Raw genomic sequence first — 50,326 nt, forward strand, 5'->3', positions numbered from 1 at the left:
GGCGTCGGCGTAGAACGTGCCGTGCTCGGCCATGGTGACCAGATTGAAGTGGTCGATGGTGCCGTCGACATCAGCGCCGGTCAGGTTGACCGCGATCGCAGTGTCTTCGTCGCCCTGGCCCAGAGCCGCGTTCACGGTCGGAGCGTCGTTGACGGCAATCACGTTGATCTGGCCGTCGTGCACGGCGGTCAGGTTGGTGGTGCCGTTGGCGTCGAGGTCGGTAACCGAGATGCTCACGCCACGCGGTACGGTGCTCGGGTTTTCGCTGTTGTCAGCGTACGTGAGCGACTTGATCAGGGTTTCATAGTTGGCGACCGAGGCGTTGCCCGTCAGGTCGATCACGATGTTGCCGCTGGCGTCGTTGCTCAGGGTGTAGGTGATGCCCAGGTCGGTAAGGCCGGTGGTGCCGCCTTTGTAGTACTGAGACACCACCAGGTCTTCAGCCTGAACACCGGTCAGCGTGATTTTCGCGCTGCTCAGTTGCGTGCTGTCGATGTCGGTGATGCTGAAGTTATTGACCAGCACGACCGGTGCACCGTTTTCGGTGTAAGTCGTGCTGTCGAAGTTGACCGCCGGGCCGTCGTTCACAGGCGTCACATTGACGATCAGCGCCTGTGTCGTGGTGGCCGAATCCTGGTTGGCGCCTTCGGTCGACGTCGAGCTCACTTGCAGGGTGATCGGGCCGTTGAAGTCTTTCGGCGGGGTGATCGTCAGGTTGTTCAGGTCCCAACCGTCGATATAAACAGCACCGTCGCCTGTCGGAATCGAGGTGTAGCTGTGGGTGCCATCCGTCAGCACGGCGCCCACGGGAATGCCGGACACAACCAGCGGGCCCAGGGATTCGGAGCCGTCGGTGTCGACCAGCGCGGTGCTCAGGGTCAGCTTGATCGCCGAGTCTTCATTACCTTGGGCGTCAGCAACGGTGACGATCGGCGCATCGGCCACTGGCGTGACGTTAATGACGCCGTTGGCTGGCGCGCCAGTTTGCAGGCCCTGGTTGTCGACTGCGGTGTAGGTGAAGCTGGTGTCGCCCGCCCAGTTGGCGTTCGGCTTGAAGTAGATCGTTGCGCCGTTGGCGGTGGCGGCGATGTTGCTGAGGCTGGTCAGCGCCTGGGTACCGGCAGCATCGGCGTAGAACGTGCCGTTGGCCGCCAGGCTGACTAGGTTGAAGTGGTCGATGGTGCCGTCGACGTCAGTGCCGGTCAGCCTGACCGCAATGGCGGTGTCTTCGTCGCCTTGGCCCGATGCGTCGATGACGGTCGGTGCGTCGTTGACCGGCGTGATGGCGACTTCGCCGGTGGCGCTGCCCGTCAGGTTGTTGGTGCCGTGGGTGTCCACGTCAGTCACTTCGATGGTCACGCCCCGTGGGGTGGTGATCGGCGCGTCACTGCTGTTGGCGTAGGTGATCGAGTTGATCAGCGTGGTGTAGTCAGCGATCGAGGCGTTGCCGTTCAACTGAATGACGACGTTACCGTTGGCGTCGTTGCCCAGCGTGTAGCTGATGCCCGAAGCCGTCGTGCCACTGTTGCCACCCTGGAAGGACGGCGATGCGATCAGGTCTTCGGCCTGAACGCCGGTCACGGTGATCTTCGCGCCGCTCAACTGACCGCCGTCGACGTCGCCGATCTGCAGGTTGTTGACCAGTGCCTGAGGCGCGCCGTTTTCGACGTAATCGGTGCTGGTGAAGGACACGGTCGGGGCGTCGTTGACGGCGACGACGTGCACGATGCTGGTGGCCGGTGCGGAGTCGTTCTGGCCGTCATTGACGGTCACAGTGATGGTGCGATCGGCAACGCTCGGGTCTTCGCTGCTGTTCTGGAAGGTGATCGACTTGATCACGGCTTCGTATTCGGCTGCGGTGGCGGCGCCGGTCAGGGTCAATACGATCTGGCCGTTGACGGTGGCGGTGCTGACCGCGATGTTCGCGTTCGGGCTGCCCACCACCAGGCTGTCGGCGTCCTGAGGGTTGGTCAGGGTGACTTTCGCGCCTTGCAGCGTCGGGCTGTCGGCGTCCGTGACGGTCAACTGGTCGGCGATCGAAACGCCAGCCTGGCCTTCGGTGAAGGTGGTTTCGCTGTTGGTGCCGTTGGCGCCGCCATTGGGATCGACAACCGGCAGAGCGTCGTTGTCGATGATGGTGGTGGTGACGCTGCCATTGGTCGGGCTGACAGCGACGTTCTCGAAGTTGCCGCCGCTGATGGCGCCGATCGCCACGGTGACGTTTTCAACGCCTTCCGGGATCGTGTCATTCAGGGTGTTCAGGTCGAAGGTGACGCTGCTGCTGTTGGCGGGGATCTTCACGCTGACCACTTGCGTGTAGTCGCTGCCGTCGGTAGCGGTGCCGCTGTAGGTCAGGTTGATCGTGACTTCGGTCTGCGCCGGGTTGCTCAGCGTAATGGTGTACGTGGCGGCCTGGCCTTCAATCACCGACTGAGTGCCGGTGATGCTGGCAAAGGTGGTGTCGATGGTGTCGGTGATGGTGGTCACCGCCGGCGTTGGGTCGGTCGTTACGATCAGGCCGCCACCGCCTGTTGTGCCAGTGATGGTCGTGCTGATAACTGAAGGGTCGATGTACGGCGTATTGATGTCAGCCACTTGAACAGTGGTCGAGCCCGACGTGTCGCCGCCACGAATGACAATGGTCGACCCGTTGGACAGGGTGACTGTCAGGTCCGAAGTCGGCGCCTGAGTGACATTTGCCGTGTACACCAGCGCGCCGCCGGCTTCGGTCAGCGTCTGGGTAGCGGTCAGTGTCAGGGTGCCGGCAGGCTGCGGCGCGGCGGGGGTGCCGTTGCCATTGCCGTTGTCGATCGCCAGACCGTTGCTCAGGGTAGGAGGGGGCACAGCCGTTGCCGCCAGGCCGTTGGTCGGGAAGCCGATGGTCGGATTCACTTCGCCCGCGGTCTCGGTGAGCATCACCACGCTGTGGCCGCCGCCTGCGTTGCCGCCATCACCTGGCGCCGCTTGCGGACCTGCCGCAGTGGCTTCGAGGTCTTTGGTCGGGTCCGCGCCGGCCGCGATCGCCTGCTGCAATTCAGCAACGGACGGTGCGGCTTGCGCGGTGGCTTCGGCAAGGTTGGTCGTAGAAGCCGGTGCGTCTGCGCTCCACTGGCTGTCACGGCCGATGTCCAGCTGACGGCCATCGGCAAGCTGCAGCGTGACTGCGCCTCCCGGGCCTGTCAGAACCTGCTCGCCGGTGAACAACCGGTCACCCTCAATGAGCACACGACGAATCCCTTCCGGGGAAACTGCGACGACTTGGCCAACAATGCTTTTGACGATGGCAACAACACTGCTCATGGGGGTGACTCTCCGAAATTACCGTTCAGTTGGTATCCATCATGCCGACCGGCCTTAACTAACGCCGCTTCATTACTGGAATACGTAAAGATTCGCATTTGTTCCGGCGCCAGATAACAACTTAGGGAACTAATTAAGTTGCACGTAATCTGGCGCCAATTTATTAACAGCAGGTCGGCACAGGAATTAACTTTCTGCCAAAGTATTGACCTATTCGGCGACATCCTAAACAATCGCTTCCGTAATGTCACATTGATATTTGATGAGATCGCGTATTTCTGCAGTGTGATCGCAAGCGCCCTTCAGAACACTCTCGAAACGATCACTTCAATGGCCATTTTTACGATGCGGCAGTGTGTATTGCTGCATTTTGAACAAGTACGTTCTCGGGAAACCACCAAAATGCGTAAGCACCTCTTCACTGCTGTACCCCTTATCCTTTGTGCCGGTTTCGTTCAGGCCCAGACGCTACAGTCCGCCATGCAGAAAGCCATGGACGAGCATCCCGAGGTGCAGGCCGGCATTAATGCCCGTATCGCCCAGGACTATGCGCTGCGCGCTGCACGAGGCGGCTACCTGCCGCGTGTCGATGTCACGGCGGGCTACGGCCGGGCCGGTTCCGATACGCCAAGCACCCGTGCCTCGACCGGTCGTCACGACTACCAGACGCTGGACCGCGGCGAAGCGCAAATCCGTCTTCAGCAAATGCTGTTTGACGGCTACGCAACAAGTAACGAAGTTGCGCGTCAACAAGCCACCGCCAATTCCCGGGCATACTCGCTGTTAAATACAACCGAACGTACGGCGTTGACAGTTGCGCAGGTCTATCTGGATGTTTTGACTCAACGTGAAATGGTTCGGCTGGCCGAAGAGAACCTGAAGAGTCACGAACGTATTTACGACCAAATCAAACTGCGCACTTCCCGCGGCGTGGGTCGTATGGCCGATATGGACCAGGCCGATGCCCGTCTGGCACAAGCCCGCAACAACCTGATCACCGAACAAACCAATCTGGCCGACGCCCAAACCAATTACTTGAGTGCCGTTGGTCTGGAAGCTGACCAACTTGAAGCGCCGTCGCCGTTCGCGATGATGCCTGCCGATCTGAACGAAGCCCGTCGCCAGATGCTGGAGAACAGCCCGGTGCTGCGCTCGGCCGAATCCGACATCGTGGCCGCTGAAAAGCAGTACACCTCGGCGCAGTCCAATTACTACCCGCGTTTCGATGCAGAACTGGGCCGCAATGCCGATAACAACATTGGCGGCGACGAAGGCCACAACAATGGCTGGGAAGCCATGGTGCGCATGCGCTTCAACCTGTACGCCGGTGGCAGCAACAAGGCTGACCTGCAGTCGAAGTCGTACCTGTCGAGCCAGGCTCTGGATATCCGCAACAACGCGCTGCGTCAGTTGAACGAAGAACTGGGCCTGGCCTGGAACGCCTACAACAACGCCAACGCCCAGCTGCCGATCGCTCAGCAGTACGTCGAGCGTGCCAACAGCGTGCGTACCTCGTACCAGCAGCAATTCAGTTTGGGAGAGCGTACCCTGCTCGACCTTCTCGACAGCGAGAACGAGTTGTTCACCGCGCAACAGCGTCTGATGCAGCTGAAAAACCTGCAGATGTACACCCAATACCGCATCAAGGCGGACATGGGCACGCTGCTGAAAAGCCAGGGCGTCGTCGCGCCGATGGCATCGGTTGTGCAGAACGATGTCAAACCGACCGTTCAGCTGCCGGGCATGAACTGATTCTTGACGGGGTCAGCTTCTTTTAACTGTTAAGAAAGAGAGTGTCAGCGTGGACTTGGAATTACCTTCGGCTCAATTAGGTCATGATCCACGCAGCCAGCACGACGATCCGTTACTCGACGGGCTGCTGACACTCTGTGCCCTGCATCACAAACCGGCGAGCCGGGCCATGCTGACCACCGGTCTGCCATTGCCCGACCAACGCTTGAGCCCGGATTTGCTGCCTCGCGCCGCAGCCCGGGCAGGTTTGCAGGGGCGTTTGCTGCAACGCAAACTCACCCAGATTCCCGAGATCGCATTGCCCGCCTTGCTGCTGCTGAAGGAAGGGCGCTCTGCCGTTCTGCTCGGTTGGGAGGGCGAGTCTGCCCGCCTGCTGATCAGTGAAAGCAACGGCGGCGAAGTGCTGATCCAAACCGAAGCGCTGGCGCAGGATTACAGCGGTCGGGTGTTTTTCGCACAGCCGCAACATAAATTTGACGTCACCCAGGGCTCGCTCATCCCGCGCGCTCGTTCCTGGTTCAAGGACACCCTCAAGCTGTCTCGCTGGCTTTACGTCGACGCGATCGCTGCCAGCTTCGTGATCAACCTGATCGCGCTGGCTACCCCTCTTTTTGTCATGAACGTCTACGACCGTGTCGTGCCCAACCAGGCCACCGCAACATTGTGGGTGCTGGCGACCGGCATCTGTGGCGCGTTCCTGTTTGATCTTTTGCTCAAGGGCCTGCGCAGTCTGTGCCTGGACCTGGCCGGCAAGAAAACCGACCTGATCATTTCCGCCACGCTGTTCGAACGTATCGTCGGCATGGCGATGAAGTTTCGCCCGGCGCGGGTCGGCAGCTACGCCCAGAACATCCATGAGTTTCAGGGCATGCGTGACTTCCTCACGTCGCTGACCCTGACCAGCCTCATTGACCTGCCGTTCACGCTGATCATCCTGTTGGTGATCGCGCTGCTGGGCGGGCATCTGGTGTGGATTCCGATCATTGCCTTCCCGCTGGCGCTGGGCATCGGCCACTTCCTGCAAAAGCCGCTGACCTCCACCCTTGAACGCACCATGGCGCTGGGGGCCGAGCGTCAGTCGAGCCTGATCGAAACCCTTGCCGGCCTCGATGCGGTGAAGGTCAACAACGCCGAAAGCGAGCGTCAATACCAGTGGGAACACACCATCGGTACGCTCAGCCGTCTGGAACTGCGCGTCAAAGTGCTTTCCGGTCTCGCCATGAACATCACCCTGCTGATCCAGCAACTGGCGGGCGTGGCGATGATCTGTTTCGGCGTTTACATGATCATGGACGGCGTTCTCAGCATGGGCGGCCTGGTGGCGTGCTACATGCTCAGCGGTCGTGCTTTAGGCCCCTTGGCGCAACTGTCCGGCCTGCTGACCCGTTATCAGCAAGCGAAAGTCACCATGGTCTCGGTCGATCAGATGATGGAGCTGCCCCAGGAACGCAACTTCGACGAGCGTCCGCTCAGCCGTCAGGTCCTGCAGGGCGCCATGGAATTCCGCAATCTGGAGTTCACGTACCCGAATCAACAGAACCTGGCCCTGCGCAACATCAATCTGGTGATCCGCCCGGGCGAGAAGGTCGGCATCATCGGCCGCAGCGGTTCGGGGAAAAGCTCCCTGGCCAAACTGCTGGTGGGTCTGTATCAGCCAGACGAAGGCTCGCTGCTGGTGGATGGCGTCGACATTCGTCAGATCGACGTCAGCGAAGTGCGCCACAACATCGGCTACGTGGCCCAGGACATTCAACTGTTATCAGGCACGCTGCGGGACAATCTGATTTCCGGCGCGCGTTACGTGGACGACGAGATGGTGCTGCAGGCCGCTGAGCTGGCCGGCGTGCATGAATTCGCCAGCCTGCATCCCCAGGGCTATGAGTTGCAGGTGGGCGAGCGCGGGCAGAACCTGTCCGGTGGTCAACGGCAGAACGTTGCGTTGGCGCGGGCCTTGTTGCTCGATCCGCCAATCCTGTTGCTCGACGAACCCACCAGCGCCATGGACAACACCGGCGAAGAACGTTTGAAGCAGCGCCTGCATGGCGTTATCGAGAAAAAGACCGTGATTCTTGTGACACACCGAGCTTCGTTGCTCAGCCTGGTTGATCGCCTGGTGGTCATCGACCGCGGCCAGATCGTGGCCGACGGCCCGAAAGCCGCCGTTATGGAAGCGTTGAAGAAGGGGCAGATCAGTGTTGCTTAAGTCAGGTCAAAACTCCGGTGGCGGCATCTTCGGCTATTTCAAAGGCTCGCCTTCGCTCGAAGGCCAGGCGCTGCCGGAAGTCAAAAAGGCACTGGTCGACGACGCCCCGCGCATCGTGCGGCTGACCATCTGGGCCGTGATCCTGTTCTTCGTTTTCTTGCTGGTGTGGGCTAACTACGCCGTGATCGATGAAGTGACGAAGGGCGAGGGCAAGGCCATTCCGTCGACCAAGATCCAGAAAATCCAGAACCTGGAAGGCGGCATCGTCGCGCAGATCTATGCCCACGACGGCCAGATTGTCGACGCCGGCGCCCCGCTGATTCGTCTCGACGACACGCGCTTTGCGTCCAACGTGGGTGAGACTGAAGCTGATCGTCTGGCGATGCAGTTGCGCGTCGAGCGCCTGAGCGCCGAGGTTGACGATCGGCCACTGAACATCAGCGCCGAAGCGCGCAAGTTGGTGCCGAATCAGGCGTCCAATGAAGAATCGCTGTACAAGAGCCGCCGTCAGCAGTTGGTCGATGAGGTCGGTGGTTTGCAGCAGCAACTGATTCAACGCCAGCAGGAATTGCGCGAATTTGCTTCCAAGCAGGAGCAGTACCGCAGCAGCCTGGCCCTGTTGCGCCAGGAGATCGGCATGTCCGAGCCGTTGGTGTCTCAGGGCGCGGTGTCGCCGGTGGACATCCTCCGGCTGAAACGCTCCGAGGTGGAAACCCGTGGTCAGCTGGACGGCACCACGCTGGCGATCCCTCGCGCACAGGCGGCGATTGCCGAAGTGCAGCGCAAGATCGATGAAACCCGTGGCAAATTCCGCAGCGACGCGCTGACGCAACTGAATGAAGCGCGCACCAACCTTTCCAAAGCGCAGTCGACGGCCAAGGGCCTTGAAGACCGCGTGAACCGCACAATGGTGACATCGCCGGTGCGCGGCGTGGTCAAGCAGATGCTGGTCAACACTGTTGGCGGTGTTATTCAGCCGGGCAGCGACATCGCCGAAGTTGTGCCGCTGGATGACACGCTGTTGGTAGAAGCGCGCATTCGTCCGCAAGACATTGCCTTCCTGCACCCGGGGCAGGAGGCGATGATCAAGTTCACCGCGTATGACTACACGATTTATGGCGGGCTGAAAGGCAAGCTGGAACAGATCGGTGCTGACACCATTCAGGACGAAGAGAAGAAGAACACCTTCTACGTGATCAAACTGCGCACCGACCGCAGCCACCTCGGCACCGATGAGCACCCGCTGCTGATCATCCCCGGCATGGTCGCCTCGGTGGACATCATCACCGGCAAGAAAACCATCCTGAGCTACATGCTCAAACCCGTCCTCAAAGCCCGCGCCGAGGCATTGCACGAGCGTTGATGGTAGATCGTTGACGGCTGTGGGACTGGCCCCGCTCGTTGTAGGACCGGCTTCAGCCGGGAATGCGTCAAGCGTGACACCGCAGATGTAGGGTGTTCACGCGGGCCTCTTCCCGGCTAAAACCGGTCCTACAATAAATCTTCCGCAACCATCACCTTCCGCGTTTGCTATCGATCCTCACCAATCGCCCGCCTTCGAACCGCAAATACTGGTACATCCCGTTGCTTGGGCCGTAGATCCATTCCTGGACTTGCACCTGATCCACCTGGCGGTAGTGATTGACGGTTTCCTTATAGCCGATGATGTCCTGGCTGACCGGCTGACCGCATTTCTGCTGCACTTCAAACATCCGGTCGCCGACGCTGATCAGTTGGCTGCCACAGCGCAATGTGTCTGCCTGGGCAATGCCAAGCAGCGCCGTCATACCGAGAATCACCGCCATCCTCGTTATCGCATTCTTCAAAATCATTACTCGCTGTCGAGGTGCAGGGGGCTGATGACGCGGCCGTCTTTTTCTGGCTTGCCAAGGGTGGTGTCGATGAAATACACACGCTCGTCTGCCAGTTGGCCCTTGTCGACCAGGTAGTCCTTGATGCTTCCGGCCCGCGCCTGGCCGAGCTGACGCAACAGCAGCGCGCTCGAACTCCAGGATTTGAGCACCGCCTCGCGCAGCTTGTTCTGACGCTCTTCCTTGCCCAGATTCACCCACTCGGCCGGCGGCTGCTGTTTCAGGCGCGTGCGATAAATACCGTCAAGCATCGGCGCCTTCTCATCCGCAGGTACCGTCAGATCACTCGGCTGCGCAGGCACCTTGTCGCCTCGGCGCTGGAGAATCTTGTAGTACGTGCTCTGGTATTCACGCTCCAGTCGTTGCTGGGCAATCAACGGGCCGTCGCTGGCTTCAGCGCTGGTGCCTTCAATCTCAAGACGCAACGCTGGCCGGGCTTTCAAGGCTGCCGCCAGCTTGTCCAGCGAAGCCATCGCCTCAGGGCTCAGCTCCTCAGCCCCCGGCGCGAAGGACACCGTGCCCAGGTCCTCCGATCCGCCACCGCCGCTGATCAATCCACCGATGAATTTGAACGGCGCCGCCGCTGCCTTCACCACCAGATTGCGCAGGGTCTGCCAGACGATCGGCATCACGCTGAACTGCGGATTGTTGAGATCGCCCGTTACCGGCAACTCGATGGAAATCTTGCCATCGGTATCCTTGAGCAGGGCAATCGCCAGTTTCAGCGGCAGATTCACCGCGTCCGGGCTGTCCACCTTCTCACCCAATTGCAACTGCTCGACCACCACCTTGTTCTCAGCCTTGAGCTGGCCCTTGGTAATCAGGTAGTGGAGATCCAGATTCAGACGCCCCTTGCGAATGCGATAACCGGCGAATTTGCCGGAGTAGGGCGTCAACGTAGTCAGCTCCACGCGTTTGAAGCTGGTCGCGATGTCCAGACTCGCCATCGGGTTGAACGGGTTCAGCGCACCCTTGATGGTTACCGGTGCATAGCGATCAACCTTACCGTTGATGTTCACCGTCGCGGGTTTGTCCTGGCGGTTATCCAGCGTGCCGATCTTGCCGTTGAGTTGCTGAACGGCCGTGGCGAAGTTCGGTGTCAGGCTGAAGTCGGCGAAGTTGGCCGAGCCGTTGGTGATGTTGACCTCGCCAATGCGAATGCCCATCGGCTTTTCGCTGCTGGCGGCTTTGGCTTTCGGCGCGGCAGGCGCCTTGTCTGCAGGCTGCGGAATCAGCAGGTCGTCAATGTTGGTCGAGCGATCGTCAGCGATCACGAAGCGCGCATACGGCTGGTCGACATTAATCGAAGCGATGGTCAGGCTATCGCCCAGCTGGAAATTCAGCCCGTCTACATTCAGCCGCTGCCACTTCACGAAGTCCCGCGACTTGAGCGTGTCGAGGGTGTGCAACTGGTCGACCTGCGCCTTGCCGGTGATGCCAAGCGCCAACGGCTCGGTGCTTTTCAGGTCCACGGCCAGATCGCTGTTGAGCATGCCGCTGCGCACTTCCAGGCGAATGAACGGCGTGACGTAGGACTGCGCCACTCGCAGGTCGATGTCGCGCGTAGTGACATTCAGATTGGCGCGAACCGGCGCAAGATTCACCTCGCCCTCGGCGGTCAGCTTGCCTTGCTTGCCCACACCGGTGTCGAGCTTGAGCTTGAAGGGTGACTTGTTGAGGCTGTCGAAGCCGGTCAGGTCCAGGTTCAGCGGGCCGACATCAATCGCCACAGGCTCTTTCGGGACCTTGTCGGCGAGATGAATCCGGTAGTCGCGCAGCTGCGTATCCCGCAGCAACACCTGCCAGGGTTTGCTTGGCGCCGCCGTTTTTGCGCTGGCCGTGGTTTCTGCGCCGGTCGCGGTCGCGGGCTGCTGTTTTTCAGCCTCGACTTTCTTGGCTTGTGCTTTGGACGGCTGGCTGGCGAACAGCTTCTGCCAGTCCAGCTCGCCGTCCGACTCCCGTGTCGCCCAGGTTTCCAGGCCTTCGCTGCGAATCTTGCCGACGGACACCAACTGCTTGGCCAGATCGATTGACGTGTCGCTGATGCTCAGTTTTTTCAGACGCGCCAGCGGTCTGCCGTCCGGGGCATCGATGGCGAAGGGCGCAACACTCAGGGATGTCTTGTCCAGCAGCAGCTCGGTTTCCTTCGCCAGACTGAGTGTGTAATGGGTGTTGAAATTGAGGACGCCGTCTTTGAGGACCAGCGGCAGCGCGTCGCGCACGTAGGGCCACCAGACTTCCATCTTGCCGTCGGTGACTTTTAGCGTGCCTTCGGACGAGAGGGGCACAAGGCTGATACGCCCGACCCAATCGATTTGACCGCCGTTAGGCCCCGCGGCGACCAGGGTCATGTCGGCGTTGTCTTCCGGCAGGGTGCTGAGGTTTTTCAGCTCGAAATTCAGCGCGTCGTAGAGAAACTCGATGGGCTCGCTGGGGCGCATGTCCTGGAAATGCACATAACCGTCGGCCAGCTTGATCTCGCCGATGCGCAGCGGAAACGGTTTGCTCGGGGGTTCGTCAGGTTTAGCAGGTTCGCTGGCCGGCAGCTTGAACAGCCCGGCCAGATTGAGCGTGCCGTCTTTGGCGAACAGCAACTCGGTCTTGGGTTTATCGAGCTCGACGGCCTTGAGGTGCAGGGCCTTTGTCCACAGGCTGTCGATTTGCAGGTTGGCGTAAAGCCGCGCGAAACCGATTTGCTCCTTGCCCGGCGCCCCGATGTTCAGGCCCCAGAGAGTGACTTCCAGGCTGTAGGGATTGAGTTCGAGACGGTCCAGCCTGGCCGGCACCGTGGCGTAATTCGCCAGCTGTTGATTGATGATTCGCAATGCCACGCCGGGCAGGATCAGAAACCCCAGCACGCTGTAAATGGCGAAGACGGCCAGCAGGGCGCCGATGGCGCGTTTCAATCCTTTGGGCATGTAGGTCGCCGACTCTCTCGATGGGAGGTCCTTGGAGTATGGCACGCCAATCTGGTTCCGAATCCGGTCGCTTCAATCCTTGTGGGAAATTTCCTTAGACCCGATCACGCATCACAGCTGCAAGATCAATGTCTTGAGCGGGGGCTGTTGGTCCTGTGACGGAAAGTCGGCGCCCGGGGTCAGCACCTGGCAGTCGCGCACGGGCCGGCCGATTTTGCTGGCGCAACGCAGCACCTGCTCGCGCCAATCGTCCAGGCTGACCTTCGCCAGGTTGTTGCAGCAGATCAGCACGCCATCTTCGGCGGTGGTCAGCAGCGCGGGTTTGAGCAGGCTCTGGTAATCACGCAGCAGATCGACGGTGCCGAACGCGCTCTTGGCCCAGGCCGGCGGATCCAGCAAGACCAGATCATATTGGCGTTGCTCAAGGCGCACGTAACTCGGCAGCTTGTGGCCACGACGGGAAGCGATGGGCAGTCCGGCCAGTTGGCGAATGGCCGGGAAGTAATCGGACTGGACGAACTGCATGGCCGGCAGCTGCGGATTGAGCAGGCCGTTCTCGCGCCCGACGGCCAGATTGCCCTCGGCGAAATCCAGGTTGCACACCTCGCGCGCGCCACCCGCCGCTGCGCTCAGGCCGACGCCACAGGTGTAGGCGAACAGATTGAGCACGCTCTTGCCGGCGGCATGTTGCTTGACCCAGCCGCGGGCGTTGCGCAGGTCGAGAAACAGCAGTGGATCCTGCCCGGCATGACGACCGCGCACCCGGTAATTCAGGCCCCATTCATGGCCGACCAGATCGGCCAGCGCCGCGTCGTCGGCTTTATAGATCGGGTCTGTCCGGTCGACCCGCGAGTTGCCCTGGGAGCGGTCGTTATAAACCAGCATCAGTTCCAGGCCCAGCCGCCCATTGACGGCGGCCTGCAGCGCCAGCAGCGAGTCGAGATCCAGGCTGTTGTGGAAACTCTGCACCAGCAGTTGCGGGCCGTAGCGGTCGACGGTCAGCCCGCTCGCGCCTTCCTGACTGCCGTGGAACAGGCGATAACAATCGGTGCCTTGGGCGTGCAGTTCCGCCAGCAGGGATTGACGATTATCGAGGGCGACGCTGAGCGCCTGATTCAACGAGGACATGCTCGGCCTTGGGGCAGGAATGAGGCGCGGCAGTTTAGCAGTTCGATTTCATACGGTCTGCTGTGGCCGAACATCACAGCACTGCAGACACTCATTGTGGCAGCGAGCTTGCTCGCGAAAAGGCCGGGACATCCGCCACATCTTTAGCGCCTGAAATGCCGTCTTCGTGAGCAAGCTCACTCCCACAAATGCCGCCACATACCGCACCGTTGCCGCCTTTCCTGAACCTTCCCTGAAGACATCCGTATTAACCCCCACACCCTCCATGCTGGCGATTTACTCCCATACAACCCGGGCGTATGCTTCGCCCGTTTTCAACCAATGCGGAGACCCACAGTGGGTACTTGTTCGAGTGACAGACGTCAGCCGGTGATAACGACCGGCCAATCCTCGGCACGATAACGCGCAGTCTTTTCACTGCCGCTATCTCGCCGATAACGTGAGAAGCGGCAGTGGCCCGCGGACTCTGCTCAGAGCCCGCTTCCCTGTCCTTTCCCTGACGCCCAATCCTGCGTGATGACCGACGCGTCTGTCGTTCGTCTGCGCATCGGACGCGTGTGGCTTTTGCTGCGCGGGCCAGCCTGCGGTGCCTGCTCATGAACGAGCGCGGCGCCTGAGGCGTGCCGTACCCGCTCAAGGTTCCTGTGCTTTCAGCTCCAGCAGCCTTCAGTCCAGGGGACACAACCATGAAGTACACCCTCCTGAAAGAATTCCTCGTAGACTTCGTCCGCACCCGCAAACTCGGCCGGCACTTCCGTCGGCTGGCGACGCTCGACAGCGTGACCGACGCCACCGTCAGCCGCGAAGTGCCGCCCACCCTCGCGCAAACCCTGACCCGCGGCGCCAGCAGCGATGTGCCTGAATTGCTCGCACGCCTGAGCAGCCACGCCGACGGTCTCACCGAAACCGAAGCGCACGAACTGCGCGAGCAACACGGCCTCAACGAAGTCGAGCACGAACAGCCGCTGCCATGGTGGGTGCATTTGTGGCACTGCTATCGAAATCCGTTCAACCTGCTGCTGACCCTGCTGGCGTTCATCTCGTGGCTGACCGAAGACATGAAAGCCGCCACGGTGATTTTCTCCATGGTCGTGCTCTCCACGCTGCTGCGTTTCTGGCAGGAGGCGCGTTCCAATCAGGCCGCCGACGCGCTCAAGGCAATGGTCAGCAACACCGCGACCGTCATGCGCCGCGCCGACAGCTCGTTCGACGCTGCCGATAACGCAAAGCAAAAACGCATTGAGTTGCCGATCAAGCAACTGGTACCGGGCGACCTCATCGTGCTGTCTGCCGGCGACATGATCCCTGCGGACTGCCGCGTGCTCAGCGCCAAGGACCTGTTCGTCAGCCAGGCCGCGATGACTGGCGAATCCATGCCGGTGGAGAAATTCGCGCGGCGTCAGGGCGTCGATACGGGCAACCCGCTGGACCTGGAAAACATTCTGTTCATGGGCACCAACGTGGTGTCCGGCGCGGCGACGGGTGTCATCCTGGCCACCGGCAACCACACCTATTTCGGCGCGCTGGCGCAACGGGTCAGCGCCACCGATCGTGCGCCGACCTCGTTTCAGGCCGGGGTCAATAAAGTCAGCTGGCTGCTGATCCGCTTCATGTTCGTGATGGCGCCGCTGGTGTTGTTCATCAATGGCTTCACCAAGGGCGACTGGATGGAAGCGTTGCTTTTCGCGCTGTCCATCGCGGTCGGCCTGACCCCGGAAATGCTGCCGATGATCGTCACTTCGACGCTGGCCAAGGGCGCGGTGTTTCTGTCGCGCAAAAAAGTCATCGTCAAACGTCTCGACGCCATCCAGAACTTCGGCGCCATGGACGTGCTGTGCACCGACAAGACCGGCACGCTGACCCAGGACAAGATTTTTCTCGCACGCCATGTCGACGTATGGGGCGATGAGTCCGACGACGTTCTGGAAATGGCCTACCTCAACAGTTACTACCAGACCGGCCTAAAAAACCTGCTGGACGTCGCGGTGCTGGAGCACGTCGAGATTCACCGCGAGCTGCAAGTCGGCACCGCGTTCAGCAAGGTCGATGAGGTCCCGTTCGACTTCAATCGCCGGCGCATGTCGGTGGTGGTGCAACAGCAGCACGAGCCGCATCTGCTGATCTGCAAAGGCGCGCTGGAAGAAGTGCTCAGCGTGTGCAACCGCGTGCGTCATGGCGATGCCGAAGAAGCGCTGACGCCTGAGCTGCTCGAGCGCATTCTAAGCGTCACCGCCGCGTTCAACGAAGAAGGTCTGCGTGTGGTGGCGGTGGCGGCGCGTCCTATGGAGGCAGGCCGCGACACCTACGGCCTGGCTGACGAGAGCGACCTGACCCTGATCGGTTATGTGGCGTTTCTCGATCCGCCGAAGGAAAGCACGGCGCCGGCGCTTAAAGCGTTGGCCGAGCATGGCGTGGCGGTGAAAGTGCTGACCGGCGACAACGAACGCGTCACCGCGAAGATCTGCCGCGAAGTCGGGCTGGAGCGTCAGGGCCTGCTGATGGGGGGTGATATCGAGCGGATGAGCGATGCCGAACTGGCGGTCGCGGTCGAGACCACCAACGTGTTCGCCAAGCTGACGCCTTCCCACAAGGAGCGCATCGTGCGGCTGCTCAAGGCCAACGGGCACGTGGTGGGTTTCATGGGTGACGGCATCAACGACGCGCCGGCGCTGCGCACGGCCGACATCGGTATTTCCGTGGACACCGCGGTGGACATCGCCAAGGAAGCGGCCGACATCATTCTGCTGGAGAAGAGCCTGATGGTGCTGGAGGAGGGCGTGCTGGAAGGGCGCCGGACCTTCGCCAACATGCTCAAGTACATCAAAATGACGGCCAGTTCCAACTTCGGCAACGTGTTCTCGGTGCTGGTTGCCAGTGCGTTCATCCCGTTTCTACCGATGCTGCCGATGCACCTGCTGGTGCAGAACCTGCTGTACGACATTTCCCAGATCGCCATCCCGTTCGATAACGTCGATGAGGAACTGCTGAAAAAACCCCAGCGCTGGCAGCCTGCGGATGTAGGACGCTTCATGCTGTTTTTCGGGCCGATCAGCTCGATCTTCGACATCACCACGTTCGCGGTCATGTGGTACGTGTTCGGCGCCAACACGCCTGAGCATCAGACCCTGTTTCAGTCGGGCTGGTTTGTCGTGGGCCTGCTGACGCAAACGTTGATCGTGCACATGATCCGCACACCGAAAATCCCGTTCCTGCAAAGCCGTGCGGCGATGCCGTTGATGGTGATGACCGGTGTCATCATGGCCGTGGGCATCTTCCTGCCGATGGGCCCGCTGGCGCACTACTTCAAACTGCAAGCGCTGCCACCGCTGTACTTCGCCATCCTGCCGCTGATCCTGATCGCCTACGTGGCGCTGACCCAGGCGGTGAAGGGGTTCTACGTACGCAAGTTTGGCTGGCAGTGATCTGCGTGTGATGCCGGTCCCACTGACTGACCGCGTGTAAGCAGTGGGAGACCGGCGTCGACACCTACTGTAGGACCGGCTTTAGCCGGGAATGCGTCAGGCGTTACACCGCAAAACTCAGGGCGTTCACACCGGCCTCTTCCCGGCTGAAGCCGGTCCTACGGCTACGTACTGCCCAGATTGTTAAGACCGCGCCAACGCCAGCGCCACGCCTTGTCCGCCGCCAATGCACAGCGTCGCCAGGCCTTTCTTCGCGTCGCGCTTGATCATTTCGTGCAGCAGCGTCACCAGCACGCGGCAGCCCGACGCGCCGATCGGGTGGCCGATGGCGATGGCGCCGCCGTTGACGTTGACCTTGTTCATGTCCCAGCCCAATTCCTTGCCAACCGACAAAGACTGCGCCGCGAAGGCTTCGTTGGCTTCGATCAGATCGAGCTCCTCCAGCGACCAACCCGCCTTGTCCAGGCAGCGGCGGGTTGCGCTCACCGGGCCGATGCCCATGATCGCCGGATCGACGCCGGCGTTCGCGTAAGCGGCAATCCGCGCCAGCACCGGCAAGCCCAGTTCTTCTGCTTTTCGGGCACTCATCAGAATGACCGCTGCCGCGCCGTCATTCAGCGACGAGGCATTGCCTGCCGTGACCGAGCCGTCCTTTTTGAACGCGGGCTTGAGCTTCCCCAGTAACTCGACAGTGGTCGCCGCACGAGGCTGCTCGTCGGTGCTGAAAGACAGCGGATCGCCCTTGCGCTGAGGAATCAGGATCGGGGTGATCTCATCCACGAAGCGCCCGGCTTCAATGGCGGCAGTTGCTTTCTGTTGGGACGCCGCAGCAAACGCATCCTGCGCCTCACGGCTGATGTCGTATTGATCGGCCAGGTTCTCGGCCGTGATGCCCATGTGGTAATCGTTGAACGCATCCCACAGGCCATCGCTGATCATCGTGTCGACCATCGTCGCGTGGCCCATGCGCAGACCGGTTCGCGCGCCCGGCATCACATAGTTGGACAGGCTCATGTTTTCCTGGCCGCCGGCGATGATCACTTCCGCGTCGCCGCAGCGAATCGCCTGCGTCCCCAGATGCAGCGCCTTGAGCCCCGAGCCACAGACCTTGTTCAGCGTCATGGCCGGCACCGTGAACGGCAAGCCCGCCTTGATCGCGGCCTGACGTGCAGGATTCTGTCCGGCGCCCGCCGTCAGCACCTGACCCATGATCACCTCATCGACCTGCGCGCCGTCCAGACCGGTCTGCTCCAGCAGTTGGCGGATGACGGCAGCGCCGAGATCCACCGCAGGAACATTCGCCAGCGAACCTTGGAAACTGCCCACAGCCGTGCGGGTAGCGGCAACGATTACGACGTCTTGCATGGTGCGAATCCTCAGTGGTGTGCGACGCGGCGCGAGCCCGGGCTTGAAAAGGTGAAGAAAACAGCGGGGCAGCCGGATCAAGGGAGAGCATGGTTGCATGAATGACGATGATAATTTAAGCCCTTTGTCGCCCGGATTTTGCAGTCACGGCCTTCCAAAGCTTCCGGTCGATCCTGTGGCCGGCCTGCGGACTTTTCTTACGGAAACATACGACAAGAAGTGTCGCAGGTTCTGACGCAAACCCGGGAAGCGGCTGATTTTTGTTGAAAGTGAATGCATGGACAATCGCCGGCCATTCCAGCGGTCATGCTTCAGGAGCCTCCTTTTGTCCAACGATAACCATGGCAGTCAAAGCGGCGACAACAGCCTGAACGTCGGCGTCGGCGATTTTCGTGGCGCCGATGTGAATATCAACAACGGTGAGCGCACGACCTTCACTCCCGAACAACTGCACATCGAGCGTCACCCGACGTTCGGCGGGCGCAGCCTCGACAGCCGGAATGTGTCGGTGTTCGGTTACATCGCCGGTCTGGCCAGCCTGATCGGTCTGTACTTCACCCTATTCCAGCCGGGGCTGGGCTGGCATAGCACATGGTCCACATTGTTCATGTTTTCATTCATCGTTGCGGTCATGGCCGTGGTGATGTCGGCGGTATTGCGGCGGCGAAAATTCGATCACTGCTTCGGCTCGCGGCACTTCCTTGAAATGAGCCAGAGCGGTCGCCTGCGGGTCAATCGGCTGACCGCGCAATGTCCCTGGTGTGGTTCGTTGATGCACCTGCGTCACGTCGGTCCCAAGGACGGTCCCCGAGACGACTTGTTTCTCTGTGAGCGCAATCCACGGCAGCACACCATCCAGCTCGACCCGACAGCGCTACCGGAACTGCAAGACTGAAACCCGGACGCACAAAACCCGCTGCCTCTTGCGAAGGAGCGGGTTTCGAGGGTGTAACAGGACGGCAGATCAGCCGCGGTGACGACCGCGGAAGTAGTTGATCAGGCCCTGGGTCGACGCGTCTTCAGCGACCGTTTCGTCGGTGCCGACAAGGCGGCTGTAAACGCCTTTGCCCAGCTCCTTGCCCAGTTCGACACCCCATTGGTCGAAGGCATTCGTGCCCCAGACCACGCTTTGCACGAACACCTTGTGCTCGTACATCGCGACCAGTGCGCCCAGGCGGCGAGGGCTGATGCGCTCGACGACGATGGTATTGCTCGGACGGTTGCCCGGAATGACCTTGTGCGGCGCCACACGCTGCACTTCTTCTTCCGGTACGCCCTTGGCGCGCAGTTCGGCTTCCGCTTCGGGGCGGGTTTTACCCTGCATCAAGGCTTGGCTTTGGGACAGGCAGTTGGCGTACAGCCACTGATGGTGGTCAGACACCGGGTTGAAACTGACGATCGGCACGATGAAGTCGGCAGGAATCATCTGGGTGCCTTGGTGCAGCAACTGGTGATATGCGTGCTGACCGTTCGCGCCCACGCCACCCCAGATGACCGGGCCCGTGTCGGTTTTGACGGGGACGCCGTCCTGGCGGACGCTCTTGCCGTTGGATTCCATGTCCAGCTGTTGCAGGTGCTTGGTGATGTTGCGCAGGTAATGGTCGTACGGCAGGATCGCGTGACTTTGCGCGTCCCAGAAATTGCCATACCAGATACCCAGCAAGCCCAGCAGCACCGGCATGTTCTCTTCGAACTCGGCGTTCTGGAAGTGCTGATCCATGGTGTAGGCGCCGGACAACAGCTCCTTGAAGTTGGACATGCCGATCGCCAGCGCGATAGGCAGGCCGATGGCCGACCACAGCGAGTAACGGCCGCCAACCCAGTCCCACATCGGGAAGATGTTCTCTTCACGAATCCCGAAAGCAACCGCCGCGGCGTTGTTGCTCGACACCGCGATGAAGTGGCGATACAGCTCGGCTTCGGACCCGCCCTGAGCGAGGTACCATGCGCGGGCAGCGGTGGCGTTCTTCAGGGTTTCGAGGGTGGTGAAGGTCTTGGACGAAACGATGAACAGCGTGGTTTCGGCGCGCAGCTTCTGGGTCAGCTCGTGCAGCTCGGTGCCGTCGATGTTCGCCAGGTAATGGCAGCGAACGCCTTTCTGCGCGTAGGACAACAGCGCTTCCGACACCAGCTCAGGACCCAGGAACGAGCCGCCGATGCCGATATTGACCACGTCGGTGATTGGCTTTTCGGTGTAGCCGCGCCACAGGCCGTCGTGGATGCGCCCCACCAGATCAGTGATCTGGTTCAGCACCTTGTGCACTTCGGGCATCACGTTGACGCCGTTGACCAGCAGCTTGTCGCCCACCGGACGACGCAGCGCGGTGTGCAGCGCAGGGCGACCTTCAGAAGCGTTGACCAGCTCGCCGTCGTACTGCGCCTTGATGGCTTCTTTCAGGCCGACTTCGTTGGCCAGATTAACCAGCAACTGACGGGTCTCGGCGGTGATCAGGTTCTTGGAGTAGTCGAGAAACAGACCGGCACTGCTGAGCGTGAATTCGTCGAAACGCTTCGGGTCGGCATTGAACGCTTCGCGCATGCTGAAATTCTGCATCGCTTCGCGGTGATCTTTGAGCGCCTGCCAGGCGGGCAGGGTAGTGACGTCATGAGGAGTGCGGTAGTACGCCATCGCTGCGGGTTTCCTTGTACTTGAACTGCCTTTTGGACGCTGAAAAGCAGGATTGGACATGAATTCGTGGGTGCATCAGAGACTAGTCCCAGGCAACGCCGATGTCTGCGCCTTGCTTTACCTTTGCTCGGTACTTTTTCTCACAGAGTAGAGTTGCTTGTCTGACACGAACTGTATCGGTATGGCATTGCGGGTCTGGCTAAGTTCATCACCAGCGCCCTGCGAAGGCCAGGGCCTGCGCTCCACAACGGGTTTGCGCAGTGAGCATAGGCGCAGATGGTCATCCGATCACGTGACTTTTGCTTTACACATGACCGGGCGCGTCCTTCAGCCGGGTGTGCAGGTTATTCCTTGACCAGATGCAGGTTGTCGATCAGGCGCGTCTTGCCCATGAACGCCGCGCCCAGCACAACCAGATCATGATCATCCGGGGTCGCAGGGCGCAGAATGACCGCGTTGCGAATCTCCAGGTAATCAGTACGAAAGCCCGCTGCTTCGAGCGCTTTCACACCCTCGCCTATCAACTGCTGGTGATCCTGCTCGCCATTCTGCAACGCCGTGCCGATCTGTTTGATGACGCGGTACAACGCAGGCGCTGCAGCGCGCTGGGCTTCAGTCAGGTAGCCATTGCGCGACGACAGGGCCAGGCCGTCGGCGGCACGCACGGTGGGTTCGCCGATGATTTGAATGGGCATGTTCAGGTCACGCACCAGTGCGTTGACGACGGCCAGCTGCTGGAAATCCTTCTGACCGAAAATCGCGATGTCCGGCTGCACCATGTTGAACAGCTTGCTGACCACCGTCGAAACGCCGTCGAAGTGACCAGGACGGCTGCCGCCACACAGACCTTCTGACACCACCGGCACGCGCACGATGGTCTGATCGGCCATGCCATGGGGGTACATTTCATCGACCGTCGGTGTGAACAACAGGTGGCACCCGGCCTGAAGCAACTGCTCCTGATCGGCGGCCAGGGTCCGCGGGTACGACGCCAGGTCTTCGTTGGGGCCAAACTGAAGCGGGTTGACGAAGATGCTGGCGATCACGAAATCAGCGCGTTGAACGGCTTTGGTGACCAACGCGATATGGCCGCTGTGCAGGTTGCCCATGGTGGGCACCAGGGCGATGCGTTTGCCTTCGCTGCGTGCGCGTGCGACAACCGCGCGCAACTCACGAACGGTTTTAACTGTGTTCATGCCGAGAATCCGTGTTCTGGAGCGGGGAAGCTGACGTCTTTGACCGCGCTGACATACGCGGCGATCGCCGACTGGATGTCCGGCTGACCGGCCATGAAATTCTTCACGAACTTGGGCACACGTCCGGTGATCGACAGGCCGAGCATGTCGTGAAGCACCAGCACCTGACCGTCTGTGGCGCTGCCGGCGCCAATCCCGATCACCGGAATCTTCACGGCGTGGGTGATTTCCTGGGCCAGCTCGCTCGGCACGCATTCCAGCAGAATCATCGCGGCGCCGGCCTGCTCAAGGGTAATTGCGTCGGCCCGCATCTGCCGCGCCTGCGACTCCAGCCGACCCTGCACTTTATAGCCGCCCAGCACGTTGACTGCCTGAGGCGTCAGGCCCATGTGTGCACAGACGGGAACGCCGCGCTCGGCCAGCAGCCGGATCGAGTCGGCAAGCCACGCCGCGCCTTCGATCTTGACCATGTGCGCACCCGCTTGCATCAGCGTGGCGCTGTTGGCGAAGGTCTGCTCAGGAGTGGCGTAGGACATGAACGGCAGATCCACCAGAATCAGCGCGCCCTGGTTGCCGCGTTTGACGCCGGCCACGTGGTACGCCATCTCGGCGGTGGTGACAGGCAGTGTGCTGTCGTGGCCCTGAAGGACCATGCCCAGCGAGTCGCCGACCAGCAGCACTTCCACACCGGCCTGGCTGGCGGTGTGGGCAAAAGTCGCGTCGTAGCAGGTCAGCATGGTGATTTTTTCACCTTTCTGCTTCAAAGCCAGCAGGGACGTAACGGTGATATCGGGCATGGAAAGTCCTCATTCAGGCGCTGTGAATACTGCGGCGAGCAACGCGTGATTCATCTTGGGAGGCAGGCACATCGTCGTTTTGCGATGTTTGCAACGGCCTGATCCGCGCCTTTTGGCCGGTCGTCCGGCTTTGGGACGCTTATCTTCGTGAGGAGGGGGCGGGAAGTCAATTCCGGGTGTTACCGGTTTGAACCTGCCCGCAGAACAGCTTCAGCTCGGCGATCGTTCCAGGCCTTCGAACGGGCACTGGGCAAGCAAATCATTCAGCGCGCGGCCATCAGCGAGGGTGATGCCCGGTGCCAGCTCGGCCAGTGGGTACAGCACAAACGCGCGCGCCTGCATCTGGTAATGCGGCACCTTCAGTCGCGGCTCATCGATGAGGCGATCGCCGAACAACAGGATGTCGAGGTCCAGCGTGCGCGGCCCCCAGCGTTCGAGGCGCTCGCGGCCCTGATCGTTTTCGATGCCTTGCAAGGCGTCGAGCAGCGCCAGTGGGGGGAGCGAGGTGTCGAGCGCAGCCACCGCATTGGTGTAGCGCGGCTGACCCGGCAACAGCGAGTCGCTGACATAGAAAGAGGAAACGCCAGACAGACCGCTTTGCGGTAACAGGCCCATGGCCTTGATCGCTTCGCGCAACTGTTCGGCAGGGTCGGCCAGGTTGCTCCCCAGGCCGACGTAAACGCGCTCGATCATCGGGTGTTATTCCGCCCCGTCGACGCCAGCGCGTTTGCGCTTGCCGCTGCTGCTGCGACGACGTTTGCGCGGGCCTTGGCCGGTGGCATCGGGCTTGTTGCCCAGGTCACGAATCATGTCGCGGCTTCCGGAATCATTGGCGTCCTGATAGTCGGTCCACCATTCACCCAGGCCCTCGGTTTCTTCGCCAGCGGATTCGCGCAGCAACAGGAAGTCGTAGCCGGCACGGAAGCGCGGGTTTTCCAGCAGCAGGTCGGCGCGTTTGCCCGATCGGCGCGGCAGACGTTCCTGCATGTCCCAGATCTCGCGGATCGGCATGGTGAAGCGTTTCGGAATCGCGATCCGCTGGCACTGTTCGGTAATCAGTTCGTGAGCCGCTTCCTGCATGGCCGGGATCGGCGGCATGCCGCGCTCTTGCAGACGCAGCACGCGGGCGGGCAGGGCAGGCCACAGTAGGGCAGCGAACAGGAACGCCGGTGTGACCGGTTTGTTCTGCTTGATGCGCAGATCGGTGTTGGCCAACGCCTCGCTGATCAGCGTGTGGGTGTAAGTCGGGTTGTATTCCAGCGCCTTGGAGCTGGCCGGGAACAGCGGCTCGAACAGTTCGAGATCGACCAGCATCTCAAACGTGGCCTCGGCGTAACCCGAGAGGAACAGCTTCAGTACTTCTTCAAACAGACGCGCAGACGGGATATCGCGCAGCATCGGCGCCAGCGGGCGAATGGGCGTGGCGCTGTGCTTCTCGATGCCGAAATCCAGCTTGGCGGCGAAACGCACGGCCCGCAGCATGCGCACCGGGTCTTCCTTGTAACGCTGCTGAGGGTCGCCGATCAGACGAATCAGGCGATTGCGGATGTCGTGTACGCCATTGGCGTAATCGAGGACGCGCTCGGTGACCGGATCGTAATACAGGGCATTGATCGTGAAGTCCCGGCGCTGGGCGTCGTCCTCGAGAGTGCCGTAGACGTTGTCACGCAGAATGCGCCCGCTCTCGTTGCGCGAAGACTGGTTGCTGTCTTCGTCTTCGTCATCGATCGGGTGATTGGCGCGGAAGGTCGCGACTTCAATGATTTCACGGCCGAAGTGGATATGAACCAGCTTGAAGCGGCGGCCGATGATACGGGCGTTGCGAAACTCGGCGCGGATTTGCTCGGGCGTGGCACTGGTGGCGACGTCGAAATCCTTGGGCGTGATGCCGAGCATCATGTCGCGGACACAGCCACCGACCAGATAGGCCTGGTAGCCGGCGGTCTGCAGGCGCTCGACGATATTCACCGCATAGCGGCTGAATTGATTGCGTTGCAACGAATGCTGGCTACCGCTGAGCACTTCAGGCGTTGTGCGCACATGTTGCTGCGGCTTGCGCAGTGGGGAACGGAATGACTGGAACAGCTTCTTCAGCATGGGAGGCACTGTTTGAAGGAATATTCGGTCAATTTCGAAGAGTGACCGCACGATGGGCGGGGATTCTAGCATTTAGTCGAGGGATGGTGTAGGAGGCAGCTCGATAGGCGCCTGTGGGCGGACTGCACAATGGGTGCAAGGGGGGGGGGCGAGCAGGACGGGGTTTATTGCAGATGCTACTGGGGGAGCCGAAGCTCCCCCAAAGTGCGTGCTCTTATTTTTATTGTCTGATGGGCTTTTTATTGTTGTTGACCGCCCAGTTCACGGCTTTCGCCTGTGAAACCTCCCAATCGGGAGTCAAGAGCAAACGGATTGCTTTGGTCGCTGTGCGGCAGTGATCTAACGATCCAACCAGTTCAGGCTCTACCTAAGGGTAGTTTTTGTTGTTCTCGGCCTGGTTGCGGGACAAGTCCCAAATGCAACGCCTCTCCAAAAGAATCAGTTAGCTGCGCCTCCGCCGTGTTGTTCTTGTTATGCGTGAGTCGTTTCGTCTTGTTTTTATTATGTTGGTGTTTCGGGTGACTGATTTTTGTTGTTCTTGTACGAATACATATAGCAGTACCTGTGCCAACTTTTGAAAAACAGGCTACACGCCGTGGAATCCAAGGGTGTGGCAAATTGACGCTATTTTGCACGGGCGAAAAAAAACCGGGGGTTCGTTACCGTAGGCCCCGGTTTTGTTACGTCACCATTTATGAGGTAACAGTTTTTTCACATGGCGCGTAACCCGCGTGCCAGAGCCTGCGCGAAGATGCGCTCACGTTTCGCTGGCCACTCCGGTCTTGCGTCGCGGAATGCCCAGGCGTTGGCGACGCTCCCACAGGCACTTGCGGCTGACGCCCAGCTTGCGCGCCAGTTCGGTTTCGGTCATGTGGTCCTGATGCTCCAGAACGAAGTGCTGGAAATAGTCCTCCAGCGACAAGTCCTCGGTCGGCTCACCAGCCGTGGAGCTCGACGAGCCTGACGCTTGGGGTGCAAGGCCGATGAACTCGTTGACGTCGAGGTCGCTCAGCTCGATATCGATGCCCAGCAGCTCGGCAGAAATGTCCGGGCTTTCACACAGAATTACCGCGCGCTCGACCGCGTTCTCGAGCTCTCGCACGTTACCGGGCCACGAATAGTGTCTAATCGCTTGCTCGGCATCCGGCGCGAAACGCAGGTCGTTACGACCCGCCTTGAGGCTCTGCCGCGCCAGGAACGCATTGGCGATCTCATTGACGTCTGCCCCGCGTTCACGCAGCGCGGGCAGTTTCAGCGCGATCACGTGCAGGCGGTAGTACAAGTCTTCGCGGAACTGGCCCACTTTGGCCAGGCTCTTTAGGTCGCGGTGAGTCGCTGCGATCAGGCGGACGTCGACTTTTTGCGACTGCACCGAGCCCACCCGGCGAATTTCGCCTTCTTGCAGGACGCGCAACAGTCGGGCCTGCGCCTCAAGCGGGAGTTCGCCGATTTCATCGAGAAACAACGTGCCGCCATCCGCGGCTTCCACGAGACCGGCACGACCGGCACTGGCACCGGTAAACGCCCCTTTTTCGTGGCCGAACAGCTCGGATTCGATGAGGGATTCCGGAATCGCTGCGCAGTTGACCGAAATCATCGGGGCCTTGGCGCGACGGGACAAGTTATGCAGCGCGCGGGCCACCAGCTCCTTGCCCGTACCGGACTCGCCCTGAATCAGCACGTTGGAGTCGGTTGGCGCGACTTTGCGGATCTTGCTGTACATGTCCTGCATCGGCGGGCACGAACCGATGATGCCGATCTCGCCGTTGCTGTTGTCCGGACCGGACTTGTCGCCCGTCGCAGTTTTTGCGGTGGCGGCGCGTTCGGCCTGCATGCTTTGCAGCGTCTGGCGATCACGCAAAATGCGAGAGACGGCCTGAAGCATTTCGTCGTGGTCGAAGGGTTTGGCGATGTAATCCACCGCGCCCATTTTCATCGAGTCCACGGCCGAGCGCAGGCTGGCGTAACTGGTCATGATCAGCACGGGTTTGCCCTGGCCGAGCTTGATCAGCTCTGTGCCGGGGGCGCCGGGCAGGCGTAAATCGCTGACGATCAGGTCAAACGAAGGGATGCTGAAACGTTCCTGAGCTTCCTGCACGGATCCGGCTTCGCTGACCTGGTACTGATTACGTTCCAACAGTCGACGCAGGGCGGAGCGGATGATGGTTTCGTCTTCCACGATCAAAATGTGAGGCATTGATTCGGTTCTCTCGACGGTCTCAGTTCACGGCGGACGTCGCTTCGACATGTCGCGGTAAGGTCACCCTAATCCGGGTTCCGCGTTGGTGCTCGGGGTCAGCCGGGCTGTCGATGGTGATTTGTCCATAATGCTCTTCAACGATGGAATAGACCAGCGCGAGGCCCAGTCCTGTTCCTTCGCCCGGATCCTTGGTGGTGAAGAAAGGTTCGAACAAGCGGTCCATGATGGCTTTCGGAATGCCGCTGCCTTCGTCTTCGACGATCAGATCGACCGTGTGTTCGGAGGCCTCGCTTTTCACGCGCACTGCACTGCCGGCGGGTGATGCGTCGCGGGCGTTGGACAGCAGATTGATCAACACCTGTGCAAGACGTTGTGGATCGCCGTCCACCCAGTGGTTGGGGTTGCAGAGGTTATAGAACTGCACTTCGAAATTGCGCCGGTTCAGCGCCAGCAGACCAATGGCATCCTGCGCCACCTCCGCCAGGCACACGGGCTCGTCGGCGTGTTGATGTCCACCGGCGTGGGCGAAGCTCATCAGTGACTGCACGATGCGGGAGACGCGCTTGGTCTGTTCGATAATCTGGCTGCTGATTTCCGTCAGCTCACTGTCTTCTTCGCGTTCTTCGCGCAGGTTCTGCGCCAGGCAGGCGATGCCGGTGATCGGGTTGCCGATTTCGTGGGCAACGCCGGCAGCCAGTCGACCAATGCTCGCAAGCCGCTCGGAGTGCACGAGTTTGTCCTCGAGCATCTGGGTATCGGTCAGGTCTTCCACCAGAATCACCAGCCCGCTGTTACCCGGCGCGAGCGGCTCGTCGATGGCCGCCTTGTGCAGGTTGAGCCAGCGAGTCTGACCGTCGAGGCCCAGGCGCTGCTTGTGCAAGTGTTCGTCAGGAACGTTGATGAAACCCAGCAGCAGCTGCTTCCAGGGATCGACGATGGTCTCGAGCCGTGACCCGACGACGCGCTGAGCGCCGATGCCGGTCAGCTCTTCCATGGCCTTGTTCCACATCAGGATCTCCTGATCTTTGGCCAGGGAGCACACACCCATCGGCAGTTCTTGCAGGGTCTGGCGGTGATAACGGCGCAGGGCGTCGAGTTCTGCCGCCAGGCCGGTGAGGCGGGAGTGGTAATCCTCGAGGCGGCTTTCGATGAAGTGGATGTCCTCGGTGACGTAGTTCTCACTGCCGGATTTGTACGGCAGAAACGTCTCGACCATGTCCTGCGCAACACTCGGCCCCATCAGGCCGGAGAGGTTGGCCTCGATACGGTCGCGCAAACGCCGCAGCGCATAAGGGCGGCGCTCGTCGAATGGCAGATAAAGATCCCGCAGCGCCTGTTCGACTTCCTTCTGCGCAGCCTTCGCGCCCAGGGGTTTGGCCAGTTGGGTGGCGAACTCCTGGGGGGAGGCGGCGTGCAGTTCGCGACGCTGTGGGCGGCGAACGTTGTCTACCGCGCAGGCCTCGGCCGCACTTGCCTCTTCGGGGCTGGGATTGCTGAACAGTGAAATCAGGGTGAACACCAGCACGTTGGCCGCCAGAGAAGCGATGGCCGCCATGTGCCAGCTGGTGTCATCCAGCACGTAAATCATGTTCAGCAGCGGGATGTAGAACCCCTGGAAGTCGCCGATCAGCGGCAGCAACATGCTGATGGTCCAGACCGCGATGCCTGCGATGAGCCCCGCCATGAAACCGCGTCGGTTGGCGGCCGGCCAGTACAGCACCGACAGCACGCCGGGTAGAAATTGCAATGTTGCCACGAAGGCGACGATGCCCAGATTCGCCAGATTCTGCTTGGCGCCGAGCAACAGATAGAAGCCAAAGCCGGCCATGATGATCGCGACAATCAGGCCGCGCCGTGTCCACTTCAGCCAGCGATAGATATTGCCTTCGGCTGGCGGCTGGTAAAGCGGCAGCACCAAGTGGTTCAGCGCCATGCCGGACAACGCCAGCGTGGTGACGATGATCAGTCCGCTCGCTGCGGAAAGTCCCCCGATATAGCCGAGCAACGCCAACGTCTTGCTGTGCGCGGCGATGCCGATGCCCAGGGTGAAATATTCAGGGCTGGTGGTGGCGCCCAGTTTCAACCCTGCCCACAGCACCAGGGGTACCGCCAGACTCATCAGCAGCAGAAACAGGGGCAGACCCCAACTGGCGCTGACCAGCGAGCGGGGGTTGAGGTTTTCAGTGAAGGTCATGTGATACATGTGCGGCATCACGATGGCTGAGGCGAAGAACACCAGCAGCAGCGTCCGCCATGGGCCTTCCTGCAGGGGTGTGTGCAACGCCGCCAGTGCGCTCTGGTTTTGCAGCAGCCATTGCTCCAGGCTCTGCGGCCCATCGAACACGCCGTACAGCGCATACAGACCGATGCCGCCGATGGCGACCAATTTGATGACCGACTCGAAGGCGATGGCGAACACCAGCCCTTCGTGTTTTTCCCGGGTGGCGATGTGACGCGAGCCAAAGAAGATAGTGAACAGCGTGATGAGCGCGCAGAACGCAAAGGCCACGTAGTTGCGCACCGGTTCCCGGGTGAGAATGCCGATGGAGTCGGCCACGGCCTGGATTTGCAGTGCCAGCAATGGCAAGACGCCGATCAGCATGAAGATGGTCGTCAGCGCGCCCGCCCAAGTGCTGCGAAAGCGGAACGCAAACAGATCAGCCAGTGATGAGAGCTGGTAGGTACGGGTGATCTTGAGAATGGGGTAAAGCAGGACGGGGGCGAGCAGGAAAGCGCCGGACACCCCCAGGTAACTCGACAGAAAACCGTAGCCGTATTCGTAAGCCAGCCCCACCGTGCCGTAAAACGCCCACGCACTGGCGTAGACGCCAAGTGACAGCGTGTAGGTCAACGGGTGACGAATGATCCAGCGCGGGATCAGGCCACGTTCACTGACCCAGGCAACGCCGAACAGCAACGTCAGGTAGGCGGCACTGACCAGAATCATCTGGGTCAGGCTAAAGCTCATCGGCATCTCGTTGGCTCTGCAGAATGAAGGTCACGACGATCAGGATCAGCCACAGCATGTAGGGCCTGTACCAGGCGCCCGTGGCGTCGATCCACCAGTCCATGATGGCGGGGGAGAACAGATAGATGCCCACCACCAGCAGCAGGACCAATCGATAAATGTACATTTGGCCTCCCAGGTTGACTGACCAGACGATGACGGAGCGGCATGGTAACGGATGGCGATGGGGCTGCAAGCGACGTTTCCGCCAGCTTTGTGCTCCCTCAACATGAATCGGTGGCGCGAGCTCAGTCTATTCGAGCTTCCTCGATAGCACCTAGGCGGGGTATCGAATCGGCGTTCCAGTGGGCAACGGCCCAATCCAGTACCTCTCGGGGTGTAGCGTCATCCAGTTCAGCCGGCGTCTTTTGCCCCAGGGCACGCAGCCCCCGGAGCAGCAACGGCGTGGCCTGGTCCGGCGGCAATGGCGGCGATCGGTAGGACTTACCCAGCTTATGGCCATCGGGCTGGGTGATCAGCGGTACATGAAGGAAGCGCGGTTGCGGCAGGCCGAGCAGTTCTTGCAGGTACAGCTGACGTGGCGTGGAATCGAGCAGATCTGCGCCGCGTACGATGTCGGTCACTCCTTGCCAGCCGTCGTCGAGGACAACCGCCAGTTGGTAGGCGTAAAACCCGTCCCGGCGACGAATGATGAAATCTCCCGAATCGCGCCCCAGATGTTGACGAAACTCCCCCTGTACCCGGTCTTCGAAACGGTATTCCAGCTCAGGCACCCGAATCCGGATGGCCGCATCCTCGGGTGGGTGGCCCGCATTACGGCAAAAACCCGGATAAATGCCGTTGTAGCCTTCCAGTTGCTTGCGCGAACAGGTGCACGCGTAAGCGAGGCCCTGGCTGAACCACCGATGGATGATTGCCTGGTAAGCCTCGTGCCGGTCGCTTTGCCTGACCAGTTCGCCGTCCCATTCGAATCCGTAGGCTTCGAGGGTGTGGAGTATTCCTGCCTGGGCACCCGGGACCTCGCGGGGAGGGTCGAGATCTTCCATGCGCATCAGCCATTTTCCACCGACCGAGCGGGCGTCGAGATAGGAGGCCAGGGCTGCTACCAGAGAACCGAAGTGCAGATAACCGCTGGGGGTTGGCGCAAAGCGCCCTATATAAGAAGGGGTTTTCATGGGCGCTGATGGTACTGGAAATAAAACGTACGAAATACCGGAGGACATGTCATGGCGTGTGGGAAAGCGCTACGCCCCGGTAGGGCGCTTTCCAGCCCACGCCGCCGCGTGCCCGGCGGTCTTGAGACAAACGAAAAAGGACGCCGAGGCGTCCTTTTTACTGGATCAACAGGATCATTTACCGACCTGTTTTTCCTTGATTTCAGCGAGACTTTTGCAGTCAACGCACATATCGGCCGTTGGGCGGGCTTCAAGGCGCTTGATACCGATCTCGACGCCGCACGATTCGCACCAGCCGTATTCCTTGTCCTGAATCAGCTGCAGCGTCTTGTCGATCTTCTTGATCAACTTGCGCTCACGATCACGGGCGCGCAGTTCCAGTGCGAATTCTTCTTCCTGGCTTGCACGGTCGGCAGGGTCAGGGAAGTTAGCCGCCTCGTCCTTCATGTGAACAACCGTGCGGTCAACTTCTACCATCAACTCCTGTTTCCACTTGGACAGGATCTTGGTGAAGTGCTTGCGCATGGGGTCGCCCATGTATTCCTCACCCTTCGTCGCAACGTAAGGTTCGAAACCACTGATTGCCGGGGTGCTCTTTTGCTTTTCTTCGGTGGGCATGAACGGACCGCCTCTCACTCTTCTAAGCCATTACACAGGTTAAGATCCATCGCCGACACCTGCCGGCCCTGCGGCTGCAAGCGGGCGAACTTACCAGATCGAATCGGAGCGCGCTACTCCCGGTTGTCGAGGATGGCCTGCAACACGCACGTGGACTATGACCACAGGCTGAGCCCCCCGGTTTTATCTATTTTGCAGCGCGTCGAGTTTAGTCCCTGCGCCCGCAAGCCCCGGGTTTTCCGGACTGTCGGCTGCAACTCACTGCCGTCAAGGCGGATAAACGCTGTAGCCCACTCGGGCGGATGAGTAGAATCGGCCACTTGTCTCGCCACCCCTCACCAAAGGAAGGCCCATGCCACAGCCCTACAGTGCGCGCAGCCGCGCCATAGAACCCTTTCATGTCATGGCGCTGCTGGCGCGGGCGAATGAACTGCAAGCGGCCGGGCATGACGTTATCCACCTGGAGATCGGCGAGCCGGATTTCACCACGGCCGAGCCGATCATCAAGGCCGGTCAGGCGGCGTTGGCCGCTGGCAAGACCCGTTACACGGCGGCCCGTGGTCTGCCGGAATTGCGCGAGGCGATTGCGGGCTTTTACGCGCAGCGTTACGGCGTGAATGTCGATCCGGGCCGGATCCTGATTACGCCGGGCGGTTCCGGTGCGTTGCTGCTGGCGGCGAGTCTGCTGGTCGATCCCGGCAAACACTGGCTCCTGGCCGATCCGGGTTACCCGTGCAACCGGCATTTTCTGCGCCTGGTGGAGGGCGCCGCGCAGTTGGTGCCCGTGGGCCCGGACGTGCGTTATCAACTGACGGGCGATCTGGTCGCCCAATACTGGAACGAGGACAGCGTCGGTGCGCTGGTGGCTTCCCCGGCCAACCCGACCGGGACCTTGCTGCACCGGGACGAACTCGCCGCGCTTTCGGCGTCGCTCAAGGCGCGGGATGGCCACCTCGTGGTTGACGAGATCTATCACGGTCTGACCTACGGCACCGACGCGAGCAGCGTGCTGGAAGTCGACAACGATGCCTTCGTGCTGAATAGTTTTTCCAAGTATTTCGGCATGACCGGTTGGCGACTCGGTTGGCTGGTTGCGCCCGACGCGGCGGTCGGTGATCTGGAAAAGCTGGCGCAGAATCTTTACATCAGCGCGCCGAGCATGGCGCAAAGTGCGGCACTTGCCTGTTTCGAGCCACAGACCCTGGAGATCCTCGAGCAACGTCGTGCGGAGTTCGCCCGACGTCGCGACTTCCTGCTTCCGGCGCTGCGCGAACTGGGCTTTACCATTGCCGTGGAGCCCGAGGGCGCCTTCTATCTATACGCAGACATCAGTGCGTTCGGCGGCGACGCGTTCGCGTTCTGCCATCACTTCCTGAAAACCGAGCACGTGGCGTTCACACCCGGGCTGGATTTCGGTCGGTACCGCGCCGGCCACCATGTGCGCTTCGCCTACACCCAAAGCCTGCCTCGCCTTCAGGAAGCGGTCGAGCGAATAGGCCGTGGTCTTCGGAGCTGGCAAGGCTGATGCGTTTCTCTCCTCCCCTTGAAGAAGGCCGGCTGATTCAGCGCTACAAGCGTTTCCTCGCCGACATCGAGACCGCCAGCGGCGAACTGCTGACGATTCACTGCCCCAACACGGGCTCCATGTTCAATTGCATGATGCCGGGGGGCCGCGTCTGGTTCAGCAGGTCCAATGACCCCAAGCGCAAGTTGCCGGGCACCTGGGAAATCACCGAAACCCCACAGGGTCGGCTCGCCTGCGTTAACACTGCGCGCGCCAACAGGCTGGTGGAAGAAGCACTTCTGGCCGGCGTAATCACGGAATTGGCGGGGTTTACGGCGCTCAAGCGCGAAGTTGCCTACGGTCAGGAAAACAGCCGCGTCGACTTCCGGCTGGATTATCCAGAGGGCCCGCTGTACCTGGAAGTCAAAAGCGTGACGTTGGGCTTTGATGACAGCCGTGTCGCTGCGTTTCCCGACGCGGTCACTCAACGCGGCGCGAAGCACCTGCGCGAACTGGCGGCCCTGGCCCGGGAAGGCGTGCATGCGGTGTTGCTGTATTGCGTGAATCTGACAGGCATTGATGCCGTGCGGCCCGCTACCCAAATCGACTCGGCCTATGCTGCTGCCTTACTTGACGCAGCTGCGGCAGGGGTTGAAGTGCTTGCGTATGGCGTGGCGCTCACCCCTGACGAGGTGCGCATTGATCGGCGTCTTGAGATTCACCTCACCCAGACGCGCCCGCTCAGTCCGCTGCCACCGGGTTGATCCAGATGCCCTGAGCGTCCTCGTCGCAGGCGATAGCCCTGAGGGACTTGCCCTCGCAAGGGCCGGCTACACACTCGCCGCTTTCGATGAGGAACAGGGCACCGTGAGTGGCACACTGGATCAGACTGGCGCTGGCATCGAGAAACTCATCGGCCTGCCATTCCAGCGCCACCCCGCGATGGGGGCACCGATTGGCGTACACATACACTTGACCCGCTCGCCGGACGGCCAGAATCCTGAGTTCATCAACCTCGAACCCGAGGCTTTTGCCTTCCATCAGCGCAGCGCTGTCGCACAGGTATTTCAGCATGGTCTCCTTGGCGCTTGACGCTCAAATGCAAATAATCATCAAATTCCTGGCCCTGGCAGGCTGCGCATTCTGCCAGCAGTCGAACCCGCCAGTCGATGAACGAAATCCAGCCAGTCGCGCCTTGAGGTGATCGACTGCGCCTTCCTTTATAGGGGACGCACCTTTTTATGCGCTTCACCTCTCAACTGATCGCGCTGGGCCTGGCCTGTTTGCTGGCGATGTGGCTGTCCCTCGCCCTCGGGCCTGTCAGCCTGCCGATGATGGATACTTTGCGCGCGGTTCTTCATCTGATGGGCGTGCCCGTGGCGGAGGACAACTTGCAGCAGGCGGAGCTGATCGTAGGCCAGATCCGCCTGCCCCGTACGTTGCTCGGGCTGGCGGTGGGGGCTGTGCTGGCCTTGTCGGGCGTGGCGATGCAGGCTTTGTTTCGCAATCCCCTCGCCGACCCCGGTCTGGTCGGGGTTTCCAGTGGCGCGGCATTGGGCGCGGCGGTGGCCATCGTTGCCGGAGCATCGCTGGGCGGTCTACCTGAGCCGTTCCAGCCGTATTTGCTGTCAGTCTGCGCATTTGCCGGTGGGCTTGGCGTGACCGCAATCGTCTATCGGCTGGGACGCCGCGATGGCCGAACCAGCGTCAGCACCATGCTGCTGGCGGGTGTAGCGATGACGGCGCTGGCCGGCTCAGTCATCGGCCTGCTCACGTATATGGCCGACGACGCCAGTCTGCGGACGCTGACGTTCTGGAATCTGGGCACACTTAATGGTGCCAGTTACGCCCGGCTCTGGCCTCTTTTGCTGGTTTGCGTGGCGGTGATCCTCTGGCTGCCGCGCCGAGCCAAGGCGCTCAACGCGCTTCTGCTTGGAGAATCGGAAGCGCGCCATCTGGGCATCGAGGTCGAACGCCTCAAGCGTGAGCTGATTCTGTGCATCGCCCTTGGCGTCGGGGCTGCCGTCGCAGCGGCGGGGCTGATCGGCTTCATCGGTCTGATCGTGCCGCACCTGGTGCGACTGCTGAGCGGGCCGGACCACCGCGTTGTCCTTCCCGCCTCAGCGCTGGCAGGGGCAACACTGCTGCTCGTCGCAGACATCTTCGCCCGATTGGTGATGGCGCCGGCGGAGCTGCCAATCGGAATCGTTACTGTGTTCCTTGGCGCGCCGTTTTTTCTTTTCCTGCTGGTTCGAGGCCGTCGCTGATGTTGATCGCTAATGACCTCGGCATCGTGCGCGATGGCAAGCAGGTGGTCGCCAACATCGACTTGGCGTTGGCGCCCGGTCAGATGCTCGGCGTGCTGGGCTCCAATGGGGCCGGCAAAAGTTCGCTGATGGCTGCCCTGTGCGGCGAGCTTGCCCCGACTCACGGTCACGTGGTGCTGGACGACATTCCCCTGAATCAATGGCGCGGCCACGAACGGGCGCGTCGGCTGGCGGTACTGCCGCAGAGCTCGACATTGGATTTCGCGTTCAAGGTCGAGGAAGTGGTTGCGATGGGCCGCTTGCCCCATGACAGCGGTCAGCAATGTGACGGAGAGATCATCCAGCACGCCCTTGCGGCGGCCGATGGGCTTCACCTGCTCGGTCGCAGCTATCTGACGCTGTCGGGCGGCGAGCGTCAGCGGGTTCACCTGGCACGGGTGCTGGCGCAGGTGTGGCCGGGCGAGGAGGGCCAGATTCTCTTGCTGGACGAGCCCACGTCGGCGCTCGACCCGCTGCATCAGCACACCACGCTGTTGGCCGTTCGTGCCTTCGCCGACCGTGGCGGCGCGGTGATGGTGATCCTGCATGACTTGAACCTGGCAGCCCGTTACTGCGATCAGCTGTTGCTGCTGGCGCAAGGGCGCGCACATCTATCCGGCACACCAGAGCACGTGCTCACGCCTGAGGCGCTGAAGTCGGTGTTCGGTCTGGATGTTCTGGTGCAGCCTCATCCCGAGCGTGGGCATCCGCTGGTGATCGCTCGCTGAATGGGCTCGTGTCGATGTGCATCAGCTGCCTTTACCGATGCAGCAGCCCGTTTCCATTGCCTGTGCGGGCAATGTCCTTCGGACAATTCCTGTAATCACGTAGGCCTGCTCTTTTGCGTCTTTGTGACCGTTCAGGCACAGCCGTTCTCGATCATCGTCGCCTCAAGCCAAGGTATCGAGGATGTGTAATGAACGACTTAAACGAAGCGATTGACGTGCATGCGGTCGATGCGTCATTGGCGCAACTGGCTATAGGCCTGATGGAATTGGCTTCGTTGAATGCCGATGACACGCCGGAAAAGATCATTGCGTTGTGTCATCGAGCCCTGACACCTGTGGGGCATGTTGCCGCCGTCTGTGTAATGCCCCGATTCGCAGGACTGGCGCGGCGCACCCTCGACAGCCTGCATGCGCGGGAGGTCAGCGTCGTGGCCGCGGTTAACTTTCCGAGCGGTTCGCCTTCTGTCAGCTCGGCCGAGTCGGAAACCCAGGCGGCAATTCTCGCGGGTGCCGACGAAATCGATCTGGTCTATCCCTTCCATGCGCTGCTTGGCGGGGACAGACAGATTGGCGCGGACATCATTAACGCCTGTAAAGCCAGATGCGGTCGTGCTGCATTGACCGTCACGCTGGAAACCGGCGTGCTGCGTGATCCGCAGGTCATTCACGGCGCAAGCTGTGTTGCAATTCAGGAGGGCGCCAACTTTCTGAAAACCAGTACGGGGAAACAGGTCCTCAACGCGACACCCCAGGCCAGCCGGATTTTGATTGCGGCCATCGCCGAGTCAGGCGCGCATGTGGGCATCAACGTCTCCGGGAATGTACGGACGCTCAAGGAAGCGCGGGTTCACATGGATCTGGTCAAGGCACGATTCGGCCCACGCTGGCTTGGGCAGGGGAGACTGCGGCTCGGGGCGACCAGCCTGCTGGATGATTTGTTGGGCCACTTGGGAGTAGGGGCTTGAATCCCGGGCAAAAAAAGACCCGGCAAAGAGCCGGGTCAAAAACCGTGATTAGCCTGATGAGGAGATAATCTGAGAGTCCGAACCAAGGAGCCTTTCAGGTTATCGACCAGTCTCGCGACCGGATGTGATAATCATAGTGATTCTCATTTGTAAGTCAACAGTGTTCTGCAGACTATTTTGCTTATGTAATGTGGCGTTCCCGGATTAGCCCAGAACTGGCGTTCTTCAGTTCAGTGTCCATGGAATCTTTGTGCGCTTGGGGCAGCTCGGCCCAAGGGCGATCTGACAGCGCGCCTTCCAGTGAGTAGAGCAGCGCTTTCGAGGCCCGGAATCCCCTGACCTGAACGGCCCGGTAAGCCTGAATCGCGCCGAGTCGCCGCAGATCAGCAATCGTGTGAATACCCGCAGCGTGAAGCCATTGAACCGAGGTCCTCCCCAGGTTCTTCATGCCCAACAATTCGTCATCCATGTGCTAACCCATCCTGTGGTTCCATGTAATAACTTCTCCATAGGCTCGACATAAACTGAAAAGGCGAGCCATGCCGTTTAGCGTAGACGACGCCGAATCAATCTGCAGAGTGTTACCACTCGAACGCGGCGTACGCCGCCGAACGGCAGGATCAGGTTGGATTGGATAAGCAGGCGAGGGCAGGCCCGACATGGCGGCGCATGCAGGGCGAGAGGTTAGAGCGAGGCTTAGCGGGTGCGATAGCGCAGGCGAGTACCGAAATTGACTGACATAAGGATCTCGTCAGCACTCAGCTCTGGCGGGAAGTACGCCCCGGATATCTGTGCATGGGCGATGCTTGCACCTTCAAGTTGGCTCGTCCGGAAGTCAACGCCGCGCAAGTCCGCCGACCTGAAGTAAGCATCAGTGAAGTCGATGCGGTCGGCGTCGATCTCACGCAGATCCAGGCCGCGGAAATCGCCTCCAGACAGATCAACAGGGCCCTGCTTAGGGCGTTCGAGGTTGAAGGCGGTCACATCGTCTTTTCGCAACAGTGCGAACAGAGGCGAGTCGAGCTGTTTGGGCTGGTTCATTTGACGTCTCCATTGTTGGTATTCTGACGCCACTATAATGCCACCTGCGTCGAGCCGTGAAGCGTTATCCATCACGACTCGACCGCTGGCGGATGCGGGCTATCAGAGCCCCGGCAGCTGCTGACGAATGTCGGCGACCAGCTTGTCCAGATCACCACTGACGTTGGTCTCGACGTGGCGGCTGCGCAATATTTCATCAGCGGTCAGCGCCTCGCGACTGGCCAGCTGCGCTTCAATGACTTCCATGGTTGCGTCCGAAGGATCATCATTTTGTGCCCGACGTTGCGCCAGCCAACCCTCGATAACCGCTTTTGGCGCGGCGCAGTCAACGATCAGAAAAGGAACGCCCATTGCCTCGGCAATCTGCGCAGTCGCCTGACGCTGCGGGAGCTTCAAATAGGTTGCATCGATGACCACCGGCAAGCCTGCGCGGAGCACGACACCCGCCAGCTCATTCAGACGCTGATAAGTAGCCGCGCTGACGTCGGCGGAATACAGATCTTCATGGTCGGCGAATGCACGCTTGCGCTCGACATCTGAACGCAGACGGATCGCCCCCAGCGCTTCGACCAGGCGCATCGCAACCTGACTTTTGCCGACCGCGGAAACGCCATGGGTGATGGCCAGAAAATTCGACGGAATCGCGCTATAGCTCTCGGCCAGGTTGGCGTAATTGCGATACTGGCGCAGTGTCGCGGCCCGTTGCACCTGATCGGCGTCGGCATTCAGGCTAAACAGCGCCACTTTGGCGCGGACCAGTGCCCGGTAGGCCTTGTAGAAATTGAGAAGCTGAAGTCCCGCATAGTCGCCGGTCAGTTCGAGGTACTGACTGACGAATCGACGGGAAAGGCTTTTCAGGCCGCGATCCTCAAGGTCCATGGCCAGGAAGCCGATGTCGGCATAGACATCTGTCATGCGGAAGGGCTCGTTGAACTCGATGCAGTCGAAAATCACCACCTTGCCATCGATCAGCGTTGCGTTGCCCAAGTGGATGTCGCCATGGCACTCGCGGACAAATCCGTCGAGCTTGCGCTGGTTCATCAATGGCTTGAGGCGCTCGAAACTGCTTTTCGCCCATGCCTCCAGCGCTTCAAGTTGGATGAGGTCAGACTTTTCGCTGAGGAAGGGCAGAATCTGCTCAAAATTTTGCGTGACCGGCGCCATTGCGCTGTCGGCGCTGCCGAGGGGGTTTTCCATCGGCACCTTGGGCGACTTGAGATGAAACTCGGCGATCTGCCGGGCCATGTCGTCGATGTGCGCGGTGGTCAGTTCGCCCTTTGCTTGCAAGGTGCTGAGCAAGCCGTCCTGCGGGAACTGGCGCATTTTCAGCACGTACTCGATCGCTTCACCTTCACCATTCAGCTGCGGAGCGTCGATGCTGCCGGTAACAGGCAGCACTTCCAGGTACAGATCGTCCGTCAGGCGCTGGTTCAGCATCAGCTCCTGCTCACAGAAATGCTGGCGCGCCGGCAGGTGGGTGAAGTCCAGAAAACCGAAATTGACCGGCTTCTTCATCTTGTAGACGTACTGGCCGGTGAGGAGCACCCAGGAAATATGCGTCTCGATGACCTGAAACTGTTCGACCGGGTGAGGAAACAGGGCGGGGTTTTGCAGCGCGGCTATCAGTGTCTGGCTCACGGACGATCCTTGAAAGGTGATAAGGCGATAGAGAAGTAGCGAAAGGCGGCCATTATGGCCGCTGGAGCCATTGCTGCAAACCGCTTAAAGGGCGGTCTGTCGGGGGCTTTGAAAGTGCGTATAATCCGCCGCCATGACCCGATCCCGCACCCCGAAAAAATCCCCCAAACCCACCAACAGCCGCCTGCGCAGCCTGTTGGGCTGGGCCCTGAAACTCAGTCTTGTCGGGCTGGTGATCCTTGGCTGCTTCGCCGTTTACCTGGATTCCATCGTCCAGGAAAAATTCTCCGGCAAGCGCTGGACCATTCCCGCCAAGGTCTATGCACGGCCACTGGAGCTGTTCGTCGGCCAGAAGCTTTCACGCGATGACTTCCTTCTGGAACTCGATGCGCTGGGCTATCGTCGTGAAGGTGTGGCCAACGGGCCGGGCGCTGCCGCGGTCAACGGCAACACTGTCGATCTCAACACCCGCGGCTTCCAGTTCTATGAAGGCGCTGATCCGGCTCAGCAGATTCACGTGCGCTTCTCCGGCGATTACGTTGCGGAACTGAGCGCCGCCAATGGCGCCAAGCTTGCTGTCGCGCGGCTTGAGCCCCTGATGATCGGCGGCTTGTACCCGAAGAATCTCGAAGACCGGATTCTGATCAAGCTCGATCAGGCGCCGCCTTATTTGCTCGACACGCTCGTCACCGTCGAAGATCGGGATTTCTACCATCACTTCGGCGTATCGCCGAAGGGGATCCTGCGAGCCTTCTGGATCAACGCTTCCGCTGGCCAGATGCGCCAGGGCGGATCGACGCTGACTCAGCAACTGGTCAAGAACTTCTACCTGACCAACGAGCGCAGCATCACCCGCAAGCTGACCGAAGCGATGATGGCAGTTCTGCTGGAGATTCATTACAGCAAGCAGGAGATTCTCGAGGCCTACCTCAACGAAGTGTTCGTGGGGCAGGACGGTCAGCGCGCGGTCCACGGCTTTGGTCTGGCGAGTCAGTATTTCTTCAGTCAGCCGCTGTCGGAGTTGAAGCTGCATCAGGTCGCCTTGCTGGTCGGTCTGGTCAAGGGGCCTTCGTATTACAACCCGCGCCGCAATCCCGAGCGTGCGCTGGAGCGTCGCAATCTGGTCCTCGATCTGCTTGAACAACAGGGTGTCGCCACCCCCGAAGTGGTTGCGGCTGCGAAGAAGATGCCGCTTGGCGTGAGCAAAGTCGGATCGCTGGCCGACAGCTCGTTCCCGGACTTCCTTGATCTGGTCAAACGCCAGCTGCGTCAGGACTACCGCGACGAGGACTTGACCGAAGAGGGCCTGCGGATCTTCACCAGTTTCGACCCTATTCTGCAGATGAAATCCGAAGCTGCCGTGCGCGAAAGCTTCGCCAGGATTTCCGGCCGCAAAGGCGCGGACGAGATGGAAACGGCCATGGTCGTGACCAATCCGGAGACCGGCGAAGTCCAGGCGCTGATCGGCAGCCGCCAGGCAGGCTTCGCGGGTTTCAACCGGGCGCTGGATGCCGTTCGGCCGATCGGGTCGTTGGTCAAGCCGGCCATCTATCTGACCGCTCTCGAGCGTCCGCAGCAGTACTCGCTGACCAGCTGGATTCCCGACGAGCCTTTTCAGGTGAAAGGCGCCGACGGCCAGATCTGGAAGCCCCAGAACTACGATCACAAAGCCCACGGCAACATTTTCCTGTATCAGGGCCTGGCGCATTCCTACAACCTGTCCAGCGCTAAGCTGGGTCTGGACCTGGGCATTCCGAATGTCTTCAAAACCCTGACCAAGCTGGGCGTCACTCGCGAGTGGCCGGCGTTCCCGTCGATGCTCCTGGGGGCTGGCGCGCTGACGCCGATCGAAGTGGCGACGATGTACCAGACCATCGCCAGCGGCGGCTTCAACACGCCGTTGCGCGGGATTCGCAGCGTACTGACCGCCGAAGGGGAGCCGCTCAAGCGCTACCCGTTCCAGATTCAGCAACGTTTCGACCCGGGTTCGATCTATTTGCTGCAGAACGCCATGCAGAGGGTGATGCGCGAGGGTACGGGTAAATCGGTGTACAACGTGCTGCCGAGCACCCTGAATCTGGCGGGCAAGTCAGGCACCACCAATGACTCGCGCGACAGCTGGTTTGCCGGCTTCAGCCAGGACTTGCTGGCGATCGTCTGGATGGGCCGCGACGACAACGGCAAGACGCCGTTCACTGGGGCCACCGGCGCACTGCAGATCTGGACCAGCTTCATGAAGAAAGCCGATCCGCTGCCGCTGGACATGGCGATGCCTGATAACGTCGTGCAGGCCTGGGTCAATGCCAGTACCGGCGAAGGCACCGACGCCAGCTGCCCGAACGCCGTACAGATGCCGTATATTCGCGGCAGTGAGCCGCAACCCGGCCCGACCTGCGGTGGGGCAGCAGCGCCTGCCGATTCGGTGATGGACTGGGTCAAGGGCTGGTTGAACTAAGCCTGGTTGAATTAAGCAAAGAGGATGTGACGTGAACAAGTGGTGGATTCCGGCTGTAACGGCTCTGGCTTTGCTCAACGGTTGCGCGTCCCAGACGCGCAGTGCGATTCCGGTGGTCGATTCAGGGTCACGCGTTTCAAACGGCGAGCGCGTTTCGTCTACTCGCAGCAACACCTATCGCGCGCCGGTACAGGCACCCGCGCAGTCGCAGACGATTCAGGAAGATTCTGGTGTCACGGTCATGGTACCCGGCGGCGCCAACGCCAGTGGTGCGCCTATTTCGACGTTCGTGCCACCCGCTACGGCGCCGATCAGCACTGCGCCGGTTAATCAGGCCCCAGTGAACAATACGTACACACCGCCGCCAGCGACCAGCAATACCTACAACATGCCGGCCTCGGCGCCGACTGGCATTCCGTCTGCGTCCAGCGGCGGGTTGTCAGAAGACGAGCAACTGGATGGGCCGGTGCTGGCGTTGCTCACCACCGCTCAGCAGCAGCAGTCCGGTGGCGATCTCAACGGCGCATCATCGAGCCTTGAGCGTGCTCAACGTGTTGCCCCCCGTGAGCCCCAGGTCCTCTACCGTCTGGCGCAAGTGCGTCTGGCCCAGGGCGATGCGCCTCAGGCTGAGCAATTGGCCCGTCGTGCTCTGACCTACGCCAACGGTCGCGCGAGCCTTCAAGCCAGTCTTTGGGGCCTGATTGCCCAATCGCGGGAAAAGCAGGGTGACGCCGCCGGTGCAGCGTTGGCGCGGCAGAAAGCCAATGGATAAACGCTTTCCGAAAATCGCTGACCAATTGCTGTTGATCGAGCGCGAATTGCGAGTCCTGGGATGGTGGAAGGAAGTGCCGCCCAGCGACGAGTCGCTGTCAAGCCGTGAACCCTTCTGCGTCGACACGCTGGATTTTGATCAGTGGCTGCAATGGATCTTCCTGCCACGCATGAAGATCATCCTTGAGCAGGATATGCCGTTGCCCACGGCATCCGGCATTCTGGAAATGGCGGAGATGGTATACGCCAGCCGTATCCGTGAAGCACGCAACTTGCTGGCGCTGCTGAAAGACTTCGACCGGTTGATTACCGAGGCGGTCTGACCCTCAGTTGCATTGATCGTCGAGGTACTGCTTGACCTCGACGATGCGGGCCTGCCGCTCTTCTTCCGTGAAACGCCTGAACTCGCCATTCACCTCCTGTCGTACCCGAGGGTTGTTCTGCAGTTGGGCAAGGTTGGTTCGCTGTTCGTCGCACGCTTCTTTGCGCTTGGCTTCCTGGGCGGCAACCTGTTTTCTGACCTTGGCATCGACCGCCTCCTGCTCCCGTGCTCCCTCCTGGTTCTGCGGGGGCGGGGCAGGTGGGGCCGAGACGGGGCTCCCTGTATTGATTTCCTGTGCTGTCTGCCCGGCAGGCGGCTGGGCGTCGAAATGCGTGACGCCCTGAGCGTCCACCCATTTGTATATCTGCGCGGCCTGGCCGACCGCCGGGGCGACGGCCAGTGTCAGCGTCGCTGCAAGAATCATCCAGCGCATTCCCGGTTCCTTACTTCTGTGGCAATGGCCGGAAACCTATCACAAGCGGCGCGCTGCGACCTCATTCGGTGCCTTTTGGCGGGCAGTGGACGAAGAAAGCGCATCGATGACTTGACTTGAGAGGGGCGAATCCGAACAATCCAAAGTTCGCTGTAGAGGGACTGCCAGAAGCAGACCGTCTCGGTAGATCATGAGGCGCACACCCGCGCCGACCCGTAACACCCGCAACGCGTTACCTCGCGCTGGGTGGGAAGACCCCGAAACACTTAAGGGGCGATCCCAATACTTGCTCAGTCAGTGCTGACGTAGTCGGCGACCACCGTCGCTCATGCTCTGCTTTGCAGTAAACCTATTAAGACCCGTCTCCTCGCTTGTGTGGACGGTATTCTGGCGTTTTAGAGGTGAACAACGTGGAGCTTTTATCTGGCGCTGAAATGGTCGTCCGCTTTTTGCGTGACGAAGGCGTAGAGCACATCTACGGGTACCCTGGCGGTGCCCTCCTGCATATATACGACGCGCTGTTCAAAGAACCGGCTGTGAGCCATATCCTTGTTCGTCACGAACAGGCCGCGACTCACATGGCTGACGGTTACGCCCGCGCCACCGGCAAGGCAGGCGTTGTGCTGGTGACTTCGGGTCCCGGCGCAACCAATGCCATCACCGGTATCGCGACCGCCTACATGGATTCGATTCCAATGGTGGTGCTGTCCGGTCAGGTCCCGAGCAACATGGTTGGTACCGACGCGTTCCAGGAAACCGACATGATCGGTATCTCCCGGCCAATCGTGAAGCACAGCTTCATGATCAAACACCCGTCGGAGATCCCGGAAGTCCTGAAGAAGGCGTTCTACTTGGCCCAATCCGGTCGTCCTGGTCCTGTCGTCGTCGATATCCCGAAAGACATGACCAACCCGGCAGAGAAGTTCGAATACATCTTCCCCAAGAAAGCCAAGCTGCGCTCCTACAGCCCGGCGGTCCGCGGCCATTCCGGCCAGATCCGCAAGGCCGTGGAAATGCTGGTCGCGGCCAAGCGCCCGGTCATCTACGCAGGCGGCGGCGTGATCATGGGCAACGGTTCGGCGCCATTGACCGAACTGGCGCAGCAATTGAACGCTCCGGTCACCAACACGTTGATGGGCCTGGGTGCTTATCCAGGCACCGATCGCCAGTTCGTCGGCATGCTGGGGATGCATGGCAGCTACACCGCCAACCTGGCAATGCATCACGCCGATGTGATTCTTGCGGTGGGCGCGCGGTTCGACGATCGCGTGATCAACGGGCCGGCGAAATTCTGCCCGAACGCCAAAATCATTCACGTCGACATCGACCCGGCGTCCATCTCCAAGACCATCAAGGCCGACGTGCCAATCGTCGGGCCGGTCGAGAGCGTGCTGAACGAAATGGTTGCGACTCTCAAAGAGCTCGCCGAAACCCCTAACAAGGAGTCGGTCGCGACGTGGTGGAAGCAGATCGAAGAATGGCGCGCCGGCGGTGACCTGTTCCCTTACAACCGTGGCGACGGAAGCGTCATCAAGCCGCAGACTGTGATCGAGACGCTGTGCGAAGTGACCAAAGGCGATGCCTACGTCACCTCCGATGTGGGGCAGCACCAGATGTTCGCGGCTCAGTACTACCGCTTCAACAAACCCAATCGCTGGATCAACTCCGGCGGTCTCGGCACCATGGGCTTCGGCCTGCCGGCCGCGATGGGTGTTGCGCTGAGTTTCCCGAATGACAATGTCGCCTGCGTCACCGGCGAAGGCAGCATTCAGATGAACATTCAGGAGCTGTCGACCTGTCTGCAGTACAACCTGCCGGTGAAGATCATCCTGCTCAACAACGGCGTGCTTGGCATGGTCCGTCAGTGGCAGGACATGAGCTACAGCGGTCGTCACTCGCATTCCTACATGGAGTCGCTGCCTGACTTCGTGAAGCTGGTCGAGGCTTACGGGCACGTCGGCATGCGCATCACCGATCTCAAGGACCTGAAGCCGAAGATGGAAGAAGCGTTCGCCATGAAAGATCGGCTGGTGTTCCTCGATATCAAGGTCGATGTCGGCGAGCACGTCTATCCGATGCAGATCAGAGACGGGTCCATGCGTGACATGTGGCTGAGCAAGACGGAGCGGACATAACCATGCGCCACATCATTTCGCTATTGCTGGAAAACGAACCGGGTGCGCTGTCTCGTGTGGTCGGCCTGTTTTCGCAGCGCAACTACAACATCGAAAGCCTGACAGTGGCGCCAACCGAGGACCCGACCCTGTCGCGTCTGACGCTGACCACCGTTGGCCAAGATGAAGTGATCGAGCAAATCACCAAGAACCTCAACAAGCTGGTCGAAGTGGTCAAGCTGGTCGACCTGTCGGAAAGCGCCCACATCGAGCGCGAGCTGATGCTGATCAAAGTGAAAGCCACTGGCGCCCAGCGTGCCGAGATCAAGCGCACCACCGACATTTTCCGCGGCCAGATCGTCGACGTCTCCAGCAGCGTCTATACCGTGCAGTTGACCGGGACAAGCGACAAGCTGGACAGCTTCATCCAGGCGATTGGCACTACTGCCATTCTGGAAACCGTACGAAGCGGCGTCACGGGCATTGCCCGCGGCGACAAAGTGCTGAGCATCTAACCTAATTTTGCAAATGGCCTTGCGGCCAAGTTATCAGGGGAATTTCATGAAAGTTTATTACGACAAAGACTGCGACCTTTCGATCATCCAGGGCAAAAAAGTTGCCATCATCGGTTACGGTTCTCAGGGCCACGCTCAAGCGTGCAACCTGAAAGACTCCGGCGTTGATGTCACTGTTGGCCTGCGCAAGGGTTCGGGTACTGTCGCCAAAGCTGAAGCTCACGGCCTGAAAGTGACTGACGTGGCTTCCGCCGTCGCCGCTGCAGACCTGGTCATGATCCTGACCCCGGACGAATTTCAGTCCCAGCTGTACAAGAACGAAATCGAGCCGAACATCAAGAAGGGCGCAACACTGGCCTTCTCCCACGGCTTCGCGATTCACTACAACCAGGTTGTTCCTCGTGCCGATCTCGACGTGATCATGATCGCGCCAAAAGCACCAGGCCACACCGTGCGTACCGAGTTTGTCAAAGGTGGTGGCATCCCTGACCTGATCGCCGTTTACCAGGACGCCTCGGGCAACGCCAAGAACGTCGCTCTGTCGTACGCGTCGGGTGTTGGCGGCGGCCGTACCGGTATCATCGAAACCACCTTCAAGGACGAAACCGAAACCGACCTGTTCGGCGAGCAAGCCGTTCTGTGTGGCGGTACCGTTGAACTGGTCAAAGCCGGTTTCGAGACCCTGGTTGAAGCCGGTTATGCGCCGGAAATGGCTTACTTCGAGTGCCTGCACGAACTGAAGCTGATCGTCGACCTCATGTACGAAGGCGGCATCGCCAACATGAACTACTCGATCTCCAACAACGCTGAATACGGCGAGTACGTTACCGGCCCGGAAGTCATCAATGCCGAATCCCGTCAGGCCATGCGCAACGCTCTGAAGCGCATTCAGGACGGCGAGTACGCCAAGATGTTCATCGCCGAGGGCGCCAGCGGCTACCCGTCGATGACCGCCAAGCGTCGTAACAACAAGGCGCACGGCCTGGAAATCATCGGTGAGCAACTGCGCTCGATGATGCCTTGGATCGCGAAGAACAAGATCGTCGACCAAGCCAAGAACTAAGATCCCGATCAGGTTCCTGCAGGAAAAAACGCGGCCCTCGGGTCGCGTTTTTTCGTTATGGGGGCTCATCTGGTATAAAGCTGCATCGTTTGTCGGCCCAAGGGCCACAAGCATTTGTCGAAATTCTTCAGCTGCAAGGTATTGTCCATGAGCGAACGTCCCGAAGAGCCGAACAAGGCTGCTGACGCCGAAAGCCTGCTACCGATTGATGAACACATTGAAGAGGGTCACGACGACGAGGGGCGCCAGGTGCGCCATCGCGGGATATACCTGCTACCCAATCTGTTCACCACTGCGAACCTGTTCGCCGGCTTCTACGCAATCATCAGCGCCATGAGTGCGCAGAGTGCATTGAGCGCGGGTGATCAGGCGAGCGCGAGCAAATACTTCGCGTTCTCCGCCATCGCCATCTTCGTTGCCATGGTCCTGGATGGTCTGGACGGCCGTGTTGCGCGGATGACAAACACCCAGAGCGCATTCGGCGCAGAGTACGACTCGCTGTCCGATATGGTCGCTTTTGGCGTGGCGCCGGCGCTGTTGGCGTTTGGCTGGGCGCTGGGTGACATGGGCAAGGTCGGCTGGATGGTCGCCTTCATCTATGTGGCGGGGGCAGCGTTGCGTCTGGCCCGGTTCAACACCCAGGTGGGCAAGGCGGACAAGCGTTACTTCATTGGCCTGGCAAGTCCTGCCGCCGCAGGGGTCGTCGCGGGCACCGTCTGGGCGTTCAGCGATTACGGCATCCAGGGTTCGAAACTGTCGTTTCTGGTTGCACTATTGGTCGCGGCAGCGGGCATGCTGATGGTCAGCAACATCAAGTACAACAGCTTCAAAGAGCTGGATCTGAAAGGGCGGGTGCCGTTTGTTGCAATTCTGGCCGTCGTTTTGGTATTCGCTGTGGTGTTCAGTGATCCGCCGCGCATTCTGCTGCTAATTTTCCTTGGATATGCAGCTTCCGGTCCTATCCAGTACCTGCTGCGTCTACGTCGCCAGAGGTAGTTCGCCGACCGTTATTTCCCGCATACTCCGCCGCTATAGATGCTTCAGTTCTCCATAGCTGCGGAGTCATCATGCTGATCAAGATCCCCTCTACGTCCGATTGCAAAGAGTCGGATGTCACACCCGAATCCTTTTATCTCTCGCGTCGCGCATTGCTCGGAAGCAGTCTTGCGGGGCTCGCCGTCAGCGCAATGCCTCGCTGGGCGCAAGCCGAAGAAGCCTCGCGCTATACCGAAGTCGAAGCCGGCGCTGCCCCTGACTGGTTCAAAGGCAAGTTACCTTCAACGAAGTGGCAAGCCGTTACCGTCAAGGACGAGACGATTACGCCGTTCAAGGACGCGACCCACTACAACAACTTCTACGAGTTCGGCACCGACAAGGGTGATCCCGCGCAAAACGCGGGCTCGCTGAAAACCGAACCGTGGAGCGTCGTCATTGACGGGGAGGTGGCCAAGCCTGGCCGCTACGCACTCGAAGACTTCATGAAGCCCTATCAGCTGGAAGAGCGTATCTATCGTCTGCGCTGCGTAGAAGCGTGGTCGATGGTGATTCCATGGCTGGGCTTCCCGATCTCCGAGCTGCTCAAGCAGGTTGAACCGACGGCGAATGCCAAATACATCCGGTTTGAAACGCTGCAGGACCCGAAGACCATGCCCGGCCAGCGCTCCGGCTTTGCGTTGATCGACTGGCCTTATGTAGAAGGGCTTCGTCTGGATGAGGCGATGAACCCGCTCGCGATTCTGGCGGTGGGCATGTATGGACGGGAACTGCCCAATCAGAACGGCGCGCCGTTGCGTCTGGTGGTGCCTTGGAAATATGGCTTTAAAAGCGTGAAGTCCATCGTGCGCATCAGTCTGACAAGCGAGCAGCCGAAGACGACCTGGCAAAGCATTGCGGCAAGCGAGTACGGTTTCTATGCCAATGTGAACCCGACGGTTGATCATCCACGCTGGACCCAGGCACGCGAGCGGCGTCTGCCCAGCGGGCTGTTCAGCCCGAATATTCGCCAGACCGAGATGTTTAACGGGTACGGGGAGCAGGTTGCTTCTCTTTATACAGGCCTGGACCTACGGAAAAACTATTGATGCGTTTCATCTACTGGCGTGTGTCGGTGTTCGTCGCAGCGGCTTTGGTCCCCCTGTATTGGCTCTACCAGGCGTGGATTTTTGCTTTGGGGCCTGATCCTGGAAAGGTACTAGTTGATCGCTTGGGCTTGGGGACGTTGATCCTGCTTTTGATTACGCTGGCGATGACCCCATTGCAGCGCACGACGGGCTGGCCCGGATGGATCGCCGTTCGCCGGCAGTTGGGGCTGTGGTGTTTCACGTATGTGTCGCTGCACATGCTGGGTTATGGCTTTTTTATCCTGGGCTTTGACTGGGCGCAGTTGGGCGTAGAACTGGTCAAACGGCCCTACATTATTGTCGGGGCGCTGGGTTTCCTGGGGCTGTTGTCGCTGGCGGTCACGTCCAATCGCTATAGCCAGCGCCGTTTGGGAATGCGCTGGAAGAAACTTCATCGGCTCAGTTACCTGATTTTGGGCCTGGGTTTGCTGCATATGCTGTGGATCGTGCGGGCGGATCTGAAGGAGTGGGCTCTCTATGCAACGATTGGCGCGCTGCTTCTGGTGCTGCGGATCCCCGCAATTGCTAAGCGTATACAGCGTCGCCGGGTTAAGAGCAGCAGTGTTCCCACTAAAGTTTAAATAAGTGCTTGACGCGTCTTTGGATCTGTCTATAATTCGCCCCACTTCCGGCGCAGACGAAACGGAAAACTCCTTGATAATCAAAGGGTTGGACGAAGTAAGCAGCGAGGAATGCTTCGGTTCAGATGCTT

The 50,326-nt window shown here is 60.4% G+C and carries 39 protein-coding genes (1 of these 39 running past the window's edge); 19 read left to right on the forward strand and 20 right to left on the reverse strand.

From position 1 onward, the window contains the following. A protein-coding gene (locus SLW75_RS22025; RefSeq protein WP_410935431.1) for a retention module-containing protein crosses the window boundary here: on the reverse strand, positions 1–3,300 show its 5' portion. 8,964 nt of this gene lie to the left of the window's left edge; only the first 3,300 of its 12,264 coding nucleotides appear in the window; it begins with the start codon at positions 3,298–3,300; its stop codon lies off the left edge, out of view. A 402-nt stretch (positions 3,301–3,702) separates the two neighbouring features. On the opposite strand from SLW75_RS22025, the gene SLW75_RS22030 reads away from it, so the two are divergent. The 3 genes from SLW75_RS22030 to SLW75_RS22040 are packed head-to-tail and all read left to right on the forward strand — an operon-like array spanning position 3,703 to position 8,618. After that, complete coding sequence (locus SLW75_RS22030; RefSeq protein WP_192133622.1) at positions 3,703–5,052, forward strand: TolC family outer membrane protein; 1,350 nt, start codon at positions 3,703–3,705, stop codon at positions 5,050–5,052. Positions 5,053–5,101: 49 nt separating this feature from the next. Beyond that, positions 5,102–7,255: a type I secretion system permease/ATPase gene (locus SLW75_RS22035; RefSeq protein WP_410935432.1), complete on the forward strand. Its 2,154-nt coding sequence runs from the start codon at positions 5,102–5,104 to the stop codon at positions 7,253–7,255. Continuing rightward, positions 7,245–8,618, forward strand: a complete 1,374-nt coding sequence (locus SLW75_RS22040) for an HlyD family type I secretion periplasmic adaptor subunit (protein WP_192133626.1) — start codon at positions 7,245–7,247, stop codon at positions 8,616–8,618. Before SLW75_RS22035 ends, SLW75_RS22040 begins: the two co-directional genes overlap by 11 nt. A gap of 151 nt (positions 8,619–8,769) precedes the next feature. Here the strand turns inward: SLW75_RS22040 and SLW75_RS22045 are convergent, their stop codons facing one another. The 3 genes from SLW75_RS22045 to SLW75_RS22055 all read right to left on the reverse strand — a co-directional run bounded on the left by SLW75_RS22045 (position 8,770) and on the right by SLW75_RS22055 (position 13,172). Further along, positions 8,770–9,060, reverse strand: coding sequence for a DUF2845 domain-containing protein (locus SLW75_RS22045; RefSeq protein ID WP_244160338.1), 291 nt, complete (start codon positions 9,058–9,060; stop codon positions 8,770–8,772). Positions 9,061–9,086: 26 nt separating this feature from the next. Continuing rightward, on the reverse strand, positions 9,087–12,044 hold the full coding sequence (locus SLW75_RS22050) for a DUF748 domain-containing protein (protein WP_410935433.1): 2,958 nt from the start codon (positions 12,042–12,044) through the stop codon (positions 9,087–9,089). Positions 12,045–12,155: 111 nt separating this feature from the next. After that, positions 12,156–13,172: a class I SAM-dependent rRNA methyltransferase gene (locus SLW75_RS22055; RefSeq protein WP_410935434.1), complete on the reverse strand. Its 1,017-nt coding sequence runs from the start codon at positions 13,170–13,172 to the stop codon at positions 12,156–12,158. Between the two features lie 686 nt (positions 13,173–13,858). On the opposite strand from SLW75_RS22055, the gene mgtA reads away from it, so the two are divergent. Beyond that, on the forward strand, positions 13,859–16,594 hold the full coding sequence (mgtA, locus tag SLW75_RS22060) for a magnesium-translocating P-type ATPase (RefSeq protein ID WP_410935435.1): 2,736 nt from the start codon (positions 13,859–13,861) through the stop codon (positions 16,592–16,594). Between the two features lie 183 nt (positions 16,595–16,777). On the opposite strand, the gene SLW75_RS22065 is transcribed toward mgtA, so the two are convergent. Beyond that, entirely contained in the window at positions 16,778–17,959 is a 1,182-nt protein-coding gene (locus SLW75_RS22065; protein ID WP_065988303.1) for an acetyl-CoA C-acetyltransferase, read from the reverse strand. A 325-nt stretch (positions 17,960–18,284) separates the two neighbouring features. Between SLW75_RS22065 and SLW75_RS22070 the strand changes: the two genes are divergently transcribed. Next, positions 18,285–18,854, forward strand: a complete 570-nt coding sequence (locus SLW75_RS22070; RefSeq protein WP_065988302.1) for a hypothetical protein — start codon at positions 18,285–18,287, stop codon at positions 18,852–18,854. 69 nt (positions 18,855–18,923) lie between these two features. On the opposite strand, the gene pgi is transcribed toward SLW75_RS22070, so the two are convergent. From pgi to dksA, 10 genes are all read right to left on the reverse strand, one after another. Next, on the reverse strand, positions 18,924–20,588 hold the full coding sequence (gene pgi / locus SLW75_RS22075) for a glucose-6-phosphate isomerase (protein ID WP_065988301.1): 1,665 nt from the start codon (positions 20,586–20,588) through the stop codon (positions 18,924–18,926). Positions 20,589–20,932: 344 nt separating this feature from the next. Beyond that, positions 20,933–21,784, reverse strand: a complete 852-nt coding sequence (gene panC / locus SLW75_RS22080) for a pantoate--beta-alanine ligase (protein ID WP_410935436.1) — start codon at positions 21,782–21,784, stop codon at positions 20,933–20,935. Continuing rightward, entirely contained in the window at positions 21,781–22,581 is an 801-nt protein-coding gene (gene panB / locus SLW75_RS22085; RefSeq protein WP_065988299.1) for a 3-methyl-2-oxobutanoate hydroxymethyltransferase, read from the reverse strand. Before panB ends, panC begins: the two co-directional genes overlap by 4 nt. Positions 22,582–22,791: 210 nt before the next feature. Then, positions 22,792–23,274: a 2-amino-4-hydroxy-6-hydroxymethyldihydropteridine diphosphokinase gene (folK, locus tag SLW75_RS22090; RefSeq protein WP_192135952.1), complete on the reverse strand. Its 483-nt coding sequence runs from the start codon at positions 23,272–23,274 to the stop codon at positions 22,792–22,794. 6 nt (positions 23,275–23,280) lie between these two features. Beyond that, on the reverse strand, positions 23,281–24,678 hold the full coding sequence (locus SLW75_RS22095) for a polynucleotide adenylyltransferase PcnB (protein WP_410935437.1): 1,398 nt from the start codon (positions 24,676–24,678) through the stop codon (positions 23,281–23,283). A 757-nt stretch (positions 24,679–25,435) separates the two neighbouring features. Next, entirely contained in the window at positions 25,436–26,875 is a 1,440-nt protein-coding gene (locus SLW75_RS22100; protein ID WP_065988296.1) for a sigma-54-dependent transcriptional regulator, read from the reverse strand. Positions 26,876–26,897: 22 nt separating this feature from the next. Continuing rightward, complete coding sequence (locus SLW75_RS22105) at positions 26,898–29,852, reverse strand: sensor histidine kinase (protein ID WP_192135956.1); 2,955 nt, start codon at positions 29,850–29,852, stop codon at positions 26,898–26,900. After that, complete coding sequence (locus SLW75_RS22110; protein WP_002552060.1) at positions 29,836–30,012, reverse strand: hypothetical protein; 177 nt, start codon at positions 30,010–30,012, stop codon at positions 29,836–29,838. The genes SLW75_RS22105 and SLW75_RS22110 overlap by 17 nt, the downstream gene beginning before the upstream one ends. A 121-nt stretch (positions 30,013–30,133) precedes the next feature. Beyond that, positions 30,134–31,021, reverse strand: coding sequence for a tRNA glutamyl-Q(34) synthetase GluQRS (gluQRS, locus tag SLW75_RS22115; RefSeq protein ID WP_410935438.1), 888 nt, complete (start codon positions 31,019–31,021; stop codon positions 30,134–30,136). A gap of 174 nt (positions 31,022–31,195) precedes the next feature. Then, on the reverse strand, positions 31,196–31,639 hold the full coding sequence (gene dksA / locus SLW75_RS22120; RefSeq protein WP_065988293.1) for an RNA polymerase-binding protein DksA: 444 nt from the start codon (positions 31,637–31,639) through the stop codon (positions 31,196–31,198). A gap of 352 nt (positions 31,640–31,991) precedes the next feature. On the opposite strand from dksA, the gene SLW75_RS22125 reads away from it, so the two are divergent. Both SLW75_RS22125 and sfsA read left to right on the forward strand, forming a co-directional pair. Next, the gene (locus SLW75_RS22125) at positions 31,992–33,164 is read left to right on the forward strand and encodes a pyridoxal phosphate-dependent aminotransferase (RefSeq protein ID WP_410935439.1); all 1,173 of its coding nucleotides are present in this window, start codon (positions 31,992–31,994) and stop codon (positions 33,162–33,164) included. Beyond that, positions 33,164–33,907, forward strand: a complete 744-nt coding sequence (gene sfsA / locus SLW75_RS22130; RefSeq protein ID WP_410935440.1) for a DNA/RNA nuclease SfsA — start codon at positions 33,164–33,166, stop codon at positions 33,905–33,907. Before SLW75_RS22125 ends, sfsA begins: the two co-directional genes overlap by 1 nt. Here the strand turns inward: sfsA and SLW75_RS22135 are convergent. Then, positions 33,885–34,214 carry a Rieske (2Fe-2S) protein gene (locus SLW75_RS22135; RefSeq protein ID WP_065988468.1) on the reverse strand — a complete coding sequence of 110 codons (330 nt, stop codon included), beginning with the start codon at positions 34,212–34,214 and terminating at the stop codon, positions 33,885–33,887. The genes sfsA and SLW75_RS22135 overlap by 23 nt on opposite strands. Before the next feature lie 212 nt (positions 34,215–34,426). Between SLW75_RS22135 and SLW75_RS22140 the strand changes: the two genes are divergently transcribed. The 3 genes from SLW75_RS22140 (at position 34,427) to deoC (ending at position 37,142) form a co-directional block, all read left to right on the forward strand. Further along, on the forward strand, positions 34,427–35,410 hold the full coding sequence (locus SLW75_RS22140; protein ID WP_410935456.1) for a FecCD family ABC transporter permease: 984 nt from the start codon (positions 34,427–34,429) through the stop codon (positions 35,408–35,410). Then, entirely contained in the window at positions 35,410–36,177 is a 768-nt protein-coding gene (locus tag SLW75_RS22145) for a heme ABC transporter ATP-binding protein (RefSeq protein ID WP_410935441.1), read from the forward strand. Before SLW75_RS22140 ends, SLW75_RS22145 begins: the two co-directional genes overlap by 1 nt. Positions 36,178–36,365: 188 nt before the next feature. Further along, positions 36,366–37,142: a deoxyribose-phosphate aldolase gene (deoC, locus tag SLW75_RS22150; RefSeq protein ID WP_410935442.1), complete on the forward strand. Its 777-nt coding sequence runs from the start codon at positions 36,366–36,368 to the stop codon at positions 37,140–37,142. Positions 37,143–37,323: 181 nt separating this feature from the next. Here deoC and SLW75_RS22155 read toward each other — a convergent pair whose 3' ends face one another. The 3 genes from SLW75_RS22155 to SLW75_RS22165 all read right to left on the reverse strand — a co-directional run bounded on the left by SLW75_RS22155 (position 37,324) and on the right by SLW75_RS22165 (position 39,821). Beyond that, positions 37,324–37,611, reverse strand: a complete 288-nt coding sequence (locus tag SLW75_RS22155) for a TfoX/Sxy family protein (protein WP_192135964.1) — start codon at positions 37,609–37,611, stop codon at positions 37,324–37,326. Positions 37,612–37,838: 227 nt separating this feature from the next. Then, complete coding sequence (locus tag SLW75_RS22160) at positions 37,839–38,183, reverse strand: pentapeptide repeat-containing protein (RefSeq protein ID WP_065988287.1); 345 nt, start codon at positions 38,181–38,183, stop codon at positions 37,839–37,841. A gap of 102 nt (positions 38,184–38,285) precedes the next feature. Then, a complete protein-coding gene (locus SLW75_RS22165) occupies positions 38,286–39,821 on the reverse strand; it encodes a bifunctional aminoglycoside phosphotransferase/ATP-binding protein (protein WP_410935443.1) in 1,536 nt (511 codons plus the stop codon). 133 nt (positions 39,822–39,954) lie between these two features. Here SLW75_RS22165 and mrcB point away from each other — a divergent pair, with 133 nt between their 5' ends. From mrcB to SLW75_RS22180, 3 genes are read left to right on the forward strand one after another with little or no spacing between them, the layout of a single operon-like run. After that, positions 39,955–42,276, forward strand: coding sequence for a penicillin-binding protein 1B (mrcB, locus tag SLW75_RS22170; protein ID WP_065988285.1), 2,322 nt, complete (start codon positions 39,955–39,957; stop codon positions 42,274–42,276). Between the two features lie 31 nt (positions 42,277–42,307). After that, positions 42,308–43,048, forward strand: coding sequence for a tetratricopeptide repeat protein (locus tag SLW75_RS22175; protein ID WP_065988284.1), 741 nt, complete (start codon positions 42,308–42,310; stop codon positions 43,046–43,048). Further along, positions 43,041–43,370, forward strand: a complete 330-nt coding sequence (locus SLW75_RS22180; RefSeq protein ID WP_065988283.1) for a YqcC family protein — start codon at positions 43,041–43,043, stop codon at positions 43,368–43,370. Before SLW75_RS22175 ends, SLW75_RS22180 begins: the two co-directional genes overlap by 8 nt. Before the next feature lie 3 nt (positions 43,371–43,373). Here the strand turns inward: SLW75_RS22180 and SLW75_RS22185 are convergent, their stop codons facing one another. Then, positions 43,374–43,802 (reverse strand): DUF4124 domain-containing protein, encoded by a 429-nt coding sequence (locus SLW75_RS22185; RefSeq protein ID WP_065988282.1) that lies wholly within the window; start codon positions 43,800–43,802, stop codon positions 43,374–43,376. Between the two features lie 410 nt (positions 43,803–44,212). On the opposite strand from SLW75_RS22185, the gene SLW75_RS22190 reads away from it, so the two are divergent. The 6 genes from SLW75_RS22190 to msrQ all read left to right on the forward strand — a co-directional run bounded on the left by SLW75_RS22190 (position 44,213) and on the right by msrQ (position 50,195). Next, positions 44,213–45,937, forward strand: a complete 1,725-nt coding sequence (locus SLW75_RS22190; RefSeq protein ID WP_410935444.1) for an acetolactate synthase 3 large subunit — start codon at positions 44,213–44,215, stop codon at positions 45,935–45,937. 2 nt (positions 45,938–45,939) lie between these two features. Continuing rightward, positions 45,940–46,431, forward strand: coding sequence for an acetolactate synthase small subunit (ilvN, locus tag SLW75_RS22195; RefSeq protein ID WP_065988281.1), 492 nt, complete (start codon positions 45,940–45,942; stop codon positions 46,429–46,431). Positions 46,432–46,477: 46 nt separating this feature from the next. Next, positions 46,478–47,494 (forward strand): ketol-acid reductoisomerase, encoded by a 1,017-nt coding sequence (ilvC, locus tag SLW75_RS22200; RefSeq protein ID WP_065988280.1) that lies wholly within the window; start codon positions 46,478–46,480, stop codon positions 47,492–47,494. A 147-nt stretch (positions 47,495–47,641) separates the two neighbouring features. Continuing rightward, the gene (gene pssA, locus SLW75_RS22205) at positions 47,642–48,490 is read left to right on the forward strand and encodes a CDP-diacylglycerol--serine O-phosphatidyltransferase (RefSeq protein ID WP_065988279.1); all 849 of its coding nucleotides are present in this window, start codon (positions 47,642–47,644) and stop codon (positions 48,488–48,490) included. Positions 48,491–48,561: 71 nt separating this feature from the next. Then, the gene (gene msrP, locus SLW75_RS22210) at positions 48,562–49,575 is read left to right on the forward strand and encodes a protein-methionine-sulfoxide reductase catalytic subunit MsrP (RefSeq protein WP_410935445.1); all 1,014 of its coding nucleotides are present in this window, start codon (positions 48,562–48,564) and stop codon (positions 49,573–49,575) included. Continuing rightward, entirely contained in the window at positions 49,575–50,195 is a 621-nt protein-coding gene (gene msrQ / locus SLW75_RS22215) for a protein-methionine-sulfoxide reductase heme-binding subunit MsrQ (protein ID WP_410935446.1), read from the forward strand. Before msrP ends, msrQ begins: the two co-directional genes overlap by 1 nt. The last annotated feature ends 131 nt before the right edge of the window (positions 50,196–50,326 follow it).

Source organism: Pseudomonas sp. W5-01, assembly GCF_046540435.1.
Taxonomy (GTDB): domain Bacteria; phylum Pseudomonadota; class Gammaproteobacteria; order Pseudomonadales; family Pseudomonadaceae; genus Aquipseudomonas; species Aquipseudomonas graminis_B.

Coding starts and splice junctions, on each gene's coding strand:
- SLW75_RS22095 (WP_410935437.1), bottom strand. CDS start 24,678: ATGCTGAAGAAGCTGTTCCAGTCATTCCGTTCCCCACTGCGCAAGCCG.
- dksA (WP_065988293.1), bottom strand. CDS start 31,639: ATGCCCACCGAAGAAAAGCAAAAGAGCACCCCGGCAATCAGTGGTTTC.
- panC (WP_410935436.1), bottom strand. CDS start 21,784: ATGAACACAGTTAAAACCGTTCGTGAGTTGCGCGCGGTTGTCGCACGC.
- SLW75_RS22055 (WP_410935434.1), bottom strand. CDS start 13,172: ATGTCCTCGTTGAATCAGGCGCTCAGCGTCGCCCTCGATAATCGTCAA.
- panB (WP_065988299.1), bottom strand. CDS start 22,581: ATGCCCGATATCACCGTTACGTCCCTGCTGGCTTTGAAGCAGAAAGGT.
- SLW75_RS22180 (WP_065988283.1), top strand. CDS start 43,041: ATGGATAAACGCTTTCCGAAAATCGCTGACCAATTGCTGTTGATCGAG.
- mrcB (WP_065988285.1), top strand. CDS start 39,955: ATGACCCGATCCCGCACCCCGAAAAAATCCCCCAAACCCACCAACAGC.
- SLW75_RS22125 (WP_410935439.1), top strand. CDS start 31,992: ATGCCACAGCCCTACAGTGCGCGCAGCCGCGCCATAGAACCCTTTCAT.
- sfsA (WP_410935440.1), top strand. CDS start 33,164: ATGCGTTTCTCTCCTCCCCTTGAAGAAGGCCGGCTGATTCAGCGCTAC.
- msrP (WP_410935445.1), top strand. CDS start 48,562: ATGCTGATCAAGATCCCCTCTACGTCCGATTGCAAAGAGTCGGATGTC.
- SLW75_RS22155 (WP_192135964.1), bottom strand. CDS start 37,611: ATGGATGACGAATTGTTGGGCATGAAGAACCTGGGGAGGACCTCGGTT.
- mgtA (WP_410935435.1), top strand. CDS start 13,859: ATGAAGTACACCCTCCTGAAAGAATTCCTCGTAGACTTCGTCCGCACC.
- SLW75_RS22145 (WP_410935441.1), top strand. CDS start 35,410: ATGTTGATCGCTAATGACCTCGGCATCGTGCGCGATGGCAAGCAGGTG.
- SLW75_RS22100 (WP_065988296.1), bottom strand. CDS start 26,875: ATGCCTCACATTTTGATCGTGGAAGACGAAACCATCATCCGCTCCGCC.
- SLW75_RS22065 (WP_065988303.1), bottom strand. CDS start 17,959: ATGCAAGACGTCGTAATCGTTGCCGCTACCCGCACGGCTGTGGGCAGT.
- gluQRS (WP_410935438.1), bottom strand. CDS start 31,021: ATGAAAACCCCTTCTTATATAGGGCGCTTTGCGCCAACCCCCAGCGGT.
- SLW75_RS22105 (WP_192135956.1), bottom strand. CDS start 29,852: ATGCCGATGAGCTTTAGCCTGACCCAGATGATTCTGGTCAGTGCCGCC.
- SLW75_RS22050 (WP_410935433.1), bottom strand. CDS start 12,044: ATGCCCAAAGGATTGAAACGCGCCATCGGCGCCCTGCTGGCCGTCTTC.
- SLW75_RS22030 (WP_192133622.1), top strand. CDS start 3,703: ATGCGTAAGCACCTCTTCACTGCTGTACCCCTTATCCTTTGTGCCGGT.
- SLW75_RS22185 (WP_065988282.1), bottom strand. CDS start 43,802: ATGCGCTGGATGATTCTTGCAGCGACGCTGACACTGGCCGTCGCCCCG.
- SLW75_RS22045 (WP_244160338.1), bottom strand. CDS start 9,060: ATGGCGGTGATTCTCGGTATGACGGCGCTGCTTGGCATTGCCCAGGCA.
- deoC (WP_410935442.1), top strand. CDS start 36,366: ATGAACGACTTAAACGAAGCGATTGACGTGCATGCGGTCGATGCGTCA.
- ilvC (WP_065988280.1), top strand. CDS start 46,478: ATGAAAGTTTATTACGACAAAGACTGCGACCTTTCGATCATCCAGGGC.
- ilvN (WP_065988281.1), top strand. CDS start 45,940: ATGCGCCACATCATTTCGCTATTGCTGGAAAACGAACCGGGTGCGCTG.
- folK (WP_192135952.1), bottom strand. CDS start 23,274: ATGATCGAGCGCGTTTACGTCGGCCTGGGGAGCAACCTGGCCGACCCT.
- pssA (WP_065988279.1), top strand. CDS start 47,642: ATGAGCGAACGTCCCGAAGAGCCGAACAAGGCTGCTGACGCCGAAAGC.
- msrQ (WP_410935446.1), top strand. CDS start 49,575: ATGCGTTTCATCTACTGGCGTGTGTCGGTGTTCGTCGCAGCGGCTTTG.
- pgi (WP_065988301.1), bottom strand. CDS start 20,588: ATGGCGTACTACCGCACTCCTCATGACGTCACTACCCTGCCCGCCTGG.
- SLW75_RS22110 (WP_002552060.1), bottom strand. CDS start 30,012: ATGTACATTTATCGATTGGTCCTGCTGCTGGTGGTGGGCATCTATCTG.
- SLW75_RS22160 (WP_065988287.1), bottom strand. CDS start 38,183: ATGAACCAGCCCAAACAGCTCGACTCGCCTCTGTTCGCACTGTTGCGA.